Annotated in this window: 70 protein-coding genes, 2 rRNA genes and 2 other annotated features (2 of these 74 cut by a window edge); all 72 genes read left to right on the forward strand. The window is 39.4% G+C overall.

Translation table 11 applies throughout. The annotated features are described in order from the left end of the window. Nucleotides 1–1,052 (forward strand): 23S ribosomal RNA (locus ACUL40_RS20175); it begins 1,870 nt to the left of the window's first position. Nucleotides 1,053–1,101: 49 nt separating this feature from the next. Then, nucleotides 1,102–1,217 (forward strand): 5S ribosomal RNA (gene rrf, locus ACUL40_RS20180). Nucleotides 1,218–1,425: 208 nt separating this feature from the next. Next, entirely contained in the window at nt 1,426–1,887 is a 462-nt protein-coding gene (gene ctsR / locus ACUL40_RS20185) for a transcriptional regulator CtsR (RefSeq protein WP_001244565.1), read from the forward strand. Nucleotides 1,888–2,057: 170 nt separating this feature from the next. Continuing rightward, nucleotides 2,058–2,606: a UvrB/UvrC motif-containing protein gene (locus ACUL40_RS20190; RefSeq protein ID WP_000128399.1), complete on the forward strand. Its 549-nt coding sequence runs from the start codon at nt 2,058–2,060 to the stop codon at nt 2,604–2,606. A 4-nt stretch (nt 2,607–2,610) separates the two neighbouring features. Next, a complete protein-coding gene (locus ACUL40_RS20195) occupies nt 2,611–3,675 on the forward strand; it encodes a protein arginine kinase (protein ID WP_000050842.1) in 1,065 nt (354 codons plus the stop codon). Nucleotides 3,676–3,697: 22 nt separating this feature from the next. Continuing rightward, nucleotides 3,698–6,133 (forward strand): ATP-dependent protease ATP-binding subunit ClpC, encoded by a 2,436-nt coding sequence (gene clpC / locus ACUL40_RS20200; RefSeq protein ID WP_000971183.1) that lies wholly within the window; start codon nt 3,698–3,700, stop codon nt 6,131–6,133. Between the two features lie 95 nt (nt 6,134–6,228). Next, nucleotides 6,229–7,605 carry a DNA repair protein RadA gene (radA, locus tag ACUL40_RS20205; RefSeq protein WP_001085202.1) on the forward strand — a complete coding sequence of 459 codons (1,377 nt, stop codon included), beginning with the start codon at nt 6,229–6,231 and terminating at the stop codon, nt 7,603–7,605. A gap of 3 nt (nt 7,606–7,608) precedes the next feature. Continuing rightward, nucleotides 7,609–8,682, forward strand: a complete 1,074-nt coding sequence (disA, locus tag ACUL40_RS20210; protein WP_000392163.1) for a DNA integrity scanning diadenylate cyclase DisA — start codon at nt 7,609–7,611, stop codon at nt 8,680–8,682. 160 nt (nt 8,683–8,842) lie between these two features. After that, on the forward strand, nt 8,843–9,952 hold the full coding sequence (locus tag ACUL40_RS20215; protein ID WP_000919677.1) for a PIN/TRAM domain-containing protein: 1,110 nt from the start codon (nt 8,843–8,845) through the stop codon (nt 9,950–9,952). Nucleotides 9,953–9,968: 16 nt separating this feature from the next. After that, nucleotides 9,969–10,649: a 2-C-methyl-D-erythritol 4-phosphate cytidylyltransferase gene (ispD, locus tag ACUL40_RS20220; RefSeq protein WP_445423112.1), complete on the forward strand. Its 681-nt coding sequence runs from the start codon at nt 9,969–9,971 to the stop codon at nt 10,647–10,649. Between the two features lie 116 nt (nt 10,650–10,765). Beyond that, nucleotides 10,766–11,242, forward strand: coding sequence for a 2-C-methyl-D-erythritol 2,4-cyclodiphosphate synthase (ispF, locus tag ACUL40_RS20225; protein ID WP_000488386.1), 477 nt, complete (start codon nt 10,766–10,768; stop codon nt 11,240–11,242). A gap of 89 nt (nt 11,243–11,331) precedes the next feature. Beyond that, on the forward strand, nt 11,332–12,789 hold the full coding sequence (gene gltX, locus ACUL40_RS20230; protein ID WP_000415143.1) for a glutamate--tRNA ligase: 1,458 nt from the start codon (nt 11,332–11,334) through the stop codon (nt 12,787–12,789). Nucleotides 12,790–12,836: 47 nt separating this feature from the next. Further along, nucleotides 12,837–13,083, forward strand: a binding site (T-box leader). Between the two features lie 150 nt (nt 13,084–13,233). Further along, the gene (gene cysE, locus ACUL40_RS20235) at nt 13,234–13,899 is read left to right on the forward strand and encodes a serine O-acetyltransferase (RefSeq protein ID WP_000476497.1); all 666 of its coding nucleotides are present in this window, start codon (nt 13,234–13,236) and stop codon (nt 13,897–13,899) included. Beyond that, a complete protein-coding gene (cysS, locus tag ACUL40_RS20240; protein ID WP_000152276.1) occupies nt 13,880–15,277 on the forward strand; it encodes a cysteine--tRNA ligase in 1,398 nt (465 codons plus the stop codon). Before cysE ends, cysS begins: the two co-directional genes overlap by 20 nt. Nucleotides 15,278–15,279: 2 nt before the next feature. Then, nucleotides 15,280–15,687 (forward strand): Mini-ribonuclease 3, encoded by a 408-nt coding sequence (locus ACUL40_RS20245; RefSeq protein ID WP_000564261.1) that lies wholly within the window; start codon nt 15,280–15,282, stop codon nt 15,685–15,687. Next, nucleotides 15,684–16,427, forward strand: coding sequence for a 23S rRNA (guanosine(2251)-2'-O)-methyltransferase RlmB (rlmB, locus tag ACUL40_RS20250; protein ID WP_000200237.1), 744 nt, complete (start codon nt 15,684–15,686; stop codon nt 16,425–16,427). Before ACUL40_RS20245 ends, rlmB begins: the two co-directional genes overlap by 4 nt. Before the next feature lie 3 nt (nt 16,428–16,430). Further along, nucleotides 16,431–16,943, forward strand: a complete 513-nt coding sequence (locus ACUL40_RS20255) for an NYN domain-containing protein (RefSeq protein ID WP_000997886.1) — start codon at nt 16,431–16,433, stop codon at nt 16,941–16,943. 67 nt (nt 16,944–17,010) lie between these two features. Then, entirely contained in the window at nt 17,011–17,670 is a 660-nt protein-coding gene (locus ACUL40_RS20260; protein ID WP_000387193.1) for an RNA polymerase sporulation sigma factor SigH, read from the forward strand. Between the two features lie 136 nt (nt 17,671–17,806). Continuing rightward, a complete protein-coding gene (gene rpmG, locus ACUL40_RS20265) occupies nt 17,807–17,953 on the forward strand; it encodes a 50S ribosomal protein L33 (protein WP_014481927.1) in 147 nt (48 codons plus the stop codon). Between the two features lie 32 nt (nt 17,954–17,985). After that, entirely contained in the window at nt 17,986–18,165 is a 180-nt protein-coding gene (gene secE / locus ACUL40_RS20270; protein WP_001241323.1) for a preprotein translocase subunit SecE, read from the forward strand. A 131-nt stretch (nt 18,166–18,296) separates the two neighbouring features. Further along, nucleotides 18,297–18,830 (forward strand): transcription termination/antitermination protein NusG, encoded by a 534-nt coding sequence (gene nusG, locus ACUL40_RS20275; RefSeq protein ID WP_000415794.1) that lies wholly within the window; start codon nt 18,297–18,299, stop codon nt 18,828–18,830. 167 nt (nt 18,831–18,997) lie between these two features. Beyond that, nucleotides 18,998–19,423, forward strand: a complete 426-nt coding sequence (gene rplK, locus ACUL40_RS20280; RefSeq protein WP_001085872.1) for a 50S ribosomal protein L11 — start codon at nt 18,998–19,000, stop codon at nt 19,421–19,423. A gap of 175 nt (nt 19,424–19,598) precedes the next feature. Beyond that, the gene (gene rplA / locus ACUL40_RS20285) at nt 19,599–20,291 is read left to right on the forward strand and encodes a 50S ribosomal protein L1 (RefSeq protein WP_001987630.1); all 693 of its coding nucleotides are present in this window, start codon (nt 19,599–19,601) and stop codon (nt 20,289–20,291) included. 49 nt (nt 20,292–20,340) lie between these two features. Then, nucleotides 20,341–20,485 (forward strand) — a sequence feature (ribosomal protein L10 leader region). A 39-nt stretch (nt 20,486–20,524) separates the two neighbouring features. Next, the gene (gene rplJ / locus ACUL40_RS20290; RefSeq protein ID WP_000048716.1) at nt 20,525–21,025 is read left to right on the forward strand and encodes a 50S ribosomal protein L10; all 501 of its coding nucleotides are present in this window, start codon (nt 20,525–20,527) and stop codon (nt 21,023–21,025) included. Nucleotides 21,026–21,092: 67 nt separating this feature from the next. After that, nucleotides 21,093–21,452: a 50S ribosomal protein L7/L12 gene (gene rplL / locus ACUL40_RS20295; RefSeq protein WP_000159736.1), complete on the forward strand. Its 360-nt coding sequence runs from the start codon at nt 21,093–21,095 to the stop codon at nt 21,450–21,452. A 76-nt stretch (nt 21,453–21,528) separates the two neighbouring features. Continuing rightward, a complete protein-coding gene (locus ACUL40_RS20300; protein ID WP_000763268.1) occupies nt 21,529–22,128 on the forward strand; it encodes a class I SAM-dependent methyltransferase in 600 nt (199 codons plus the stop codon). A 291-nt stretch (nt 22,129–22,419) separates the two neighbouring features. Next, nucleotides 22,420–25,953 carry a DNA-directed RNA polymerase subunit beta gene (rpoB, locus tag ACUL40_RS20305; RefSeq protein WP_000147552.1) on the forward strand — a complete coding sequence of 1,178 codons (3,534 nt, stop codon included), beginning with the start codon at nt 22,420–22,422 and terminating at the stop codon, nt 25,951–25,953. A gap of 37 nt (nt 25,954–25,990) precedes the next feature. Next, nucleotides 25,991–29,602 carry a DNA-directed RNA polymerase subunit beta' gene (gene rpoC, locus ACUL40_RS20310; RefSeq protein ID WP_000567939.1) on the forward strand — a complete coding sequence of 1,204 codons (3,612 nt, stop codon included), beginning with the start codon at nt 25,991–25,993 and terminating at the stop codon, nt 29,600–29,602. Between the two features lie 113 nt (nt 29,603–29,715). Further along, nucleotides 29,716–29,964 carry a 50S ribosomal protein L7ae-like protein gene (locus ACUL40_RS20315; protein WP_000121836.1) on the forward strand — a complete coding sequence of 83 codons (249 nt, stop codon included), beginning with the start codon at nt 29,716–29,718 and terminating at the stop codon, nt 29,962–29,964. Nucleotides 29,965–30,078: 114 nt separating this feature from the next. Continuing rightward, complete coding sequence (gene rpsL / locus ACUL40_RS20320; protein ID WP_001142341.1) at nt 30,079–30,501, forward strand: 30S ribosomal protein S12; 423 nt, start codon at nt 30,079–30,081, stop codon at nt 30,499–30,501. Nucleotides 30,502–30,530: 29 nt separating this feature from the next. Further along, on the forward strand, nt 30,531–31,001 hold the full coding sequence (gene rpsG, locus ACUL40_RS20325; RefSeq protein ID WP_001137491.1) for a 30S ribosomal protein S7: 471 nt from the start codon (nt 30,531–30,533) through the stop codon (nt 30,999–31,001). Nucleotides 31,002–31,209: 208 nt separating this feature from the next. After that, nucleotides 31,210–33,288, forward strand: a complete 2,079-nt coding sequence (gene fusA / locus ACUL40_RS20330) for an elongation factor G (RefSeq protein WP_000090370.1) — start codon at nt 31,210–31,212, stop codon at nt 33,286–33,288. 117 nt (nt 33,289–33,405) lie between these two features. Next, entirely contained in the window at nt 33,406–34,593 is a 1,188-nt protein-coding gene (tuf, locus tag ACUL40_RS20335; RefSeq protein ID WP_001029614.1) for an elongation factor Tu, read from the forward strand. A gap of 398 nt (nt 34,594–34,991) precedes the next feature. Then, on the forward strand, nt 34,992–35,300 hold the full coding sequence (rpsJ, locus tag ACUL40_RS20340; protein ID WP_001040596.1) for a 30S ribosomal protein S10: 309 nt from the start codon (nt 34,992–34,994) through the stop codon (nt 35,298–35,300). 34 nt (nt 35,301–35,334) lie between these two features. Beyond that, a complete protein-coding gene (gene rplC, locus ACUL40_RS20345) occupies nt 35,335–35,967 on the forward strand; it encodes a 50S ribosomal protein L3 (protein WP_000160207.1) in 633 nt (210 codons plus the stop codon). A 25-nt stretch (nt 35,968–35,992) separates the two neighbouring features. Next, entirely contained in the window at nt 35,993–36,616 is a 624-nt protein-coding gene (gene rplD, locus ACUL40_RS20350; protein ID WP_001127258.1) for a 50S ribosomal protein L4, read from the forward strand. Continuing rightward, nucleotides 36,616–36,906: a 50S ribosomal protein L23 gene (gene rplW / locus ACUL40_RS20355; protein ID WP_001205558.1), complete on the forward strand. Its 291-nt coding sequence runs from the start codon at nt 36,616–36,618 to the stop codon at nt 36,904–36,906. The genes rplD and rplW overlap by 1 nt, the downstream gene beginning before the upstream one ends. A 28-nt stretch (nt 36,907–36,934) precedes the next feature. Next, on the forward strand, nt 36,935–37,765 hold the full coding sequence (gene rplB / locus ACUL40_RS20360) for a 50S ribosomal protein L2 (RefSeq protein ID WP_000511583.1): 831 nt from the start codon (nt 36,935–36,937) through the stop codon (nt 37,763–37,765). 60 nt (nt 37,766–37,825) lie between these two features. Continuing rightward, the gene (rpsS, locus tag ACUL40_RS20365; protein WP_000124454.1) at nt 37,826–38,104 is read left to right on the forward strand and encodes a 30S ribosomal protein S19; all 279 of its coding nucleotides are present in this window, start codon (nt 37,826–37,828) and stop codon (nt 38,102–38,104) included. A 17-nt stretch (nt 38,105–38,121) separates the two neighbouring features. Next, nucleotides 38,122–38,463 (forward strand): 50S ribosomal protein L22, encoded by a 342-nt coding sequence (rplV, locus tag ACUL40_RS20370; protein ID WP_001148024.1) that lies wholly within the window; start codon nt 38,122–38,124, stop codon nt 38,461–38,463. A 3-nt stretch (nt 38,464–38,466) separates the two neighbouring features. Further along, nucleotides 38,467–39,126, forward strand: coding sequence for a 30S ribosomal protein S3 (rpsC, locus tag ACUL40_RS20375; RefSeq protein ID WP_000529956.1), 660 nt, complete (start codon nt 38,467–38,469; stop codon nt 39,124–39,126). A 1-nt stretch (nt 39,127) separates the two neighbouring features. Then, nucleotides 39,128–39,562 (forward strand): 50S ribosomal protein L16, encoded by a 435-nt coding sequence (rplP, locus tag ACUL40_RS20380; RefSeq protein WP_000928969.1) that lies wholly within the window; start codon nt 39,128–39,130, stop codon nt 39,560–39,562. After that, entirely contained in the window at nt 39,552–39,752 is a 201-nt protein-coding gene (gene rpmC, locus ACUL40_RS20385) for a 50S ribosomal protein L29 (protein ID WP_000855718.1), read from the forward strand. Before rplP ends, rpmC begins: the two co-directional genes overlap by 11 nt. A 20-nt stretch (nt 39,753–39,772) precedes the next feature. Continuing rightward, entirely contained in the window at nt 39,773–40,036 is a 264-nt protein-coding gene (rpsQ, locus tag ACUL40_RS20390) for a 30S ribosomal protein S17 (protein WP_000004106.1), read from the forward strand. Nucleotides 40,037–40,079: 43 nt separating this feature from the next. Beyond that, nucleotides 40,080–40,448, forward strand: coding sequence for a 50S ribosomal protein L14 (gene rplN, locus ACUL40_RS20395; protein ID WP_000615912.1), 369 nt, complete (start codon nt 40,080–40,082; stop codon nt 40,446–40,448). Nucleotides 40,449–40,486: 38 nt separating this feature from the next. Next, the gene (rplX, locus tag ACUL40_RS20400; protein ID WP_000558200.1) at nt 40,487–40,798 is read left to right on the forward strand and encodes a 50S ribosomal protein L24; all 312 of its coding nucleotides are present in this window, start codon (nt 40,487–40,489) and stop codon (nt 40,796–40,798) included. 26 nt (nt 40,799–40,824) lie between these two features. Then, the gene (gene rplE / locus ACUL40_RS20405; protein WP_001080831.1) at nt 40,825–41,364 is read left to right on the forward strand and encodes a 50S ribosomal protein L5; all 540 of its coding nucleotides are present in this window, start codon (nt 40,825–40,827) and stop codon (nt 41,362–41,364) included. A 33-nt stretch (nt 41,365–41,397) separates the two neighbouring features. Then, nucleotides 41,398–41,583, forward strand: a complete 186-nt coding sequence (gene rpsN / locus ACUL40_RS20410) for a 30S ribosomal protein S14 (protein WP_001085700.1) — start codon at nt 41,398–41,400, stop codon at nt 41,581–41,583. 29 nt (nt 41,584–41,612) lie between these two features. Continuing rightward, nucleotides 41,613–42,011, forward strand: coding sequence for a 30S ribosomal protein S8 (gene rpsH / locus ACUL40_RS20415; RefSeq protein ID WP_000245511.1), 399 nt, complete (start codon nt 41,613–41,615; stop codon nt 42,009–42,011). A gap of 32 nt (nt 42,012–42,043) precedes the next feature. Next, nucleotides 42,044–42,583: a 50S ribosomal protein L6 gene (gene rplF, locus ACUL40_RS20420; protein ID WP_000086558.1), complete on the forward strand. Its 540-nt coding sequence runs from the start codon at nt 42,044–42,046 to the stop codon at nt 42,581–42,583. Between the two features lie 31 nt (nt 42,584–42,614). Next, the gene (gene rplR, locus ACUL40_RS20425; RefSeq protein ID WP_000628816.1) at nt 42,615–42,977 is read left to right on the forward strand and encodes a 50S ribosomal protein L18; all 363 of its coding nucleotides are present in this window, start codon (nt 42,615–42,617) and stop codon (nt 42,975–42,977) included. Nucleotides 42,978–42,998: 21 nt separating this feature from the next. Beyond that, nucleotides 42,999–43,499: a 30S ribosomal protein S5 gene (gene rpsE / locus ACUL40_RS20430; RefSeq protein ID WP_000554646.1), complete on the forward strand. Its 501-nt coding sequence runs from the start codon at nt 42,999–43,001 to the stop codon at nt 43,497–43,499. A 13-nt stretch (nt 43,500–43,512) separates the two neighbouring features. Continuing rightward, nucleotides 43,513–43,695, forward strand: coding sequence for a 50S ribosomal protein L30 (gene rpmD, locus ACUL40_RS20435; RefSeq protein WP_001085234.1), 183 nt, complete (start codon nt 43,513–43,515; stop codon nt 43,693–43,695). Nucleotides 43,696–43,728: 33 nt separating this feature from the next. Next, on the forward strand, nt 43,729–44,169 hold the full coding sequence (gene rplO / locus ACUL40_RS20440) for a 50S ribosomal protein L15 (RefSeq protein WP_000766081.1): 441 nt from the start codon (nt 43,729–43,731) through the stop codon (nt 44,167–44,169). Then, nucleotides 44,169–45,470: a preprotein translocase subunit SecY gene (gene secY / locus ACUL40_RS20445; RefSeq protein WP_000490117.1), complete on the forward strand. Its 1,302-nt coding sequence runs from the start codon at nt 44,169–44,171 to the stop codon at nt 45,468–45,470. Before rplO ends, secY begins: the two co-directional genes overlap by 1 nt. Before the next feature lie 56 nt (nt 45,471–45,526). Further along, the gene (locus tag ACUL40_RS20450) at nt 45,527–46,177 is read left to right on the forward strand and encodes an adenylate kinase (protein ID WP_001048989.1); all 651 of its coding nucleotides are present in this window, start codon (nt 45,527–45,529) and stop codon (nt 46,175–46,177) included. After that, nucleotides 46,177–46,923 (forward strand): type I methionyl aminopeptidase, encoded by a 747-nt coding sequence (map, locus tag ACUL40_RS20455; RefSeq protein WP_000582539.1) that lies wholly within the window; start codon nt 46,177–46,179, stop codon nt 46,921–46,923. Before ACUL40_RS20450 ends, map begins: the two co-directional genes overlap by 1 nt. Nucleotides 46,924–46,991: 68 nt before the next feature. Further along, nucleotides 46,992–47,210 (forward strand): translation initiation factor IF-1, encoded by a 219-nt coding sequence (infA, locus tag ACUL40_RS20460; RefSeq protein ID WP_001029884.1) that lies wholly within the window; start codon nt 46,992–46,994, stop codon nt 47,208–47,210. Between the two features lie 35 nt (nt 47,211–47,245). Then, the gene (rpmJ, locus tag ACUL40_RS20465; RefSeq protein WP_000868344.1) at nt 47,246–47,359 is read left to right on the forward strand and encodes a 50S ribosomal protein L36; all 114 of its coding nucleotides are present in this window, start codon (nt 47,246–47,248) and stop codon (nt 47,357–47,359) included. Nucleotides 47,360–47,380: 21 nt separating this feature from the next. Next, entirely contained in the window at nt 47,381–47,746 is a 366-nt protein-coding gene (gene rpsM / locus ACUL40_RS20470) for a 30S ribosomal protein S13 (RefSeq protein ID WP_000090788.1), read from the forward strand. 24 nt (nt 47,747–47,770) lie between these two features. Further along, on the forward strand, nt 47,771–48,160 hold the full coding sequence (gene rpsK, locus ACUL40_RS20475; protein WP_000101798.1) for a 30S ribosomal protein S11: 390 nt from the start codon (nt 47,771–47,773) through the stop codon (nt 48,158–48,160). A gap of 180 nt (nt 48,161–48,340) precedes the next feature. Next, nucleotides 48,341–49,285: a DNA-directed RNA polymerase subunit alpha gene (locus tag ACUL40_RS20480; RefSeq protein WP_000569643.1), complete on the forward strand. Its 945-nt coding sequence runs from the start codon at nt 48,341–48,343 to the stop codon at nt 49,283–49,285. Between the two features lie 35 nt (nt 49,286–49,320). Further along, nucleotides 49,321–49,683, forward strand: a complete 363-nt coding sequence (rplQ, locus tag ACUL40_RS20485; RefSeq protein WP_000331490.1) for a 50S ribosomal protein L17 — start codon at nt 49,321–49,323, stop codon at nt 49,681–49,683. Nucleotides 49,684–49,786: 103 nt separating this feature from the next. Beyond that, nucleotides 49,787–50,629, forward strand: coding sequence for an energy-coupling factor ABC transporter ATP-binding protein (locus tag ACUL40_RS20490; RefSeq protein ID WP_000711757.1), 843 nt, complete (start codon nt 49,787–49,789; stop codon nt 50,627–50,629). After that, nucleotides 50,605–51,486, forward strand: a complete 882-nt coding sequence (locus tag ACUL40_RS20495; protein WP_000406535.1) for an energy-coupling factor ABC transporter ATP-binding protein — start codon at nt 50,605–50,607, stop codon at nt 51,484–51,486. The genes ACUL40_RS20490 and ACUL40_RS20495 overlap by 25 nt, the downstream gene beginning before the upstream one ends. Then, nucleotides 51,474–52,268 carry an energy-coupling factor transporter transmembrane component T family protein gene (locus ACUL40_RS20500; RefSeq protein WP_001186526.1) on the forward strand — a complete coding sequence of 265 codons (795 nt, stop codon included), beginning with the start codon at nt 51,474–51,476 and terminating at the stop codon, nt 52,266–52,268. Before ACUL40_RS20495 ends, ACUL40_RS20500 begins: the two co-directional genes overlap by 13 nt. Before the next feature lie 14 nt (nt 52,269–52,282). After that, nucleotides 52,283–53,026: a tRNA pseudouridine(38-40) synthase TruA gene (gene truA / locus ACUL40_RS20505; RefSeq protein ID WP_002164804.1), complete on the forward strand. Its 744-nt coding sequence runs from the start codon at nt 52,283–52,285 to the stop codon at nt 53,024–53,026. A 152-nt stretch (nt 53,027–53,178) separates the two neighbouring features. Beyond that, entirely contained in the window at nt 53,179–53,616 is a 438-nt protein-coding gene (gene rplM / locus ACUL40_RS20510; protein ID WP_001260793.1) for a 50S ribosomal protein L13, read from the forward strand. A 21-nt stretch (nt 53,617–53,637) separates the two neighbouring features. Further along, a complete protein-coding gene (gene rpsI, locus ACUL40_RS20515) occupies nt 53,638–54,030 on the forward strand; it encodes a 30S ribosomal protein S9 (protein ID WP_000079986.1) in 393 nt (130 codons plus the stop codon). Between the two features lie 161 nt (nt 54,031–54,191). After that, nucleotides 54,192–54,620, forward strand: coding sequence for a DUF2521 family protein (locus ACUL40_RS20520; protein WP_001101005.1), 429 nt, complete (start codon nt 54,192–54,194; stop codon nt 54,618–54,620). 66 nt (nt 54,621–54,686) lie between these two features. Then, the gene (gene cwlD / locus ACUL40_RS20525) at nt 54,687–55,400 is read left to right on the forward strand and encodes an N-acetylmuramoyl-L-alanine amidase CwlD (protein WP_000822439.1); all 714 of its coding nucleotides are present in this window, start codon (nt 54,687–54,689) and stop codon (nt 55,398–55,400) included. A 144-nt stretch (nt 55,401–55,544) separates the two neighbouring features. Next, a protein-coding gene (locus ACUL40_RS20530; RefSeq protein WP_000256628.1) for an Mrp/NBP35 family ATP-binding protein crosses the window boundary here: on the forward strand, nt 55,545–56,513 show its 5' portion. It continues 99 nt past the right edge of the window; the window shows 969 of its 1,068 coding nt (coding positions 1–969); its start codon is at nt 55,545–55,547; the stop codon falls past the right edge of the window.

A 56,513-nucleotide genomic window follows, 5' to 3' on the forward strand; every position in this document is an offset into this window, starting at 1 on the left:
AGGTTAAGGAGAGGGGTTAGCGTAAGCGAAGCTCTGAACTGAAGCCCCAGTAAACGGCGGCCGTAACTATAACGGTCCTAAGGTAGCGAAATTCCTTGTCGGGTAAGTTCCGACCCGCACGAAAGGTGTAACGATTTGGGCACTGTCTCAACCAGAGACTCGGTGAAATTATAGTACCTGTGAAGATGCAGGTTACCCGCGACAGGACGGAAAGACCCCGTGGAGCTTTACTGTAGCCTGATATTGAATTTTGGTACAGTTTGTACAGGATAGGCGGGAGCCATTGAAACCGGAGCGCTAGCTTCGGTGGAGGCGCTGGTGGGATACCGCCCTGACTGTATTGAAATTCTAACCTACGGGTCTTATCGACCCGGGAGACAGTGTCAGGTGGGCAGTTTGACTGGGGCGGTCGCCTCCTAAAGTGTAACGGAGGCGCCCAAAGGTTCCCTCAGAATGGTTGGAAATCATTCGTAGAGTGCAAAGGCATAAGGGAGCTTGACTGCGAGACCTACAAGTCGAGCAGGGACGAAAGTCGGGCTTAGTGATCCGGTGGTTCCGCATGGAAGGGCCATCGCTCAACGGATAAAAGCTACCCCGGGGATAACAGGCTTATCTCCCCCAAGAGTCCACATCGACGGGGAGGTTTGGCACCTCGATGTCGGCTCATCGCATCCTGGGGCTGTAGTCGGTCCCAAGGGTTGGGCTGTTCGCCCATTAAAGCGGTACGCGAGCTGGGTTCAGAACGTCGTGAGACAGTTCGGTCCCTATCCGTCGTGGGCGTAGGAAATTTGAGAGGAGCTGTCCTTAGTACGAGAGGACCGGGATGGACGCACCGCTGGTGTACCAGTTGTTCTGCCAAGGGCATAGCTGGGTAGCTATGTGCGGAAGGGATAAGTGCTGAAAGCATCTAAGCATGAAGCCCCCCTCAAGATGAGATTTCCCATAGCGTAAGCTAGTAAGATCCCTGAAAGATGATCAGGTTGATAGGTTCGAGGTGGAAGCATGGTGACATGTGGAGCTGACGAATACTAATAGATCGAGGACTTAACCATATAATATGTAGCAAATGTTATCTAGTTTTGAAGGAATATGCCTTCATAGTTTGGTGATGATGGCAGAGAGGTCACACCCGTTCCCATACCGAACACGGAAGTTAAGCTCTCTAGCGCCGATGGTAGTTGGGACCTTGTCCCTGTGAGAGTAGGACGTCGCCAAGCAACTAAACACGAGTCAAATGACTCGTGTTTTTTCGTGTTTTCTTTTATAATCCATAGTAATTAAAAAAATATGCTTAAATAATTACTATTTTGATTAAATGCAGGGGAATGTGGCTAGGATAGTGAATAAGCAAAAGAGTTGCAAATTTTATTAATACGTATATAATTAAAGTCAAAGATAGTCAAAGTCAATAAAGGTGGCGGATAAATGAGAAATATATCTGATATCATTGAGCAATATCTAAAGCAAGTTATTGACTTAAGTAATAATAATGTGATTGAAATCAAAAGAAATGAGATTGCGGATCGATTCGAGTGCGTACCATCTCAAATCAATTATGTAATCAATACCCGTTTTACATTAGAAAGAGGATTTGTAGTAGAAAGTAAACGTGGTGGAGGAGGTTACATTCGCATTATAAAAGTCAAACTGCATGATGATATAGACATTATTGATCAAATGCTTCATATGATTGATCATAGCGTTGCACAAGGGAATGCAGAGAGTATGATTATACGTTTATTAGAAGAGGGAATCATAACAGGCCGTGAAGCAAAATTAATGTTAAGTGTACTAGATCGTTCTGTATTATCAATGGATATTCCTTCTCGAGATGAACTTAGGGCTCGAATATTATGCGCAATGTTAAGAACACTGAAATATAAATAAATACAGCTTTTGTAAAAGAATGATAATTAAGATAGGGCAGTTAAATATTGTAGAAGTTTTGAAAAAGAGCATGTACTTTTATCTGAGTGGATTAAGGAAAGAGGACAATCTAGTAATGTATGAAAAGTATCATGAGGTAGATCGTTCCTGTTGTAAAGGTGGGGATATTGATGACTTGTCAAAACTGTAATATAAGACCAGCAACTTTACATTATACAAAAGTAATCAACGAGAAGAAGGCGGAAGTTCATCTTTGTGAGCAATGTGCGGAGCAAAGTGGCTATACGTCTTTCTTTCAATCATCACAGTCTAACTTTTCATTTCATGATGTATTTGCTGGTTTATTACACGGTGAATCAACAATGTTTGGAGAAGGAAAAAACGGGTTTTCAAATACAAATACAGTAAGATGTCCAGATTGTAAGATGACATATGAACATTTTACAAAAGTGGGACGCTTTGGTTGTGCTTCTTGTTACGATACATTTAAAGGACACTTAAACCCATTGTTAAAGCGACTTCATGGTGGACATACAGAACATTGTGGAAAAATTCCGGAACGAATGGAAGGAAATATCCACTTAAAGAAAGAATTAGATGAACTAAAACTTATTCTGAAACAATATGTACAGAATGAGGAGTTTGAGAAAGCTGCTGAGGTAAGAGATGAAATTCGAGGGCTTGAAACTCAGCTTAGTGAGCATAGAGAGGGGGAGTAGTTCTATGTCACTGGACAAAATTATGAATGAAGCGATTAGTCCATGGATGAAGGGGGATGGCCCTGATTCTGATATTGTTTTAAGTAGTCGAATTCGTTTGGCTCGTAATTTTAAGCAATATCAATTTTCTACTATGCAAAACGAAGAGGAAGCTCAAAAGGTTCAAGAATTATTTAAAAAGAAATTTATAAATAAAGCGGTAGAGCCCTTTGGGAAGTTTGGACTATTAAAAATGAATGAACTAACTCCTCTTCAAAGGAGAGTTTTAGTCGAAAAGCATTTAATTAGTCCAAATCTAGCAGGGACCGAATATGGAGCATGTCTGTTATCAGAAAGCGAACACATTAGTGTGATGCTTAATGAGGAAGACCACATTAGGATTCAGTGCCTATTTCCAGGACTACAGTTATCAAAGGCTCTTCAAAGCGCCAATCAAATAGATAATTGGATTGAGAAAGAGGTTGAATATGCTTTTGATGAATCACTTGGATATATTACGAGTTGTCCTACTAACGTTGGTACAGGATTAAGAGCTTCTGTAATGATTCATTTACCAGGGCTGGTTTTAACAAAAAGAATTAGCCGTATTATACAAGTAATTCAAAAATTAGGTTTAGTAGTAAGAGGAATATACGGTGAAGGTAGCGAAGCGTTAGGTAATATATTTCAAGTATCAAATCAAATGACGTTAGGGAAATCCGAAGAAGATATTATTGCAGATTTAAAGAGTGTCATGCAGCAAATTATACAACAAGAAAAATTGGCCAGAGAATTAATTGTACAAAATTCGAGCATTGAGCTTGAAGATAAGGTTTATCGTTCTTACGGTATACTAGCAAACAGTCGTTTAATTCAATCTGCAGAAGCGGCAACTTGCTTATCGGATGTACGACTCGGTATTGATCTAGGATATATAAAAGGTATATCGAGAAATATTTTGACTGAGCTAATGGTTCTTACGCAACCTGGTATTTTACAACAATATGCAGGAGGACCTTTAGGACCAGAAGAAAGAGATTATCGAAGAGCAACCTTAATCCGTGAGCGATTACGTATTGAAAAAAACTAAGCGCAAGTAGGAGGCGATTTCTATGATGTTTGGAAGATTTACAGAAAGAGCACAGAAAGTATTAGCTTTATCTCAAGAGGAAGCAATTCGCATTGGGCATAATAACATTGGAACAGAACATATTTTACTTGGGCTTGTACGCGAAGGTGAAGGAATTGCAGCAAAAGCGTTAATTGCTCTTGGATTGAGCCCGGAGAAAGTGCAAAAAGAGGTAGAAGCGTTAATTGGACGTGGAACAGAAGCTTCTCAAACTGTACATTATACACCTCGTGCTAAAAAAGTTATTGAATTGTCTATGGATGAAGCGCGTAAGCTAGGACATTCTTACGTTGGAACAGAACATATTTTACTTGGCTTAATCCGTGAAGGTGAAGGTGTAGCGGCACGTGTATTAAATAATTTAGGTGTAAGCCTCAACAAAGCAAGACAACAAGTGTTACAACTTCTTGGAAGTAACGAAGCAAGTTCAGGTCACCAAGGTGGTTCATCGACAAATGCAAATACACCGACACTAGACAGTTTAGCGCGCGACTTAACAGTTGTTGCACGTGAGAATCGTTTGGATCCTGTTATTGGACGTAGTAAAGAAATTCAACGTGTAATTGAAGTGTTAAGCCGTAGAACAAAAAACAATCCAGTGTTAATTGGAGAGCCTGGTGTAGGTAAAACAGCAATTGCTGAAGGGTTAGCACAGCAAATCGTAAATAATGAAGTTCCTGAAACGTTAAGAGATAAGCGTGTTATGACACTAGATATGGGGACAGTGGTAGCTGGGACGAAATATCGTGGTGAGTTTGAAGATCGTTTAAAGAAAGTAATGGATGAAATACGTCAAGCAGGGAATATTATTCTATTTATTGATGAACTTCATACATTAATCGGTGCAGGTGGAGCAGAAGGTGCAATCGATGCATCGAATATTTTAAAACCATCTTTAGCACGCGGAGAATTACAATGTATTGGTGCGACAACTTTAGATGAGTATCGTAAATATATTGAAAAGGATGCAGCTTTAGAGAGACGTTTCCAGCCAATTCATGTTGATGAGCCGAGTCTAGAAGAATCAACTCAAATCTTGAAAGGGTTACGCGATCGTTATGAGGCGCATCACCGTGTGTCTATTACAGATGATGCAATTGATGCAGCTGTAAAACTTTCTGATCGTTATATTACGGATCGTTTCTTACCGGATAAAGCAATTGATTTAATTGATGAAGCTGCTTCAAAAGTTCGCTTGCGTTCTTATACAACACCACCAAACTTAAAAGAGCTTGAAGTGAAGCTTGAGGAAATTCGAAAAGAAAAAGATGCGGCTGTACAAAGTCAAGAGTTTGAAAAGGCTGCTTCCTTACGTGATATGGAACAACGCTTACGTGAGAAATTGGAAGATACAAAACGTCAGTGGAAAGAGCAACAAGGAAAAGAAAATTCAGAGGTTACGGTAGAAGATATTGCAAATGTCGTTTCTACATGGACACGTATCCCTGTTTCTAAACTTGCACAAACAGAGACTGATAAATTATTAAACTTAGAATCCATTCTTCATGATCGTGTCATCGGTCAGGATGAAGCTGTAGTGGCTGTAGCGAAAGCTGTTCGTCGTGCAAGAGCAGGATTGAAAGATCCGAAACGTCCAATTGGTTCATTTATTTTCTTAGGGCCAACAGGTGTAGGTAAAACAGAATTAGCAAGAGCATTGGCAGAATCTATGTTCGGTGATGAGGATGCAATGATTCGCATTGATATGTCTGAGTATATGGAGAAACATTCAACTTCTCGCTTAGTTGGTTCTCCTCCAGGATATGTTGGGTATGAAGAAGGCGGACAATTAACAGAGAAGGTTCGTCGTAAGCCTTATTCAGTTGTCCTATTAGATGAAGTAGAGAAGGCACATCCTGATGTATTTAATATTCTACTACAGGTATTGGAAGATGGTCGTTTAACTGATTCTAAAGGACGTACAGTTGATTTCCGTAATACGATTGTTATTATGACGTCTAACGTTGGTGCTGAGGCGTTAAAACGTAACAAACATCTTGGATTTAACGTACAAGATGAAAGCCGTGATTATTCGGATATGAAAGGTAAAGTAATGGATGAGCTGAAAAAGGCATTTCGTCCAGAATTCTTAAACCGTATTGATGAAATTATCGTATTCCATATGCTTGAGAAAAAACATATTCAAGAAATTGTGACTCTTATGGTAAATCAGTTAGTGAATCGCTTAAAAGAACAAGAAATTGAATTGCACTTAACAGAAGGAGCGATTGCAGCTATTGCTGATAAAGGATTTGATCGTGAATATGGTGCTCGTCCACTACGTAGAGCAATTCAGAAGCATGTAGAAGATAGACTATCGGAAGAACTTTTAAAAGGTGCTATTGAGAAAGGTCAAAAAGTTATCTTTGATGTAGAAGGGGAAACATTTGTCATTCATAGTGCTGAAAAGGTAAAATAAGTATAGACAAACTAAGAGGGCTACGAGATAGCCCTCTTTCTTGTACGAGAAGGTCAAATGTTTATAGATGAAAGCGAAGTGAAATATAAAAAGATATGGCTAAAAAGAAAACAAAATTCACATGTCAAGAGTGTGGTTATCAATCACCAAAATATATGGGTAAATGTCCAGGGTGTGGTCAATGGAATTCGCTTGTTGAAGAGATGGAACCCGTTGTATCATCCAGACGCCTAAATTATGCAAATGCAATTCAAACAGAAGTAACAAAACCAAGACGTCTTACAGAAGTAGAAACAAAGTCTGAGGCACGTATTGAAACAAAATTTCAAGAGTTTAACCGTGTACTAGGTGGCGGAATTGTAGATGGATCTTTAGTACTTATTGGTGGGGACCCTGGGATTGGAAAATCAACGTTATTATTACAGATTTCCTCGCAATTAGCAGATGCTTCATATGATGTATTGTATATATCAGGTGAGGAGTCAGCAAAGCAGATTAAACTTCGTGCAGATCGTTTACATGTAAATGGTAGTAATCTATTTGTTGTATCAGAGACAGATTTACAGCGTATTGCAGCACATATTGAAGAGATGAATCCTGCTTTTGTTGTTATTGATTCTATTCAAACGATACATTTACCTGAGGTGACATCAGCTCCTGGTAGTGTGGCGCAAGTACGTGAATGTACAGCAGAATTAATGAAACTTGCAAAAACAAAGGGAATCCCAATTTTCATCGTAGGACATGTGACAAAAGAAGGTGCAATTGCGGGACCGCGTATGCTAGAACATATGGTCGATGCAGTTCTTTACTTTGAAGGAGATCGACACCATACATATCGTATTTTACGAGCTGTAAAGAATCGTTTTGGTTCTACGAATGAAATGGGTATCTTTGAAATGAAAGAACTTGGCCTTGCAGAAGTCTTAAATCCTTCTGAAATTTTCCTTGAGGAAAGACCAGTTGGAGTTGCAGGTTCAACAGTAGTTGCCTCAATGGAAGGAACAAGACCAGTTTTAGTAGAAATACAGGCATTAATTTCCCCTACTAGTTTTGGAAATCCTCGAAGAATGGCGACAGGAATTGATCATAATCGTGTCTCGCTTATTATGGCGGTACTAGAGAAAAGAACAGGTTTACTATTACAAAATCAAGATGCGTATTTAAAAGTAGCTGGTGGTTTGAAATTAGACGAACCGGCAATTGATTTAGCTGTCGCCTTAAGTATAGCTTCAAGTTTTAGAGATAAATCTACGGCACCAACTGATGCGGTAATAGGAGAAGTTGGATTAACTGGAGAAATAAGAAGAGTATCAAGAATTGAACAACGTGTACAAGAAGCAGCTAAATTAGGATTTCAACGTGCTATCATTCCTAGAAAAAATTTAGGGGGATGGACAATTCCAGAGGGGATTGAGGTTGTAGGTGTTTCTAATTTGGGAGAAGCGCTTCGTTTGACATTAGGAGGCTAGGCTATGGAAGAAAATAAGCAACGTGTCAAAAGTATGATTAACATTTTACAGCTCGTGGCCCCAGGAACACCACTGCGCGAAGGGATAGATAATGTACTTCGCGCACAAACGGGGGGACTAATTGTTCTTGGGTATAATGAGCAGATTAAAAGCATTGTTGATGGTGGTTTTCATATTAATTGCGCATTCTCTCCTGCTAGTTTATATGAATTAGCAAAAATGGATGGAGCACTTATTTTAAATGAAACTGGAAGTAAAATTTTAATTGCAAACGCACAGTTAGTTCCAGATTCATCTATTGATTCTATTGAAACAGGTATGCGTCACCGAACAGCAGAGCGTGTAGCAAAGCAGACGGGCAGCCTTGTTGTGGCCATTTCACAAAGACGTAATGTAATTACGCTATATCAAGGGAACTTACGTTATACATTAAAAGATATAGGTGTCATTTTAACGAAGGCAAATCAAGCAATTCAAACGCTAGAAAAATATAAGGCTGTATGGAATGACGGCATTACGAATTTGGGTATTCTAGAATTTGAAGAGGTCGTTACAATGTCCGAGGTGGTTCACGTTTTACATAGTGTTGAAATGGTGCTGCGTATTAAAAATGAAATATTGAGCTATATTCATGAGTTAGGAACAGAAGGTAGGTTAATTCGTTTACAGCTTACAGAATTACTAGCTGATTTAGAGGCAGAGGCAGCATTGTTAATTAAAGATTATCACCAGGAGAAAACACAAGACCATCATCAAATCTTGAAAAAGTTACAAGATCTTGCAAATACACAACTTTTAGAGGATAGTGATTTAGTTAAATTGCTTGGCTATCCAGGACAAACAAGTTTAGAAGAAAGTGTGACACCTAGAGGGTACCGAATCACAAGCAAGATTTCTCGTGTTCCGCCACTTATTATCGAGAATTTAATTAATCGATTTAAAACATTGCAAGGTGTTTGCCGAGCAACTATTAATGAATTGGATGATGTGGAAGGAATTGGAGAAGTGAGAGCGAAGAAAATACGAGAAGGTCTAAAAAGAATTCAAGAGCATCTCTATATGAGTAGACACAATTAAGAATATTACATTGATTCTATAATATAACGACACTAGAACATTTTTGGTATATGATATGATATATTGGTAAATAAAACTATTTACAAAAAAACACGTCCGCTTTTGCATTCGGCGTTTTGATTAGCGAAACAATGGTTAATAATGAGTAGGAGGTGGTTGGATGTTAAAACGGATTGTACAGCTCTTCTTTTTAGTGATCGGGGGAGCGTTAGGGATTTACTTAATCCCAAAAATTATTAATGTATTAGATATCGGTGCGGTTCCTTTGTTGGAAGGATCGTATGTTCGTGCAATTATTGGTGCAATTATTTTATTTTTAACAACATTTTGGCTTGTAGATTATATTGTTCAACTTATTAAGCATATTGAAGAGGCTCTGGTAAAGGCGCCTGTAGCAGATGTTTTATTTGGTACATTAGGATTAATCTCTGGTCTTATTGTTGCATATTTAATTTTGATACCAATTCGTGAATTTACAATTCCAGTTATTAGTACGGTGTTGCAAGTGTTCTTCACCCTTTTACTTGGATATTTAGGATTCCAAGTAGGATTTAAAAAGAGGAATGAATTGCTAGGATTATTTACATTACCCCAACGCGGAGGTAAGAAGAAAAACAATAGTGAGAATGAAGAGGTAGAGGTCGAAGCAGAAAAATCTACGACTCATTGGAAAATTCTCGATACGAGTGTAATTATTGACGGACGTATTGCAGATATTTGCCAAACAAAGTTTTTAGAAGGAACAATTGTCATTCCGCAATTCGTATTAGAAGAGCTTCAGCATATTGCCGATTCTTCAGATGCTTTAAAGCGTAATCGTGGCCGCAGAGGGCTAGACATTTTAAATCGTATTCAAAAGGAGATGCCAATTCCGGTAGAAATTTATGAAGGCGATTTCGATGATATCCAAGAAGTAGATAGCAAGCTTGTAAAGTTGGCAAAAATCACTGGTGGAACTGTAGTAACAAACGATTTCAATTTAAACAAAGTTTCTGAATTACAAGGGGTTACGGTGTTAAACATTAATGATTTAGCTAATGCGATTAAACCAGTCGTACTCCCTGGTGAAGAATTAAGTGTTTATGTTGTGAAAGATGGTAAAGAACAAAATCAAGGTGTTGCATACTTAGATGATGGTACGATGATTGTAGTAGAAGATGGTAGAGAGTATGTGGGTTCACAACTTGACGTACTTGTTACTAGCGTATTACAAACATCGGCTGGTCGTATGATTTTCGCAAAACGTAAATTGCTAGAAAAAGCATTATAAGTAGAGGATTATTAATATGTATACATTAATTATTCCGGCAGCGGGCCAAGGAAAACGAATGGGTGCTGGTAAAAATAAGTTATTTTTACTTATAGATGAAGTACCAATTATTGTGCACACATTGCGTGCTTTTGAAAAAGATAAAGCGTGCAAAAGTATTATTATGGCAATTAACGAAGAAGAACGCCCGTATTTTGAAGAGTTAATGCAGAAGTACCAGATTGAAAAGCACGTACAATTCATTCAGGGTGGAGCCGAAAGACAAGATAGCGTCTATAACGCACTTCAGTATGCGAGTGGTGTCGAATATGTTCTTGTGCATGACGGGGCGCGCCCGTTCGTAACGAATAAAGTGATTCGCGATGTATTAACTGCAGCAGAAAAATATGGAGCTTCCATTTGTGCAGTGCCAGTAAAAGATACTGTTAAGAAAGTAGAGCAGGGTGTTGTTGTAGAAACGGTAGAGCGATCTCAACTTAACGCTGTACAAACACCACAAGGATTCTCTGTTTCTCTTTTGCTAGAAGCTCATAGAAGCGCAAAGCAAAGTTGTTTTCTTGGCACAGATGATGCAAGTCTTGTAGAACGTGTTGGGAAGCGAGTAGGTGTAGTAGAGGGGAGTTACTATAATATTAAAGTGACGACTCCGGAAGATCTATTAATTGCTGAAAGTTTCCTACGTGTTCAAAAGAAATAACATTGATGACGTGTTAATAAAGAAAAGCTCGGCAACAGCCGGGCTTTTCTTTATAAGGATAGCGATATAATATAGAGTCATAAAGCTCAGTAGTTTAGCTTAAGGAGGAAGTAAGGATGTTTCGAATTGGACAAGGTTTTGATGTACATGAATTTGCGGAAGGGCGCCCGTTGATTATCGGTGGAATTACAATTCCACACGAGAAAGGATTAATCGGCCATTCAGATGCAGATGTATTGTTACATACGATTGCTGATGCATGTTTAGGTGCGATTGCAGCAGGAGATATCGGAAAGCATTTTCCTGATACAGACCCAGCTTTTAAAGATGCAGATTCAGCTGTATTGTTACAAAAAGTTTGGGAATTTGTGCGTGAACAAGGTTACGAGTTAGGAAATTTAGATTGTACAATTATTGCTCAAAAACCAAAAATGGCACCACATATTGAGAGTATGCGTAAGCGCATTAGTGAACTGTTAGAAACGTCTATCGATAACATTAATGTAAAGGCAACAACAACAGAAAAATTAGGATTTACAGGTAGAGAAGAAGGGATTGCTTCTCAAGCGGTTGTTTTATTACAGAAAAAATAATGGTTTTTAATTCGTAAGATGGATAATCACATTTTTTTGGTGTACAATTATAGAATGTGTTGACATTAAGAATGGAAGGTGTACCAATTATGGAAAAGCAAGTGAGAGTGCGCTACGCGCCAAGTCCAACAGGACACTTACATATCGGAAATGCGCGTACGGCATTATTTAATTATTTATTTGCTCGTCATTTAGATGGCAAATTTATTATTCGTATTGAAGATACTGATGTAAAACGTAACGTGGCTGGTGGAGAAGAAAGCCAATTAAAATACTTGAAATGGCTCGGTATGGACTGGGATGAAGGTGTTGATGTTGGTGGTGAATTTGGACCATATCGCCAAACAGAGCGTTTAGATATTTATAAAAAATTATATGAAGATTTATTAGAGCGTGGTCTAGCTTATAAATGTTATATGACAGAAGAAGAGCTAGAAGCAGAGCGTGAAGGACAAATCGCTCGCGGTGAAACACCTCGTTACGCAGGTAACCACCGTGAATTAACTGAAGAACAAGTGAAAGAATTTGAAGCTGAGGGACGTATTCCAAGTATTCGTTTCCGTGTACCAGCTGATCGTGACTACACATTCAAAGATATTGTAAAAGATGAAGTTGCGTTTCATTCAAATGATTTCGGTGATTTTGTTATTGTGAAAAAGGATGGAATTCCAACTTATAACTTTGCAGTAGCAGTAGATGATCATCTAATGGAAATTACACATGTACTTCGTGGTGATGATCATATTTCAAATACACCGAAACAAATGATGATTTATGAAGCTTTCGGCTGGGATATTCCACAATTCGGTCATATGACTCTAATTGTTAATGAAAGTCGTAAAAAGTTAAGTAAGCGTGATGAATCTATTATTCAATTTATTGAGCAATATAAAGAGCTTGGGTATCTTCCAGAAGCAATCTTTAACTTTATTGCACTACTAGGTTGGTCTCCGGTAGGAGAAGAAGAAATCTTCTCTAAAGATGAGTTTATCAAAATGTTCGATGCAGCTCGTTTATCAAAATCACCTGCATTATTTGATTCTCAAAAACTAAAATGGATGAACAACCAGTATATGAAAAAGCAAGATTTAGATACGGTTGTAGAGTTAAGCTTACCGCATTTAGTGAAAGCTGGACGTGTGGGAGAAACTTTAAGCGAACAAGACCAAGCTTGGATTCGTGATGTAATTGCTTTATACCATGAACAAATGAGTTTTGGAGCTGAAATTGTAGAGCTTTCTGAAATGTTCTTTAAAGATCATGTTGATTATGAAGAAGAAGGACAAGAAGTATTAAATGGTGAACAAGTACCTGAAGTACTTCGGGCATTTGCTGGTCAAATAGAAGCTCTAGAAGCAATGGAGCCAGCAGCAATTAAGGCAGCGATTAAAGCAGTTCAAAAGGAAACAGGACATAAAGGTAAAAATTTATTTATGCCAATCCGTGTTGCAACTACAGGACAAACGCATGGTCCAGAGCTTCCGAATGCTATTGCACTTCTTGGAAAAGAAAAAGTTTTAAATCGTCTTCAAAAAGTAATTGGTTAACATTTTCTAGGTTTAGAAATATAATAAGTATACCTAAAACCTAATAAGGAAAAGCGACGAGAAGGAGAAGTAGAAAATCAGGCTTTTTACAGAGAGAACCACCTTTAGGCTGGGAGTGGTTTATAAGCGGATTTTTGAAATGCCCCTTCGAGTCTTCTGCTGAACAGCGAATTGCTTCGTGGGATGTCTTAGGCCGCAAAGTAAGCAGAAGCGGTTTACACCGTTATCATGGATGAGTTTGAGGCTTTTTTAAGCCTAAACAGAGTGGAACCGCGCTTAAAAGGCGTCTCTGTCAATATGACAGAGACGCCTTTTTTTTATACCGTGTAAATAGGTATGAATATAGAATTTATCTCCTTATATAAAGAATTAGGGGAGAAGTGATGAGTTAGGGGAGTTAGTTCGCTCGACAAAAAAGCAGCCCATAAAGGGGAGGGAACACCGATGTTTAAGAGGCTTCGGGAAGATATTGAAGTCGTTTTTGAACAGGATCCAGCGGCAAGAGGTTATTTCGAAGTCATTTTAACTTACTCTGGATTACATGCAGTTTGGGCCCATCGAATTGCACATGCTTTTTATAAAAGAAATTTTTTCTTTCTTGCACGTTTTGTTTCACAAGTGAGCCGCTTTTTTACTGGCATTGAGATCCATCCAGGAGCAACAATTGGTCGACGTTTTTTCATAGATCATGGAATGGGAGTTGTAATCGGAGAAACTTGTGAAATTGGTGATAATGTAACGATTTATCAAGGGGTTACATTAGGTGGTACAGGAAAAGAAAAAGGAAAGAGGCATCCAACAATTCAGGATAATGTATTAATTGCGACGGGTGCTAAAGTTCTTGGTTCTATTACTGTGGGAGAGAATTCTAAAATCGGAGCAGGGTCTGTCGTATTAAAAGAAGTTCCTGCACATTCTACAGTTGTAGGTATACCTGGCCGTGTCGTTATTCAAAATGGAGTAAAGATTGGTCAAGAATTAAATCACTCTGACCTTCCGGATCCGATTTTTGATAAATTAAAGGCTATGGAAGTAGAACTTGATAAATTGAAGAAACAATTGGAATTAAAGGTAGAAAGGAAGGATAAAAATGACTATTCACATTTATAATACGTTAACACGTCAAAAAGAAGAGTTTGTTCCATTAGAAGAAAATAAGGTAAAGATGTATGTATGCGGACCTACAGTTTATAACTACATTCATATTGGGAATGCAAGGCCTCCTATGGTATTCGATACAGTGCGTCGTTATTTAGAATACAAAGGATACGATGTGCAATATGTATCTAACTTTACGGATGTAGATGATAAATTAATTAAAGCGGCAAATGAATTAGGTGAAGATGTACCGACAATTGCTGATCGTTTTGTTGAAGCGTACTTTGAAGATGTAACAGCACTAGGTTGCAAACACGCAACAGTTCATCCTCGTGTAACAGAAAATATGGATATCATTATTGAATTTATTCAAGAACTTGTGAATAAAGGGTATGCATATGAATCAGAGGGTGATGTGTACTTTAAGACGAAGGAATTCGAAGGTTACGGTAAATTATCACATCAACCAATCGCAGATTTACGTCACGGTGCTCGTATTGAGGTAGGGGAAAAGAAACAAGACCCTCTTGATTTTGCTTTATGGAAAGCTGCGAAAGAAGGAGAAATCTTCTGGGAAAGCCCTTGGGGGCAAGGACGTCCAGGATGGCATATTGAATGCTCAGCAATGGCGCGTAAGTACTTAGGGGATACAATTGACATTCATGCTGGTGGTCAAGACTTGGCTTTCCCACATCATGAAAATGAAATTGCGCAGTCAGAGGCATTGACTGGAAAAACGTTTGCACGTTACTGGATGCATAATGGATATATTAATATTAATAATGAGAAGATGTCTAAATCGCTTGGTAACTTTATTTTAGTTCACGATATTATTAAGCAATACGACCCGCAGTTAATTAGATTCTTTATGTTATCAGTACACTATCGTCACCCGATTAACTTTAGTGAAGAGTTATTACAAAGTACGAATAATGGACTGGAAAGAATTAAAACAGCTTATGGAAACTTAAAGCATCGTATGGAGAGTAGTACGGATTTAACGGATCATAATGAGAAATGGTTAGCTGAAATAGAGAAATTCCAGACTGCATTTGAAGAGGCAATGAATGATGACTTTAACACTGCAAATGCAATTACCGAATTATACAACGTAGCAAATCATGCAAATCAATATTTACTTGAAGAGCATACATCTAAAGTTGTGATTGAAGCATACGTAAAACAACTGGAAACGTTATTTGATATTTTAGGATTAGAATTATCAAAAGAAGAATTACTGGATGAAGAAATTGAAGAGCTTATCCAAAAGCGCATTGAAGCTCGTAAAAATCGTGATTTTGCATTGTCTGATCAAATTCGTGACGATTTAAAAGAACGTAATATTATTTTAGAAGATACCGCTCAAGGTACAAGATGGAAAAGAGGATAAGGATGATCGATGCAAAGCAATTAAACAGCTTGGCGTTAGCGTATATGGGTGATGCGGTATATGAACAATATATCCGCTATCACCTCCTTCAAAAAGGAAAAGTTCGCCCTAATCAATTACACCGCTTAGGGACGAGCTTTGTTTCAGCAAAAGCACAGGCGAAAGTTGTTTATCATTTATTAGAGACGGCATTTTTGACAGAGGAAGAAGAGGCGGTATTAAGAAGAGGGCGTAATGCAAATTCAGGTACAGTTCCGAAAAATACGGATGTACAAACATATCGACATAGTACAGCCTTTGAAGCGCTAATTGGTTATCATCATTTATTAAATAATCGTGAAAGATTAGACGAAATTGTATATAAGGCAATTGCAGTTTTAGAAGAAAAGGAAGGGGGCACATCATCATGACTAGTGAATATATTATCGGACGTAACCCTGTAATTGAAGCGTTAAGATCAGGGAGAGATATTAATAAAATTTGGATCGCAGAAGGTGCTGCCAAAGGACAAGTACAAATTGTACTAGCGTTAGCGAAAGAAAATAAGATTATTTTACAACATGCACCAAAGAAAAAGTTAGATCAATTAGTTGAGGGTAATCATCAAGGTGTAATTGCTCAAGTAGCTGCATATCAGTATGCAGAGTTAGAAGATTTATTCAAAGTGGCAGAAAAACGTAATGAAGATCCATTCTTCTTGATTTTAGATGAGATTGAAGATCCGCATAACCTAGGTTCTATTATGCGTACTGCCGATGCAACAGGAGCTCATGGAATTATTATTCCGAAGAGAAGAGCTGTGGGACTTACAGCATCAGTTGCGAAAGCATCAACAGGAGCGATTGAATACATTCCTGTTGCGCGCGTAACAAACTTATCTCGTACAATTGATGAATTAAAAGAGCGTGGACTTTGGATTGCTGGTACAGATGCTAAAGGGAAAACGGATTACCGTAATTTAGATGGTACAATGCCGATTGGGTTAGTAATTGGTAGTGAAGGAAAAGGTATGAGTCGTATTATTGGTGAAAAGTGTGATTTCTTAATCACTTTACCGATGGTTGGTAAAGTTACATCCTTAAATGCTTCAGTAGCCGCAAGTTTGTTAATGTATGAGGTATATCGTAAACGTCACGAAATTGGTAAATAAAAAATGAACGATATTTTAATCGTTGACGGTTACAACATTATCGGAGCTTGGGGAGATTTGAAGAAACTGCGGGATGTAGATTTACAATCATCAAGAGATGCGCTTATTGATAAGATGGCGGATTATCAAGGTTATACAGGTACAAAAGTGATGATAGTCTTTGATGCCTATACAGTCCATGGTATTGAAAAAAAGATGAAACAATCTCGTGTAGAAGTAATATTCACACGAAAGAATCAAACTGCAGACGAAAAGATAGAGCAACTTGCGATAGAGCTTAGAAATATAAATACACAAATATATGTTGCGACTTCGGATTATACAGAACAATGGGTTATATTTGGGCAAGGTGCCCTTCGAAAATCTGCGCGTGAATTAGAGTTGGAAGTACAAGCGATGGAACAACAAGTAAGAAGGCGCACAAAAGACACGAAAGAACAGCAGCCCGCCATGCGAAAGATATTTAGTAAAGATATTACAGAAAAATTAGAAAAATTAAGAAGAGGAGAGCGTTGAAGCATTGACGCTCTTTATCTTTTTACTGTATAATATTGCTAAATAAATAGCGGTCGGAGGGATCAAGGTGGAAGCAGGCTTCGTAAGTATAGGCGACGTTACATTTCGTGATTTAGAGGATGAGGCAATCGTTGAGTTAGTTCGAAAAGGTAATACTGACGCTCTAGAATATTTAATTCACAAGTATAAGAACTTTGTTCGTGCGAAATCAAGATCTTACTTTTTAGTGGGTGCCGATCGAGAAGACATTGTTCAAGAAGGTATGATAGGGTTGTTTAAAGCAATTCGTGATTATAAAGAGGACAAGCTGTCTTCATTCAAAGCATTTGCTGAACTATGTATCACTCGACAAATTATTACCGCTATTAAAACGGCAACAAGACAAAAACATATTCCTTTAAATTCGTATGTGTCTTTAGATAAGCCGATTTACGATGAGGAATCTGATCGAACGTTATTGGATGTTATTTCTGAAGCGAAGGTGACTGATCCTGAAGAGATGATCATTAGCCAGGAAGAATATACAGACATAGAATCGAAAATATCTGAATTATTAAGCGATTTAGAAAGGAAAGTGCTTTCTTTATATTTAGATGGTCGTTCTTATCAAGAGATTTCAGAACAGTTAAACAGGCATGTGAAATCTATTGATAACGCTTTACAAAGAGTAAAGAGAAAATTGGAACGATATATGGAAATGAGAGAAAGTACAACTTTAAATTCATAAGAAGTAACAAGTGCTACAGGTGTAAAATAAATCACCTGTTTTCTTTTGTAGAGAGTACAAAATGCATGTCATTGACATTGTCTTTTATTGTATGATACATTTTTAGGGACATAATGTTACAAGGTTGGTGTAACTAATGAGGAAAAAAGTTGTACTCTCATGTGAAGAGTGTAAAAATCGAAACTACTCTACTATGAAAGATACGAGCTCAATAGAGCGACTTGAAATAAAAAAGTTTTGTAAAACATGCAATCAGCATACAGTTCACAAGGAAACAAAATAAATAATTGAAATAATACACTGGAGGTCCCGCAGATGCGTTTAACGAACTTTTTCGGCGATGTAGGTCGCGAAATGAAAAAAGTAAGTTGGCCTAAAAAAGATGAATTACTCCGCTCAACAGCGACTGTTGTTGCTACAGTTGTGTTCTTTGCGATTTTCTTCGCAGTAGTTGATATGGGCATTTCTTCTTTAATTCGGTTAATTCTTGGTTAATTCTTGAATAAGAAGCACTTATCCATGATATAATGTTATTTATAAGAACTGTGTAAAAGCCCGGTGAACGGGTTTTTTCATTTGCGCAAAAAAATGTACGTCAGGGAGGGAAGGACGCTCGTCCTAAATGAATGGAAAAAAGTTGGTATGTTGTCCATACTTATTCTGGATATGAAAATAAAGTAAAAGCAAACCTAGAGAAACGTGTAGAATCAATGGGTATGCAAGATAAAATTTTCCGTGTTGTTGTCCCGGAAGAAGTAGAAGTAGAAATGAAAAACGGAAAAGAAAAATTAATGAAAAGAAAAGTGTTCCCAGGTTATGTATTAGTAGAATTAATCATGACTGATGACTCTTGGTATGTTGTACGTAACACGCCGGGTGTAACTGGGTTCGTTGGTTCTTCTGGTTCTGGATCTAAACCATCACCTCTATTAGAAGAGGAAGTTGTTACCATTATGAAACATATGGGAATGGACAACGAAGTGGTTGATTTCGACTTTGAACTTCATGAGACAGTACGTGTAAATGAGGGGCCATTCGCAGATTATACAGGTGCTATTGAAGAAATTGATGTGGAGAAGAAAAAGGTTAGCGTGCTTGTGGACATGTTTGGTCGCGAGACTCCAGTTGAACTTGACTTCCATCAAATTGAAAAATTATAAAATGAAACTTGAAATGAATTGTAAAAAGTGATAATATCTTTTAAGTCAGTACGTCTTCGTTATCGGAGACGTTTTTTGAAAGATTTTATCCTTACAGATAAAATATGACGTGGGAGGGCAAATCACTGTCCAATTGACCACATCACGGACTTAAGGAGGTGTGTCTCGTGGCTAAAAAGGTAATTAAAATGGTAAAGCTTCAAATTCCTGCAGGTAAAGCTAACCCAGCTCCACCAGTTGGTCCAGCATTAGGACAAGCAGGTGTTAACATCATGGGCTTCTGTAAAGAGTTTAACGCTCGTACAGCAGATCAAGCTGGTCTTATCATCCCTGTTGAAATTACGGTATTTGAGGACCGTTCATTCACTTTCATTACTAAAACTCCTCCTGCTGCTGTTCTTCTTAAGAAAGTAGCTGGTATTGAGTCTGGTTCTGGTGAACCAAACCGTAATAAAGTGGCAACTGTTAAGCGTGATAAAGTACGCGAAATCGCTGAAACTAAAATGCCTGACCTAAACGCTGCTAGCGTAGAAGCTGCAATGCGTATGGTTGAAGGTACTGCACGCAGTATGGGCATCGTTATCGAAGACTAATTCGATTTGTTTTAAAAAAGGTTGCGGGTCTGGAATTCCAATTCGCAACCTTTATTATCGTAAATGATTATCGTTTTTAAATAAATGGATGGCGCTCATCCTCAGGTTATACCTGAAAACAGGCGTAAACGTGGGAGGTTATTCCGCTAAAACCACATTCGAGGAGGAAATAAAAATGGCTAAAAGAGGTAAAAAGTACGTAGAAGCTGCAAAGCTTGTTGATCGTGCAGCTGCTTACTCTGCAACAGAAGCAGTAGAATTAGTAAAGAAAACAAACACAGCTAAATTTGATGCAACTGTAGAAGCTGCATTCCGTTTAGGTGTTGACCCTAAGAAAGCTGACCAACAAATCCGTGGCGCAGTTGTTCTTCCACACGGTACTGGTAAAGTACAACGTGTATTAGTATTTGCTAAAGGTGAAAAAGCTAAAGAAGCTGAAGCTGCTGGAGCTGACTTCGTAGGCGATACTGATTACATCGGTAAAATCCAACAAGGTTGGTTCGATTTCGATGTAGTAGTAGCAACTCCTGACATGATGGGTGAAGTTGGTAAACTTGGTCGCGTATTAGGACCTAAAGGTTTAATGCCAAACCCTAAAACTGGAACAGTTACTTTCGATGTAACTAAAGCTGTTAACGAAATCAAAGCTGGTAAAGTTGAATACCGCGTTGATAAAGCTGGTAACATCCACGTTCCAATCGGTAAAGTATCTTTCGAAGATGCTAAATTAGTAGAAAACTTCAAAACAATTGCTGACACTTTACAAAAAGTTAAGCCAGCTGCTGCAAAAGGTACTTACATGAAGAACGTAACAGTTGCTTCTACAATGGGACCTGGCGTACGTGTAGACGTTTCTACATTAGCGTAAATTTTGGAAGTTGACTTCATAAAGAAGTTTTAATATAATCATTTATGTTGTGAATTTAATTAGTGTACCGTAGACAGTAGGTGTCAATAGACTTAATTTCCTACCTAGGTGTTAATATACGAAGCGGAATCTTTTTTCTGTGACTATATGCCTCCATGTCTACAAGTTGGGCATGGAGGTTTTTAGTGCACTTTCGGTACATCTTCTATATAATCTACAGGAGGTGTAATAACATGAGCAAAGTAATCGAAACTAAACAACAAGTTGTAACTGAAATCGCGGACAAACTTCGCGCTAGTAAATCTACAATCGTTGTTGACTACCGTGGTTTAACAGTTTCTGAAGCAACAGAATTACGTAAGCAATTACGTGAAGCTGGCGTTGAGTTCAAAGTTTACAAAAACTCTCTAACTCGTCGTGCTGCAGAATCTGCTGAAATGGCTGAGTTAAATGAATTCTTAACAGGACCAAACGCAATCGCGTTCAGTAACGAGGATGTAGTTGCTCCTGCGAAAGTATTAAACGACTTCGCTAAAGATCATGAAGCTTTAGAAATTAAAGCGGGCGTAATCGAAGGTAAACTTGTAACACTTGATGAGGTTAAAGCAATCGCTACTCTTCCATCACGTGAAGGCTTACTTTCTATGCTTCTTAGCGTTCTTCAAGCTCCAATCCGTAACCTTGCACTTGCTACTAAAGCAGTTGCAGACCAAAAGGAAGAGCAAGGCGCTTAATTTTTTAAAAGATAATTACGTATTATCGATAAAACAATACAAACCTATTTAAGGGAGGATATTTACAATGACTAAAGAACAAATCATTGAAGCAGTTAAATCTATGACTGTATTAGAACTTAACGACTTAGTAAAAGCTATCGAGGAAGAATTCGGCGTAACTGCTGCTGCTCCTGTAGCTGTTGCTGGTGGCGCTGGAGAAGCTGCTGCTGAGAAAACTGAATTTGATGTGGAACTAACTAGCGCTGGTGCACAAAAAATCAAAGTTATCAAAGTTGTTCGTGAAATCACTGGTCTTGGCTTAAAAGAAGCTAAAGAATTAGTTGACAACACTCCAAAAGTAATCAAAGAAGCTGCTGCTAAAGAAGAAGCTGAAGAAATCAAAGCTAAACTTGAAGAAGTTGGCGCTGCTGTAGAAGTTAAGTAATTAACTTTTGATGCTTTAAAAAAAGCTCGCTCTCATGCGAGCTTTTTTTTTAACTGTAAAGAAAAGAGGTGGCCATATGGCAGACCATTATTTTTCTAACGACCCTTCTAGTAAAAGTGATCGTAAGCGATGGGAGTTTGACCTTCGTGGATCTCGATTTACTTTCTTATCTGACCATGGGGTGTTCTCGAAAAACGAAGTGGACTTTGGTTCCCGTCTTTTAATTGAAGCGTTTCAAATGCCAGATATTAAAGGTAATATATTAGACGTAGGTTGCGGATACGGTCCTATTGGTTTGTCGTTAGCGAAAGAGTTTCAAGGTCGTGAAGTTCACATGGTGGATGTGAATGAGAGGGCACTTGGGCTTGCGAAAGAAAACGCCGCTAATAACAAAATCGAGAATATACGTATTTTTCAAAGTAGCGTCTATGAAAATGTAGATGGTAAGTATGCTGCTATTCTATCTAACCCTCCAATTCGTGCGGGTAAAGATATCGTACATGAGATTTTAGAAAAAGCTGTGGAGTATTTAGTTCCAGGTGGAGAACTTTGGATTGTTATTCAAAAGAAACAAGGTGCACCGTCTGCGCTAAAAAAACTAGAAGAAGTATTTTCTGAGGTTGAGGTTGTAGAAAAGAAAAAAGGATATTATATCATAAAATCAAAAAAACGTTGACGGTTATTTTTGGCTATGTTAACATTATACAATGCCAATATATGATTTTCTGCGTTGAGAAAGATGTATATTTTTGTTTCTCTTGGAAAAGATAGTAAAATCAGCAGATTATGAAACAGAATGATGGTTTTCTTATAGAAGCCATTTTTCTTTTTTGAGCAGGTAGAAAGACTCAACGTATTTATCTTTAAGAGAAAGAGACTACGCTAATAGCAGTAGTTGTATTTATTTGTGATTTTGCACAAATTTTTTTGTGCATTTATAATACTCATGATTTGAGGGGTGAAGCAGTTGACAGGTCAACTAGTTCAATACGGACGCCACCGCCAACGAAGAAGTTATGCCCGTATTAGTGAAGTATTAGAGTTACCAAATCTTATCGAAATTCAAACCTCTTCTTATCAGTGGTTTCTTGATGAGGGTTTGCGAGAAATGTTCCAAGACATTTCTCCGATTGAAGACTTTACGGGAAATCTATCGCTTGAATTTATCGACTACAGCTTAGGTGAACCTAAATACTCTGTAGACGAATGCAAAGAGCGTGATGTGACGTATGCAGCACCACTTCGTGTAAAAGTGCGTCTAATCAACAAGGAAACTGGTGAAGTAAAAGAACAAGATGTGTTCATGGGAGATTTCCCACTCATGACAGAGACTGGAACATTCGTAATTAACGGTGCAGAACGTGTTATCGTTTCCCAGTTAGTTCGCTCTCCAAGCGTATACTATAGTGGCAAAGTGGATAAAAACGGAAAACGTGGTTTTACTGCTACTGTAATTCCAAACCGCGGAGCTTGGTTAGAGTATGAGACAGATGCTAAGGATGTTGTATATGTGCGTATTGACCGTACGCGTAAACTTCCTGTAACTGTTTTGTTACGCGCATTAGGGTTTGGCTCTGATCAAGAAATCACCGAGCTTTTAGGTGATAACGAATACTTAAGCAACACATTAGAAAAAGACAACACAGATAGCACAGAAAAAGCATTGCTTGAAATTTATGAGCGTCTACGTCCTGGTGAACCACCAACAGTAGAAAATGCTAAGAGCTTACTTGTGTCTCGTTTCTTTGATCCAAAGCGCTACGATTTAGCAAATGTAGGTCGCTATAAGATCAACAAGAAGTTACACATTAAAAACAGATTGTTTAATCAACGTTTAGCTGAAACATTAGTGGATCCAGAAACTGGTGAAATTTTAGCGGCAGAAGGAACAATCTTAGATCGTCGTACACTTGATCGCATTTTACCTTACTTAGAGAAAAACATTGGATTCAAAACAGCGAAACCAATGGGTGGAGTGGTAGAAGGCGATGTTGAGCTGCAATCTATTAAGATTTATGCTCCTGAGTCGGAAGGCGAACGCGTAATTAATGTAATTGGTAATGCAAACATTACTCGTGATGTGAAACACATCACACCAGGTGATATCCTTGCTTCTATCAGTTACTTCTTCAACCTACTATACAAAGTAGGGGATACAGATGATATTGACCATTTAGGAAACCGTCGTCTGCGTTCTGTTGGAGAACTGTTACAAAATCAATTCCGTATCGGTCTTTCTCGTATGGAACGTGTTGTTCGTGAGAGAATGTCGATCCAAGATACAAATGCAATTACACCACAGGCACTAATTAATATTCGTCCTGTTATTGCATCTATTAAAGAGTTCTTCGGAAGTTCTCAGTTATCTCAGTTTATGGACCAAACAAACCCATTAGCAGAGTTAACTCACAAACGAAGACTATCTGCATTAGGACCTGGTGGTTTAACGCGTGAGCGCGCAGGCTTTGAAGTGCGTGACGTTCATTACTCTCACTACGGTCGTATGTGTCCGATTGAAACACCAGAGGGACCAAACATCGGTTTGATTAACTCATTATCTTCGTTCGCGAAAGTAAATGAGTTTGGTTTCATTGAAACACCATACCGTCGTGTTGACCCAGAAACTGGTCTTGTAACAGGGCATGTTGATTACTTAACAGCAGATGAAGAAGATAACTATGTTGTAGCCCAAGCGAATATGAAATTATCTGACGAAGGTGAATTCCTAAGTGAAGATATCGTAGCTCGTTTCCGTGGTGAAAACATTGTCACAAATAGAGAACGCATCGACTACATGGATGTATCTCCAAAACAAGTAGTGTCGGCAGCGACAGCTTGTATTCCGTTCTTAGAAAACGATGACTCTAACCGCGCACTTATGGGAGCGAACATGCAACGTCAGGCGGTTCCGTTAATGAATCCGGAATCTCCGATTGTAGGTACAGGTATGGAGTACGTATCAGCAAAAGACTCAGGTGCTGCAGTAATCTGTAAACATCCTGGTGTTGTTGAGCGCGTAGAAGCACGTGAAGTTTGGGTACGTCGCTATGTAGAAGTTGACGGTCAAATAGTAAAAGGCGACTTAGATCGCTACAAAATGCAAAAATTCATTCGTTCTAACCAAGGAACTTGTTACAACCAACGTCCAATCGTAAGTGTTGGAAATGAAGTTGTAAAAGGTGAAATCCTTGCGGATGGTCCTTCTATGGAATTAGGTGAACTAGCACTTGGACGTAACGTGCTTGTTGGCTTCATGACTTGGGACGGTTATAACTACGAGGATGCGATCATCATGAGTGAGCGCCTTGTAAAAGATGATGTGTACACTTCTATTCATATTGAAGAATATGAATCAGAAGCTCGTGATACGAAGCTTGGACCAGAAGAAATTACACGTGACATTCCAAACGTTGGGGAAGACGCATTACGTAACCTTGACGAGCGCGGTATCATTCGCGTTGGTGCTGAAGTAAAAGATGGAGATTTACTTGTTGGTAAAGTAACACCTAAAGGTGTAACAGAATTAACAGCTGAAGAACGTCTATTACATGCTATCTTTGGAGAAAAAGCGCGTGAAGTACGTGATACATCACTACGTGTACCACACGGTGGTGGCGGTATTATCTTAGACGTAAAAGTATTCAACCGTGAAGATGGCGATGAATTGCCACCAGGCGTGAATCAACTTGTACGTGCATATATCGTTCAAAAACGTAAAATTTCTGAAGGTGACAAGATGGCCGGACGTCACGGTAACAAAGGTGTTATTTCTCGTATTTTACCAGAAGAAGATATGCCTTACCTACCAGACGGTACGCCAATCGATATCATGTTAAACCCATTAGGGGTACCATCTCGTATGAATATCGGTCAGGTATTAGAGCTTCATCTTGGTATGGCAGCAAGATACCTTGGCATTCACATTGCAACACCAGTATTCGATGGTGCTCGTGAGGAAGATGTTTGGGGCACAATTGAAGAAGCTGGTATGGCAAATGACGCGAAAACAATCCTGTATGACGGACGTACTGGTGAACCATTCGATAACCGCGTATCTGTTGGTGTCATGTATATGATCAAACTTGCGCACATGGTTGACGATAAACTTCATGCTCGTTCTACTGGACCATACTCACTTGTAACGCAGCAACCTCTTGGAGGTAAAGCTCAGTTCGGTGGACAGCGTTTCGGTGAGATGGAGGTTTGGGCACTTGAAGCTTACGGTGCTGCTTATACTCTTCAAGAAATCTTAACAGTGAAGTCTGATGATGTTGTTGGACGTGTTAAGACTTATGAAGCAATTGTTAAAGGCGAAAATGTTCCAGAACCAGGCGTTCCTGAATCATTCAAAGTATTGATTAAAGAGCTGCAAAGTTTAGGTATGGACGTTAAAATGATGTCTAGCGACGATACAGAAATTGAAATGCGTGATACAGAAGATGACGATGATCATCAATCAGCAGATAAATTGAATGTCGAAGTTGAGACAACTAAGGAATAATTGGGATAACCTGTAGACTAAAAGGGAGGTAGGCCCCTTGATAGATGTAAATAACTTTGAATATATGAAGATTGGACTTGCTTCACCTGACAAGATTCGTTCTTGGTCATACGGTGAAGTTAAGAAACCAGAAACTATTAACTATCGTACGTTAAAGCCTGAAAAAGATGGCTTATTCTGTGAGCGTATTTTCGGACCACAAAAGGACTGGGAATGTCATTGCGGAAAATACAAACGTGTACGTTATAAAGGTGTAGTTTGTGATCGATGTGGCGTTGAAGTAACGCGTGCAAAAGTACGTCGTGAACGTATGGGTCATATCGAATTAGCTGCTCCTGTATCTCATATTTGGTATTTCAAAGGTATCCCGAGCCGCATGGGACTTGTCTTAGACATGTCCCCTCGCGCGCTTGAAGAAGTAATTTATTTCGCTTCTTATGTTGTAACAGAAAGTGGAGATACACCACTTGATAAGAAGCAATTACTTTCTGAAAAAGAATACCGTGCATATCGTGATCGATATGGTAGCACATTCCAAGCTGCTATGGGTGCAGAAGCAATTAAAAAGCTACTACAAGACATCGATTTAGATAAAGAAGTAGACTTCTTAAAAGAAGAATTAAAAACAGCACAAGGACAACGCCGTACTCGTGCTATTAAACGTCTAGAAGTATTAGAAGCATTCCGTAACTCTGGAAATGAACCGTCTTGGATGATCTTAGATGTTCTACCAGTAATCCCACCAGAACTACGCCCAATGGTACAGTTAGACGGTGGACGTTTTGCTACTTCTGACTTAAACGACTTATACCGTCGTGTAATTAACCGTAACAACCGTTTAAAACGTCTATTGGACTTAGGTGCACCAAGCATCATTGTTCAAAACGAAAAACGTATGTTACAAGAAGCTGTAGACGCATTAATCGATAATGGTCGTCGTGGCCGTCCAGTTACTGGGCCAGGTAACCGTCCATTAAAATCACTATCTCACATGCTTAAAGGTAAACAAGGACGTTTCCGTCAAAACTTATTAGGTAAACGTGTTGACTACTCTGGTCGTTCTGTAATCGTTGTAGGACCGAACTTAAAGATGTATCAATGTGGATTGCCAAAAGAAATGGCGCTTGAACTGTTCAAACCTTTCGTAATGAAAGAGTTAGTTGAAAAAGGATTAGCACATAACATTAAGAGTGCGAAACGTAAAATCGAGCGTGTACAACCTGAAGTTTGGGACGTTTTAGAGTCTGTGATTAAAGAACATCCAGTACTTCTAAACCGCGCACCAACACTTCACCGTCTTGGTATCCAGGCGTTTGAACCTACATTAGTAGAAGGTCGCGCAATCCGTCTTCACCCACTTGTATGTACTGCATACAACGCGGACTTTGACGGTGACCAAATGGCCGTTCACGTACCTTTATCATCAGAAGCTCAAGCTGAAGCTCGTCTTCTTATGTTAGCGGCACAAAACATCTTGAACCCGAAAGACGGTAAACCAGTTGTTACTCCATCTCAGGATATGGTATTAGGTAACTATTACTTAACACTTGAGCGTGAAGGTGCAATCGGTGAAGGTATGGTCTTCAAAGATGCAAACGAAGCATTGCTTGCATATCAAAATGGATATGTTCATCTTCATACACGTGTTGCAGTAGCTGCAAGTGCAGTAAACAACGCAACATTTACTGAAGAGCAAAAGAGTATGCTTCTATTAACAACAGTTGGTAAATTAATATTTAACGAAATCTTACCAGAGTCGTTCCCTTATATTAATGAACCAACAAATTCAAACCTTGAAAAAGAAACACCAGCGAAATATTTCGTTGAAAAAGGTGCGAACATTAAAGAAATTATTGCTAGTCGCGAAGAAGTGGCGCCATTTAGTAAGAAGATCCTTGGTAACATCATTGCGGAAGTGTTCAAACGTTTCCAAATTACAGAAACGTCTCGCATGCTTGACCGTATGAAAAACTTAGGATTCAAGTACTCTACAAAAGCTGGTATTACAGTTGGGGTATCTGACATTCTTGTATTAGGCGAAAAAGATGAAATTCTCCACGAAGCACAAGCAAAAGTAGATAATGTAATTAAACAATTCCGTCGCGGTTTAATCACGGAAGAAGAACGTTACGATCGCGTTATCTCTATTTGGAGTAATGCAAAAGATGTTATCCAAGGAAAACTGATGAAATCCTTGAATAAACGCAACCCAATCTTCATGATGAGTGACTCAGGTGCCCGTGGTAACGCATCTAACTTTACTCAGCTTGCTGGTATGCGTGGTCTTATGGCCAATCCATCTGGTCGTATCATCGAACTTCCAATCAAATCGAGTTTCCGTGAAGGTTTAACAGTACTTGAGTACTTCATCTCTACGCATGGTGCGCGTAAAGGTCTTGCCGATACAGCACTTAAAACTGCCGATTCTGGTTACTTAACACGTCGTCTTGTTGACGTTGCACAAGATGTAATCGTTCGTGAAGATGATTGTGGAACAGATCGCGGTTTATTAATTGGTGCGATTAAAGAGGGTAATGAAGTTATCGAGTCATTATATGATCGTCTTGTTGGACGTTTTGCAAGAAAAACTGTAAAACATCCTGAAACAGGTGAAGTATTAGTTGCTGAAAATCAATTAATTACTGAAGATATCGCTCATATCGTTGAAAATTCGGGTGTTGAAACTGTAAACATTCGTTCAGCGTTTACGTGTAACACTCGCCACGGTGTATGTAAGAAGTGTTACGGTCGTAACTTAGCAACTGGAACAGACGTAGAAGTAGGAGAAGCGGTAGGTATTATCGCAGCTCAATCTATCGGTGAGCCAGGTACACAGTTAACGATGCGTACATTCCATACAGGTGGGGTTGCCGGAGATGATATTACTCAAGGTTTACCTCGTATCCAAGAGATCTTCGAAGCTCGTAATCCGAAAGGTCAGGCAGTTATCAGTGAAATCGACGGTGTTATCGCAGCGATCAACGACGTTAAAGATCGCCAAGAAGTAGTTGTACAGGGTGAAGTTGAAGCTCGTACGTATGCTATTCCTTACGGTGCTCGTCTGAAAGTAACTCCAGGACAGCCAATTAGCCACGGTAAAGAGTTAACAGAAGGTTCTATTGATCCGAAAGAATTACTAAAAGTAACGGACATTACGGCGGTTCAAGAATACTTATTACGTGAAGTTCAAAAAGTATACCGTATGCAAGGGGTAGAAATTGGTGACAAACACGTAGAGGTAATGGTACGTCAAATGTTACGTAAAGTTCGTGTAAGTGATGCAGGTGAAACAGATGTATTACCAGGAACATTACTAGATATCCATCAGTTTACTGATGCGAATGCTAAGGTCTTACTGCAAGGTAAGCAACCAGCAACAGCTAGACCTGTTCTACTTGGTATTACAAAAGCTTCACTTGAAACAGATTCATTCTTATCTGCAGCATCGTTCCAAGAAACAACTCGTGTCTTAACTGATGCAGCAATTAAGGGTAAACGCGATGAACTTCTAGGATTAAAAGAAAATGTTATTATCGGTAAACTTGTTCCTGCTGGAACAGGTATGAATCGTTATCGCAAAGTGGATCTTGTAAAAACAACACAAGATGACATGAACGTAGAAAACGATGAGGTTTATGTGGAACAGTAAAATTTTCCGTCATAAATTTTGTATAAAAACAATTAATCTTAGTTGACATTGTATGAGTCAAAATGTTACTATAATCAAGGTTGCTCCTGAACGATGCTTTGGAGGATATTTATATGTCTTATCAAAAAGTATCAACTGCTGAAAATGTAGTCGTTGGTCATAAACGCACATTGGAAGCAATCAAAAATGGTACAGTTAAAGAAGTTGTCATCGCAGAGGATGCTGACATGCGGTTAACCCATGCTATCATTCGTATTGCAATGCAATATAACGTGCCCATAACAAAAGTTGAATCAGTTCGTAAGCTTGGTAAAGCTTCGGGGATTCAAGTGGGAGCTTCAGCAATAGGAATAATAAGTTAAAACTGTTTTTGTGAGGAGAGAGCATTTGCTCTTCCTTGCAAAAACTTTGTTTTCAACTAATAATGAACCACCTGGATATGTGGTCATACAAACATGCGAAGGGAGGATAATCAAATGCCTACTATTAACCAATTAGTGAGAAATGGTCGTACTGATAAAGTATGGAAATCTAAATCACCTGCGTTAAACAAAGGTTTTAACTCTTTAAAGAAAAAATCAACTGATATCTCTGCACCTCAAAAACGTGGTGTATGTACTCGTGTTGGTACAATGACTCCAAAGAAACCTAACTCAGCGTTACGTAAATACGCTCGTGTACGTTTAACAAACGGTATCGAGGTTACAGCTTACATCCCAGGTATCGGTCATAACCTACAAGAGCATAGCGTAGTATTAATTCGCGGTGGTCGTGTAAAGGATTTACCGGGGGTACGTTACCACATCGTTCGTGGTGCGCTTGACACAGCTGGTGTTGACAAACGTATGCAAGGACGTTCTAAATATGGTACTAAGAGACCAAAACCTGCTAAAAAATAATAACTTTAAAATGAAAGGAGGAACTCAATATGCCTCGTAAAGGACCTGTTGCGAAACGTGACGTGTTACCAGATCCAATGTACAATTCGAAGCTAGTAACACGCCTTATCAACAAAATGATGGTTGACGGTAAAAAAGGTAAATCTCAAACAATTCTTTATAATGCGTTCGATATCGTAAACGAACGTACTGGTAAAGAGCCAATGGAAGTATTCGAGCAAGCTCTTAAGAACATCATGCCTGTTCTTGAAGTACGCGCTCGTCGTGTTGGTGGTGCTAACTACCAAGTTCCAGTTGAGGTTCGTCCAGAACGCCGTACAACTTTAGGTCTTCGTTGGTTAGTAAACTACGCTCGTCTTCGTGGTGAAAAAACTATGGAAGAGCGTCTTGCTAACGAAATCTTAGATGCAGCTAACAACGCTGGTGCATCTGTTAAGAAACGTGAAGACACTCATAAAATGGCAGAAGCTAACAAAGCATTTGCTCATTACCGTTGGTAGGATTCAACGTAAAATAAATGTAAGCATAAACCGCTTTATTTGTCGCTTATGGAAGTGTGGAGAGGGAGAATGCCTCTCCCTTTCATCGGGCGCTCGTTTTACATAATGAGAGTACTGGACATACTGACATGTGTAACAATATAAAGTGGCTTTTTTGCTACTTAAAATAAAAAAATCCAATCCATATATGGAAGGAGCAAGACACCAAATGGCAAGAGAGTTCTCTTTAGAAAACACTCGTAATATTGGTATCATGGCTCACATCGATGCTGGTAAAACAACAGCAACTGAGCGTATTCTGTACTACACAGGACGTATTCATAAAATCGGTGAAACTCACGAAGGTGCATCTCAGATGGACTGGATGGAGCAAGAGCAAGAGCGTGGTATCACAATTACTTCTGCTGCAACTACAGCACAATGGAAAGGTCATCGTGTAAACATCATTGATACTCCAGGACACGTAGATTTCACAGTAGAAGTAGAACGTTCTTTACGCGTACTTGATGGCGCTGTAGCAGTACTTGATGCGCAATCTGGTGTAGAACCACAAACAGAAACTGTTTGGCGTCAGGCTACTACTTACGGCGTACCTCGTATCGTATTCGTTAACAAAATGGATAAGATCGGTGCAGATTTCTTATACTCTGTAGGAACAATCCACGATCGTTTACAAGCAAACGCACATCCAATTCAGTTACCAATCGGTGCTGAAGATGAGTTCAATGGTATCATTGACCTTGTTGAAGAGTGTGCTTACATGTACGGTAACGATTTAGGAACAGACATTCAACGTGTTGAAATTCCTGAAGAGCACAAAGAATTAGCTGAAGAATACCGTGGAAAACTTATTGAAGCGGTAGCTGAGCTTGATGAAGAAATGATGATGAAGTACCTAGAAGGTGAAGAAATCACTGTAGAAGAGCTTAAAGCTGGTATCCGTAAGGCTACAACTTCTGTAGAATTCTTCCCAGTAATCTGTGGTTCTGCATTCAAAAACAAAGGTGTTCAAATTCTGTTAGACGCAGTTATCGACTACCTTCCATCTCCACTAGATGTACCTGCTATCAAAGGTACTCTACCGGATACAGATGAAGAAGTAGAACGTAAGTCTAGCGATGAAGAACCATTCGCAGCTTTAGCATTCAAAATCATGACTGACCCTTATGTTGGTAAGTTAACGTTCTTCCGTGTGTACTCTGGTGTGTTAAACTCTGGATCATACGTGAAAAACTCAACTAAAGGTAAGCGTGAGCGTGTAGGTCGTATCCTACAAATGCACGCTAACAGCCGTGAAGAGATTTCAACAGTTTACGCTGGTGATATCGCTGCTGCTGTAGGTTTAAAAGATACTACTACTGGTGATACTCTTTGTGACGAGAAGAGCCTTGTTATCCTTGAGTCTATGGAATTCCCAGAGCCAGTTATCTCTGTAGCTATCGAACCAAAATCTAAAGCTGACCAAGATAAAATGGGTACAGCATTATCTAAGCTTTCTGAAGAAGATCCAACATTCCGTGCTCACACTGACCAAGAAACTGGCCAAACTATCATCGCTGGTATGGGTGAACTTCACCTTGATATCATCGTTGACCGTATGCGCCGTGAATTCAAAGTGGAAGCAAACGTTGGTGCTCCTCAGGTAGCATACCGTGAGACTTTCCGCGCTGCTGCGAAAGTTGAAGGTAAGTTCGCTCGTCAATCTGGTGGTCGTGGACAATTCGGTCACGTTTGGATTGAGTTTGAACCTAACGAAGAAGGTAAAGGATTCGAATTCGAAAACAAGATCGTCGGTGGTGTAGTTCCTCGTGAATACATCCCAGCTGTTGGAGCAGGTCTTGAAGATGCACTTAAAAATGGTGTACTAGCTGGTTATCCACTAGTTGACATTAAAGCTGCATTAGTTGACGGATCTTACCATGATGTCGATTCATCTGAGATGGCGTTCAAAATCGCTGCATCTATGGCACTTAAAGCTGCGGTTTCTAAATGTAGCCCAGTAATTCTTGAGCCAATGATGAAAGTTGAAGTTGTAATTCCTGAAGAGTACATGGGTGACATTATGGGTGACGTAACATCTCGTCGTGGACGTGTAGAAGGTATGGAAGCTCGCGGTAACGCACAAGTTGTTCGCGCTATGGTTCCACTTTCTGAAATGTTCGGTTATGCAACGTCATTACGTTCTAACACTCAAGGACGCGGAACATTCTCTATGGTGTTTGACCACTATGAAGAAGTACCAAAGTCTGTTTCTGAAGAAATTATCAAAAAAAATAAAGGTGAATAATTGATTTTTATCGATTGTTCAAGTATAACTACTTATGTAAGCTTAGAAAGTGGGACGTAAGTTTCACTTTCTAGTCTAAATATAAAATAACCTATATAAACTAAGGAGGAATTTAGAATGGCTAAAGCTAAATTCGAACGTTCTAAACCCCATGTTAACATCGGTACAATCGGCCACGTTGACCATGGTAAAACTACATTAACTGCTGCGATCACTACAGTTCTTGCAAAAGCTGGTGGTGCTGAAGCACGCGGATACGATCAAATCGATGCTGCTCCAGAAGAAAGAGAGCGCGGTATCACAATCTCAACTGCACACGTTGAGTACGAAACTGAAACTCGTCACTATGCACACGTTGACTGCCCAGGTCACGCTGACTATGTTAAAAACATGATCACTGGTGCTGCTCAAATGGACGGCGGTATCTTAGTAGTATCTGCTGCTGATGGCCCAATGCCTCAAACACGTGAGCACATCCTTCTTTCTCGTCAAGTAGGTGTTCCTTACATCGTTGTATTCTTAAACAAATGCGACATGGTAGATGACGAAGAATTATTAGAATTAGTAGAAATGGAAGTTCGCGACCTATTATCTGAATACGGATTCCCAGGCGACGACATTCCTGTAATCAAAGGTTCTGCTCTTAAAGCTCTTCAAGGAGAAGCTGATTGGGAAGCAAAAATCATTGAATTAATGGCTGAAGTTGATGCTTACATCCCAACTCCAGAACGTGAAACTGACAAACCATTCTTAATGCCTGTAGAGGACGTATTCTCTATCACAGGTCGTGGTACAGTTGCTACTGGTCGTGTTGAGCGCGGTATCGTTAAAGTTGGTGACGTAGTAGAAATCATCGGTCTTGCTGAAGAAAATGCTTCTACAACTGTAACTGGTGTAGAGATGTTCCGTAAACTTCTTGACCAAGCTCAAGCTGGAGACAACATCGGTGCTTTACTTCGTGGGGTTGCTCGTGAAGACATCCAACGTGGACAAGTACTTGCAAAAAGCGGTTCTGTAAAAGCTCACGCTAAATTCAAAGCTGAAGTTTTCGTATTATCTAAAGAAGAAGGTGGACGTCACACTCCATTCTTCGCTAACTACCGTCCTCAGTTCTACTTCCGTACAACTGACGTAACTGGTATCATCCAATTACCAGAAGGTACTGAAATGGTAATGCCTGGTGACAACATTGAAATGACTATCGAACTTATCGCTCCAATCGCTATCGAAGAGGGAACTAAATTCTCTATTCGTGAAGGTGGACGTACAGTAGGTTACGGTGTAGTTGCTACTATCGTTGAGTAATCTTAACTGATATAAAAAAACCTAAGGGATTTTCCCTTAGGTTTTTTGTTTGCGTTTATATAAGGAAGAAGAGGGTGTTTTTTGTTTTGACGAGTTTCTTCTATAGTATTATAAAAACGACAAAAGATAATCCAGAAACTGTAAAATGAATTCTGTTAGATGAAAACTTGAAATTCTTTAAAGTGCCATGTATAATAGCAAAAGTAGAGAAAAGCAGATGCAAACAAAAAGATGCTTGCATCTAGACGAATAACATTGTATAATAGACAATGTTGGTCTTTGACTGCGATGAAGTGGAAGGTTGCTGACACACCCGGCCGCTTTGCCATGGCATGGTGTGGGGAAATTTCCATGGAGAAGGTCTATTTTAGAAATAGGCGAACGAAGGAGGGAAAATAATGGCAAAAGAAAAAATTCGTATCCGTTTAAAAGCTTACGATCACCGTATTCTTGATCAGTCAGCTGAGAAAATTGTAGAAACAGCTAAGCGTTCTGGGGCAACAGTTTCTGGTCCGATCCCATTACCAACTGAAAAAACTGTTTACACAATTCTTCGTGCTGTTCATAAGTACAAAGATTCTCGTGAGCAATTCGAAATGCGCACGCACAAACGTCTAATCGACATCGTGAGTCCTACTCCACAAACAGTAGATTCATTAATGCGTTTAGACTTACCATCTGGTGTAGATATCGAAATCAAACTATAATTTATATAACTTAAAAATGTAGGAGGTGTAACTCATGACCAAAGGAATCTTAGGAAGAAAGATCGGTATGACTCAAGTATTTGCTGAGAACGGTGAGTTAATCCCAGTAACAGTTATCGCTGCTAATCCAAACGTTGTTCTTCAAAAGAAAACAACTGAAACTGATGGCTACAATGCAATCCAGTTAGGATTTGAAGATAAACGTGAAAAGTTAACTAACAAACCTGAACAAGGCCACACTGCTAAAGCATCTACAACTCCTAAGCGCTTCATTCGCGAAATCCGCGATGCAGACGTGGACGGATTAGAGGTTGGTCAAGAGGTAAAAGTTGACGTATTCGCTACAGGTGAAATCGTTGATGTAACAGGAATTTCTAAAGGTAAAGGTTTCCAAGGTGTTATCAAACGCCACGGACAATCTCGCGGACCTATGTCTCATGGTTCTCGCTATCACCGTCGTCCAGGTTCAATGGGCCCAGTTGCTCCGAACCGTGTATTCAAAGGCAAAAAACTTGCTGGACGTATGGGTGGAGACCAAGTTACTATCCAAAACTTAGAAATCGTTCAAGTTGACACTGAGCGCAACTTATTACTAGTAAAAGGTAACGTTCCAGGTGCTAAGAAATCTCTTGTAGTTGTTCAAGGCGCTGTGAAGGTTAGCAAATAATTCACAATAGGAAGGAGGAATTCCAATGCCAAAAGTTACTGTATATAACCAAACTGGTTCACAGGTTGGTGAAATCGAATTAGCTGAAGCTATTTTCGGTATCGAACCAAATGAAGCTGTACTTTTCGAAGCTGTAATGATGCAACGTGCATCTTTACGTCAAGGTACACACAAAGTAAAAACTCGCTCTGAAGTTCGCGGTGGTGGTCGTAAACCATGGCGTCAAAAAGGAACTGGACGTGCTCGTCAAGGGTCTATCCGCTCTCCTCAATGGCGTGGTGGTGGTACGGTATTCGGACCTACACCAAGAAGCTATGCGTACAAACTTCCTAAGAAAGTTCGTCGTTTAGCAATCAAATCTGCATTAGCTACTAAAGTAGTTGAGAACAACATTGTAGTTCTTGAAGACCTAGTGTTAAATGCACCAAAAACAAAAGACATGCTAGCAGTACTTAAAGGATTAACTGTTGAGAAGAAAGCTCTTATCGTAACTGCTGATGCAAACGAATCTGTAGAGTTATCTGCTCGCAATATCCCTGGAGTAACAGTAATCACTGCTGATGGCGTAAACGTTTTAGACGTGCTTCATCATGATAAGCTAATCATGACAAAAGCGGCAGTGGAAAAAGTAGAGGAGGTGCTTGCATAATGAGAGATCCTCGTGATATCATTAAGCGCCCAGTTATCACTGAACGTTCTATGGAAATGATGGCTGAAAAAAAATACACGTTCGATGTGGACGTTAAATCTAATAAAACAGAAGTTAAAGATGCTCTTGAAGCGATCTTTGGTGTTAAAGTAGAAAAAGTGAACATCATGAACTACAAGCCGAAAGCAAAACGCGTTGGTCGTCACGCTGGTTTTACTAGCCGTCGTCGTAAAGCAATCGTTAAGCTAACTGCTGACAGCAAAGAAATCGAAATCTTCCAAGGCGTTTAATTCTTACTAAAGAAGGAGGGAAATTGAGATGGGAATCAAAAAGTATAATCCAACTACTAACGGTCGTCGTAATATGACTACGAATGATTTCGCTGAAATCACGACTGATAGACCCGAAAAGTCATTACTTGCTCCTTTAAGCAAGAAGGCTGGTCGTAATAACCAAGGTAAAATCACTGTACGTCATCAAGGTGGCGGACATAAGCGTCAATACCGTATCATCGACTTTAAGCGTAACAAAGATGGAATTCCAGGACGCGTTGCTACGATCGAATACGATCCAAACCGCTCTGCGAATATCGCATTAATTAACTACGTTGACGGTGAAAAACGTTACATTCTTGCTCCTAAATCTTTAGAAGTAGGTATGGAAGTTATGTCTGGCCCAGAAGCTGACATTAAAATCGGTAACGCATTACCATTAATCAACATTCCAGTAGGTACTGTTGTTCATAACATCGAGCTTAAGCCTGGTCGTGGCGGACAATTAGTTCGTTCTGCTGGTACATCTGCTCAAGTACTTGGTAAAGAAGGTAAATACGTACTTGTACGTTTAACTTCTGGTGAAGTACGTCTTGTATTATCTGCTTGTCGCGCTTCAATCGGTCAAGTAGGTAACGAACAACACGAACTTATCAAAATCGGTAAAGCAGGTCGCTCTCGCTGGTTAGGTAAACGCCCAACAGTTCGTGGTTCTGTAATGAACCCTGTTGATCACCCACACGGTGGTGGTGAAGGACGTTCTCCAATCGGACGTAAGTCTCCAATGTCTCCATGGGGTAAACCAACTCTTGGATTCAAGACTCGTAAGAAAAACAAAGCGTCTGACAAATTTATCGTTCGTCGTCGTAAAAAATAATGGGATTGTAGTACGGTTCATTTCTAGAACCGTACGTCAATCACGAAGGGAGGCACCAAAATGGCTCGTAGCTTAAAAAAAGGACCATTTGTCGATGATCACTTAATGAGCAAAATGGAAAAATTAGTTGCATCTGAGCAAAAACAAGTTGTTAAAACTTGGTCTCGCCGTTCAACAATCTTCCCTCAGTTCATCGGACACACAATCGCTGTATATGATGGTCGTAAACACGTACCTGTGTACATCACTGAGGATATGGTTGGCCATAAGTTAGGTGAATTCGCACCAACTCGTACGTACAAAGGTCACCTTGCTGACGATAAGAAAACTAGAAGATAATGAGAGGAGGCACTTCAATGCAAGCTAAAGCAGTAGCGAGAACAGTTCGTATTGCTCCTCGTAAAGTTCGTTTAGTAGTAGACTTAATCCGAGGTAAGCAAGTGGGTGAAGCGATTGCTATCCTTAACCACACACCAAAAACTGCTTCTCCAGTTGTAGAAAAAGTTTTAAAATCTGCAATCGCAAATGCAGAGCACAATTATGAGATGGACATTAACAACCTAGTTGTAGAAAAAGTTTTCGTTGACGAAGGTCCAACGTTAAAACGTTTCCGTCCACGTGCAATGGGTCGTGCAAGCCAAATTAACAAACGCACAAGCCACATCACAGTTGTGGTATCAGAAAAGAAGGAGGGATAATCGATGGGTCAAAAGGTTAATCCAATTGGTCTTCGTGTCGGCGTTATCCGTGACTGGGAATCTCGTTGGTTCGCTGAGAAAGATTACGCTACATTATTACATGAAGACATCAAAATCCGTGAGTACATTAATGTACGCTTAAAAGATTCTGCTGTTGCTAAAGTAGAAATCGAACGTGCAGCAAATCGTGTAAATGTTACAATTCACACTGCAAAACCTGGTATGGTAATTGGTAAAGGTGGTACTGAAGTTGAAGCACTTCGTAAAGCTCTTAACCAATTAACAGGCAAGCGTGTACACATCAACATTTTAGAAGTTAAGAGAGCTGATCTTAACGCTAAATTAGTAGGCGAAAACATCGCTCGTCAATTAGAAAACCGTGTATCATTCCGTCGTGCACAAAAGCAAGTTATTCAACGTGCTATGCGTGCAGGTGCTAAAGGTATTAAAACACAGGTTTCTGGTCGTCTTGGCGGAGCTGATATCGCTCGTGCAGAATCTTACAGTGAAGGAACTGTTCCACTTCATACACTTCGCGCTGATATTGACTATGCAGCAGTTGAAGCTGATACAACATACGGTAAATTAGGCGTAAAAGTATGGATCTACCGTGGAGAAGTCCTTCCTACAAAAAAGAAAGCTTCTGAGGAAGGAGGAAAATAATATGTTAATGCCAAAACGCGTAAAATATCGTAGAGAGCATCGTGGTAAAATGCGTGGTCGTGCTAAAGGTGGAACTGAAATTGCTTTCGGTGAATTCGGTTTACAAGCACAAGCTGCTTCATGGATTACAAACCGTCAAATCGAAGCTGCTCGTCGTGCAATGACTCGTTACATGAAACGTGGCGGTAAAGTATGGATTAAAATTTTCCCTTCTAAACCTTACACTGCAAAACCTCTAGAAGTACGTATGGGTTCCGGTAAAGGGGCACCAGAAGGCTGGGTAGCAGTAGTAAAACCTGGGAAAATTATGTTCGAAATCGCGGGTGTATCTGAAGAGGTAGCACGCGAAGCATTACGTCTTGCAGCTCACAAGTTACCTGTGAAATGTAAATTCGTAAAACGTGAAGAAAATGGTGGTGAATCTAATGAAAACTAATGATATTCGTGAATTAACCACTGCCGAAATCGAAACAAAAGTTAAAGCTTTAAAGGAAGAGTTGTTTAATCTTCGCTTCCAACTTGCTACAGGACAATTAGAGAATCCAACTCGCATTCGTGAAGTGCGTAAAGCAATTGCTCGTATGAAAACTGTAGTTCGTGAAAGAGAGATCGGAATTAATCGATAAATTGAGGGGAGGTTTGCATAGTGAGCGAACGTAACCAACGCAAAGTTTATACTGGTCGTGTAGTGTCTGACAAAATGGACAAAACGATTACAGTTTTAGTTGAAACTTACAAAACTCATTCCTTGTACGGAAAACGTGTTAAGTATTCTAAGAAGTACAAAGCCCATGATGAGCAAAACCAAGCGAAACTTGGCGATATCGTTAAAATCATGGAAACTCGCCCGCTTTCTGCTACTAAGCGTTTCCGTTTAGTTGAAATCGTTGAAGAAGCGGTTATTATCTAAATAGACGAATCGGAATTTTTAGTCCGAAGGGAGGTTTCATAACATGATCCAACAAGAATCTCGTTTGAAAGTTGCTGACAACTCTGGTGCACGTGAACTTTTAACAATTAAAGTATTAGGCGGCTCTGGTCGTAAATATGCTAACATTGGTGACATTATCGTTGCTACGGTAAAACAAGCAACACCAGGTGGCGTTGTTAAAAAAGGTGACGTTGTTAAAGCAGTAGTAGTACGTACGAAGAGCGGAGCTCGTCGTCCGGACGGTTCTTACATCAAATTTGATGAAAACGCAGCGGTTATCATTAAAGACGATAAGAGCCCACGTGGTACTCGTATCTTCGGACCAGTAGCTCGTGAATTACGTGATAGCAACTTCATGAAGATCGTTTCTTTAGCTCCAGAAGTTCTATAATTTAAGGTATTGCCTTGCTAAGGAGGTGCAGAATTAAGATGCATGTAAAAAAAGGTGATAAAGTACAGGTAATCACTGGTAAAGACAAAGGAAAACAAGGCGTTATCCTTGTGGCTTTCCCAAAGCAAAACCGTGTTATCGTTGAGGGTGTCAATATCGTTAAGAAGCACTCTAAGCCATCTCAATTAAATCCACAAGGTGGAATTATTACTAAAGAAGCACCTATTCACGTTTCTAACGTTATGATTTTAGATCCGAAAACAGGTGAACCTACTCGCGTAGGCTTCAAAGTAGAAGATGGTAAAAAAGTTCGTATTGCAAAAAAATCTGGTGAATTATTAGATAAATAATTTTCTTAAGAAAGGAGGTCACTTCATTGAATCGCCTTAAAGAGAAGTTCCAAAAGGAAATTACTCCTGCTCTAGTGAGCAAGTTTAACTATAAATCTGTAATGCAGGTACCAAAAATCGAAAAGATCGTAATCAACACTGGTGTTGGTGACGCGGTATCTAACTCAAAAGCGTTAGACAACGCAGTAGAAGAATTAACACAAATCACAGGTCAAAAACCTGTTGTAACTCGTGCTAAAAAATCAATCGCTGGTTTCCGTCTTCGTGAAGGTATGCCAATCGGTGCGAAAGTAACTTTACGCGGCGAGCAAATGTATGAGTTCTTCGACAAATTAGTATCAGTTTCTTTACCACGTGTACGTGATTTCCGTGGTGTTTCTAAGAAATCATTCGATGGTCGTGGAAACTATACATTAGGTGTTAAAGAGCAACTTATTTTCCCTGAGATTGATTATGATAAAGTAAGCAAAGTCCGCGGTATGGACATCGTAATCGTTACTACAGCGAAAACTGATGAAGAAGCTCGTGAACTTTTAACACAATTCGGTATGCCATTCCAAAAATAATGGAAGCCAACGCTAAGTAGAGGAGGCGAAAACGTGGCTAAAAAATCTATGATAGCGAAACAAAAGCGTACTCCTAAGTTTAAAGTACAAGAGTATACACGTTGCGAACGCTGCGGTCGTCCGCATTCTGTATACCGCAAATTTAAACTTTGCCGTATTTGTTTCCGTGAACTTGCATATAAAGGTCAAATTCCTGGTGTTAAAAAAGCTAGTTGGTAAAACCCACAAATGGGAAGGAGGTAAAACACATGGTGATGACAGATCCAATTGCAGACATGCTTACTCGCATCCGTAATGCGAACATGGTACGTCATGAGAAATTAGAGGTTCCTGCTTCTAAAATCAAAAAAGAGATCGCTGAACTTTTAAAACGTGAAGGTTTCATTCGTGATGTAGAATACATCGAGGATAACAAACAAGGTATCCTTCGTATTTTCCTGAAATATGGTGCAAACAATGAACGTGTAATCACTGGATTAAAACGTATCAGTAAACCTGGCTTACGCGTTTACGCTAAAGCTGACGAAGTACCACGTGTACTTAACGGATTAGGTATCGCTCTTGTTTCTACATCTAAGGGAGTAATGACAGACAAAGACGCTCGTCAATTACAAACTGGTGGAGAAGTAGTAGCATACGTTTGGTAATATATATTTAAAACGAACGGAGGTGTGACCACATGTCTCGTATTGGTAAAAAGATTCTTGAAATCCCTGCAGGTGTTACTATTACAGTTGCAGAAGACAATACTGTAACAGTAAAAGGCCCTAAAGGTGAATTAACTCGTACTTTCAATGCTGATATGCTTATCAAAATTGAAGAGAATACATTAACAGTTGAGCGTCCATCTGAACAGAAGGAACACCGTGCATTACACGGTACAACTCGTGCTTTAATCGGAAACATGGTTGAAGGTGTAACTGAAGGTTTCGCACGCGGACTTGAATTAGTCGGTGTTGGTTACCGTGCTCAAAAACAAGGTGATAAACTTGTATTAAGCGTAGGTTATTCTCATCCAGTAGAAATGACTCCGGAAGCAGGTCTTGAAGTTGAAGTACCTGCACCAACTAAGATCGTAATTAAAGGTATCGACAAGCAACGTGTTGGCGAATTCGCTGCTAACATCCGTGCTGTACGTGCTCCTGAGCCTTACAAAGGTAAAGGTATTCGTTACGAAGGCGAAGTTGTTCGTCGTAAAGAAGGTAAAACTGCTAAGTAAACCCGTTAGGTGAGAGAAAGGAGTGACAAGAATGATCACTAAAGCTGATAAAAATGCGACTCGTAAGAAAAGACATGCACGTGTACGTGCTAAACTTACTGGTACTGCAGAGCGTCCACGTTTAAACGTGTTCCGTTCTAACCAACATATTTACGCTCAAGTTATTGATGATGTGAATGGTGTAACGTTAGTAAGTGCATCTACTCTTGATAAAGACCTTGCTCTTAACGGTACTAGCAATATTGAAGCTGCTACGAAAGTTGGAGAATCAGTTGCTAAGCGTGCTGTAGAGAAAGGCGTTAAAGAAGTAGTATTTGATCGCGGTGGTTACTTATACCATGGCCGTGTTAAAGCTCTAGCTGAAGCTGCTCGTGAGGCTGGATTACAATTTTAATGGTCAAAGGAGGGAAAATTGATGCATCGCATTGACCCAAGTAAATTAGAACTTGAAGAACGTGTAGTTACGATAAATCGTGTCGCGAAAGTTGTTAAGGGTGGTCGTCGTTTCCGCTTTGCTGCACTAGTTGTAGTTGGCGATAAAAACGGTCATGTTGGATTCGGTACTGGTAAAGCACAAGAGGTACCAGACGCAATCCGTAAAGCTATCGAAGACGCTAAGAAAAACTTAATCGCTGTACCATTAGTTGGTACAACAATTCCACACACAATCAACGGTCATTTTGGCGCTGGTGAAGTATTCTTAAAACCTGCTGCTGAGGGTACTGGTGTTATTGCTGGTGGACCTGTTCGTGCGGTCCTTGAATTAGCTGGTGTACAAGATATTCTTTCGAAATCTCTTGGTTCTAACACACCAATCAACATGATTCGCGCTACTGTGAACGGATTAAGCGAACTTAAGCGCGCTGAAGATGTTGCAAAATTACGCGGTAAATCTGTAGAAGAGCTACTAGGTTAAGGAGGGAAAACAAATGGCGAAAAAGTTAGAAATTACCCTCACTCGTAGTGTAATTGGTCGTCCACAAGATCAACGTGCGACGGTAGAAGCTTTAGGTCTTAAAAAGTTGAATTCAACTGTAGTTAAGGAAGAAACTCCTGCTATTCTTGGTATGATCAACAAAGTTTCTCACCTTGTAACTGTAAAAGAAGCTTAAGGATAACTCATTAATATAAGGAGGTGCCTGGGAATGAAACTTCATGAATTAAAACCTGCAGAAGGTTCTCGTAAAGTACGTAACCGTGTCGGTCGTGGTATCGGTTCTGGTAACGGTAAAACTGCTGGTAAAGGTCATAAAGGACAAAACGCACGTTCTGGCGGCGGTGTTCGTCTTGGCTTCGAAGGTGGTCAAACTCCATTATTCCGTCGTTTACCAAAACGCGGCTTCACAAACATTAACCGTAAAGAGTTTGCTATTGTAAACTTATCAACGTTAAATCGTTTTGAAGATGGTACAGAAGTAACACCTGAATTATTGCTGGAAACTGGCGTTATCAGCAAGTTAAACGACGGTGTTAAAGTTCTTGCAAGCGGAGCAGTAGAGAAAAAACTAACTGTTAAAGCGCACAAGTTCTCTTCAAGTGCTAAAGAAGCAATTGAAGCAGCTGGCGGATCAGTTGAGGTGATCTAATGTTTCGTACAATCTCCAACTTTATGCGCGTTGCTGAGATAAGACGTAAAATATTATTCACTTTAGCGATGTTAATCGTATTCAGGATTGGCACGTTTATCCCCGTGCCATTTACAAATGGAGACGTACTGAAGGCACAAGATCAATTAAATGCTTTAGGTATTCTAAATACATTTGGCGGTGGAGCCTTGAAAAACTTCTCCATCTTTGCGATGGGAATCATGCCGTATATTACAGCATCCATCATCGTGCAATTATTGCAGATGGATGTTGTTCCTAAATTTTCGGAATGGTCGAAGCAAGGTGAAATGGGCCGTCGTAAATTAACGCAATTCACGCGTTACTTTACAATTGTTCTTGCGTTTATTCAGGGGTTTGGTATGTCAATCGGTTTTAACGGTATGGTAGGTGGACAATTAATTTTGAATCCAGGTTGGAGCACTTATTTATACATTGCTACGGTACTGACTGCTGGTACTGCATTTTTAATGTGGTTAGGTGAACAGATTACAGCTAAAGGTGTAGGTAATGGTATTTCCATCCTTATCTTTGGCGGTATTGCCGCAGCGATCCCAAGTGTTATATCTCAAGTGTATCAGCAACAGTTTCAAAATATCGGAGATCAATTGTTCATGAGTATCGTTAAAGTTGCATTGATTTTACTAGCTGTGCTAGCAGTTATTGTGGGTGTTATTTTCATTCAACAGGCTGTTAGAAAGATCCCAATTCAATATGCGAAGCGTGTAACAGGAGGAAATGGTGGTTATGCTGGAGCACAAAACACACATTTACCGCTTAAGGTAAATAGTGCTGGTGTTATTCCAGTAATTTTTGCTGTTTCATTCTTAATTACGCCTCCGACTATTGCACAGTTCTTCCCGAAACATGATGTATCGCAGTGGATTATTGCAAACTTTAACTATTCTCACCCAGTGGGAATGATCATATATGTTGCGCTCATTGTAGCCTTCACATATTTCTATGCATTTGTTCAGGTTAATCCAGAGCAAATGTCAGAGAATCTAAACAAGCAAGGTGGATATGTTCCAGGTATTCGTCCGGGTAAGAATACGGAACAATATCTAACAAAAATCTTGTATCGTTTAACCTTTGTAGGATCAATTTTCCTAGCAGCGATTGCAATCTTACCAGTTATCTTTACGAAATTGGGAAATCTTCCTCCATCTGCACAGATCGGTGGAACGAGTATGTTAATCGTTGTCGGCGTTGCTTTAGAAACAATGAAGCAGCTAGAAAGCCAACTGGTAAAACGCCATTACAAAGGGTTTATCAAGCAGTGAGTAAGTGGGAAGAATTGTCTTCCCTACATGCTCATGTACTCTGAGGGGGAACAAGGATGAACTTAATTTTAATGGGGCTTCCTGGTGCTGGTAAAGGTACACAAGCCGAACAGATTGTTGCCAAGTATAACATCCCTCACATTTCAACAGGAGACATGTTCCGTGCAGCTATGAAGGCTGAAACTGAAATGGGTCTACAAGCAAAATCTTTTATTGATAAAGGTGCACTTGTTCCAGATGAAGTTACAATCGGAATCGTTCGTGAACGTTTAAGTCAAGACGACTGCGTAAGAGGTTTCTTACTAGACGGTTTCCCACGAACTGTTGCACAAGCATCAGCTCTTGAAGAAATTATGAAAGATCTTGGCAAAAAAATCGACTATGTTTTAAACATTAATGTGGATTCAGGGTTGTTATTAAAACGCCTTACAGGCCGTCGCATTTGTAAAGAGTGCGGTGCGACTTACCACTTAGAATTCAATCCACCAGCAAAAGCTGATGTGTGCGATAAATGTGGTGGCGAATTATATCAACGCTCTGATGACAATGAAGAAACTGTAGCAAATCGTTTAGATGTAAATATTAAGCAAACAAAACCTTTGCTTGATTTCTACGAAGAGCTTGGTTACTTACAAAGCATTAATGGTGAGCAAGATATCAATAAAGTATTTGCTGATATCGATGTTCTCATCGGAGGCTTAGCGTAATGATAATCTGCAAAACTCCTCGCGAGATAGAAATCATGCGAGAAGCTGGCAGGATCGTTGCTTTGACTCATCAAGAGTTGAAACAGCACATTACTCCAGGAATTACAACGAAAGAGCTCGATCAAATAGCGGAAAAGACGATTCAAAAATATGGTGCTACGCCATCTTTTAAAGGATACAACGGATTTCCGGGGAGCATATGTGCTTCTGTAAATGAAGAGCTTGTACACGGAATTCCAGGGAAGCGCAAGCTCAAAGAGGGCGATATCATCAGTATCGATATTGGTGCGAAATACAATGGGTACCATGGAGATTCTGCATGGACGTATCCAGTTGGAAACATTTCTGAATCTGTTCAAAAGCTACTTGATGTCACAGAAAAATCGTTGTATCTTGGTCTAGAACAAGTAAAACCAGGCGAGAGATTATCAAATATCTCACATGCGGTTCAAACCCATGCTGAAGAGAATGGATTCTCGATCGTTAGGGAGTATGTTGGTCACGGAATCGGGCAAGACTTACATGAGGACCCTCAAATCCCGCACTATGGTCCACCAAATAGAGGCCCTAGATTAAAGCCGGGAATGGTCATCTGTGTTGAGCCGATGGTGAATCAAGGAAGACGATATGTAAAAACACTATCTGATGACTGGACAGTGGTAACGGTAGATGGTAAATGGTGTGCCCATTTTGAGCACACGATTGCTCTTACAGAAGCAGGATACGAAATCCTTACCACTTTATAAGTAGCTGGCTCTCCGGGATTTCAGAGCAGTGTAAAATGTTACTGATTTGAAGAAGGGAGAACTATTGAATGGCTAAAGATGATGTAATTGAAGTCGAAGGTACCGTTCTTGAAACGTTGCCAAATGCTATGTTCAAAGTAGAATTAGAGAATGGGCATGTCGTATTGGCTCACGTTTCTGGTAAAATCCGTATGAACTTCATTCGTATTTTACCAGGAGACAAAGTTACGGTAGAATTATCTCCGTACGATTTAAATCGTGGTCGTATTACGTACCGTTTTAAATAATATAGCACTCCGTAATCTTTAAGGAGGTTCGAGACATGAAAGTAAGACCGTCAGTTAAACCAATCTGCGAAAAATGTAAAGTTATTCGTAGACGTGGAAAAGTAATGGTTATTTGTGAAAACCCTAAACATAAACAAAAACAAGGTTAATCAGAAGGAGGTGCATTCGTAATGGCACGTATCGCAGGTGTAGATATTCCTCGAGACAAACGCGTTGTTATTTCTTTAACTTACGTATTCGGCATTGGTCGCACAACTGCTGAAAAAATTCTTGCTGAAGCAGGTATTTCTGAAGAAACACGAGTTCGTGATTTAACGGAAGACGAATTAGGACGTATCCGTGATATCATCGATCGTATTAAAGTTGAGGGAGACCTTCGTCGTGAAGTATCTCTTAACATCAAACGTCTAATGGAGATCGGTTCTTACCGTGGTCTTCGTCACCGTCGTGGTTTACCAGTTCGTGGTCAAAACTCTAAAAACAATGCTCGTACACGTAAAGGTCCACGTCGTACAGTAGCAAATAAAAAGAAATAATAAGTAAAGGAGGTTGAACTAACAATGGCACGTAAAACAAACACTCGTAAAAAACGTGTGAAAAAGAATATTGAAGCTGGTATAGCTCATATTCGTTCTACTTTCAACAACACAATCGTAACACTTACAGATACTCACGGTAACGCACTTTCTTGGTCTAGTGCTGGTGCACTTGGTTTCCGTGGATCTCGTAAATCTACTCCATTCGCTGCGCAAATGGCTGCTGAAACTGCTGCTAAAGCTGCAATGGAACACGGTTTAAAAACTTTAGAGGTTACTGTTAAAGGTCCTGGTGCTGGTCGTGAAGCTGCAATTCGTGCTCTTCAAGCTGCAGGTCTAGAAGTAACAGCAATTAGAGATGTTACTCCAGTTCCTCATAATGGATGTCGTCCACCAAAACGTCGTCGTGTGTAATTTTTCTGTATAGAATTTTCCCTTTTGTCTATAATGGATATGATGCATTATCGAGAAATTTCGTACAGAAACATCGCTTGTTGTGCACAATCGGGAACTGCCTAAGGGGGACTTTCGGTTAGACAGGGGTTATACCTTTGTTTAACCGGGGTTTCGACGTTTTGAAGGAGGGTTTAGTTAATGATTGAAATCGAAAAGCCGAAAATCGAAACGGTTGAACTTAACGAAGATGCTAAATATGGTAAATTCGTAATTGAACCGCTTGAGCGTGGATATGGTACTACTTTGGGTAACTCCTTACGTCGTATTCTTTTATCCTCACTCCCTGGTGCCGCTGTTACTGCTATCCAAATCGATGGCGTATTACATGAATTTTCAACAGTTGAGGGCGTAGTAGAAGACGTTACGACGATCATCTTAAACTTGAAAAAGTTAGCTCTTAAAATCTACTCTGAAGAAGAGAAGACGTTGGAAATTGATGTACAGGGCGAAGGTATTGTCACAGCTGCTGATATTACTCACGATAGTGATGTAGAAATCTTAAATCCAGATTTACACATTGCAACGTTAGCAAAAGATGCGCATTTCCGCGTGCGTTTAACTGCAAAGCGTGGCCGTGGGTATACGCCAGCTGATGCAAATAAAAGCGAAGATCAACCAATAGGAGTAATTCCTATTGATTCTATTTATACTCCAGTATCACGTGTGACTTACCAAGTGGAAAAGACACGTGTCGGACAAGTGGCTAATTATGATAAGCTTACGCTTGATGTATGGACGGATGGAAGCATCGGGCCAAAAGAAGCTATCTCTTTAGGTGCCAAAATCTTAACTGAGCATTTAAATATCTTTGTTGGTTTAACTGATGAAGCACAAAATGCTGAGATTATGGTCGAGAAGGAAGAAGATCAAAAAGAGAAAGTTCTTGAGATGACTATCGAAGAACTAGACCTTTCTGTTCGTTCTTATAATTGCCTAAAACGTGCAGGAATTAATACTGTACAAGAGCTTGCGAACAAAACAGAAGAAGATATGATGAAAGTTCGTAACTTAGGACGTAAATCCTTAGAAGAAGTTAAACATAAACTTGAGGAATTAGGTTTAGGTTTACGTAAAGACGACTGAGGATTTAAACCCATCAACAAAGGAGGGAACTACGAATGGCATACAGAAAATTAGGCCGTACAAGTGCGCAACGTAAAGCTATGTTACGTGATTTAGCTACTGATTTAATTATCAACGAGCGCATCCAAACGACAGAAACTCGTGCAAAAGAACTTCGTTCTGTAGTGGAAAAAATGATCACTTTAGGTAAACGCGGAGATCTTCATGCTCGTCGTCAAGCAGCAGCTTTCATTCGCAATGAAGTAGCTAACGCTGAGACTGGTCAAGATGCACTTCAAAAACTATTCGCTGATGTAGCTCCACGCTATGCTGAGCGCCAAGGCGGATACACTCGTATTGCAAAAATTGGTCCACGTCGCGGAGACGCAGCACCAATGGTAATTATCGAGTTAGTATAATGATAATTAAAAGGGCAGGACAGTTCTTTTCAAGAAACTGGTCATGGCCCTTTTTTTTAAATATAAAAATAGGCTAACTTGGCGAAGGAAAGGGTGCCTTTTATTGAAAAAAGAGAAACTTCGGATAGAAAATATATCATTTCAATATCCTGGGGCAGCCACTTATGCATTAAAAGATGTTTCATTTTCCTTATATGAGGGAGAATGGGTATCTATTATTGGACAAAACGGTTCAGGAAAGTCTACACTTGCAAAATTATTGAATGGTTTGTTTTTGCCAGAAGCAGGGACTATTACAGTAAATGATACAATGGTTTTATCAGAGGAAACGGTATGGGATGTTCGAAAACAAATTGGAATGGTATTTCAAAATCCAGATAATCAATTTGTTGGAACGACAGTGCAAGATGATGTTGTATTTGGCTTGGAGAATATCGGAATGCCAAGAGAACAAATGATTGAAAGATTAGAACAGGCCTTGCAACTTGTCCGTATGGAAGATTTTCTTAATGATGAGCCTCATTCCTTATCTGGTGGGCAAAAGCAGCGAGTGGCAATAGCAGGCGTTTTAGCACTTCAACCATCTATTTTAATATTAGATGAAGCAACGTCAATGTTAGACCCTCAAGGGAGACGTGAAGTAGTAGAAACGGTTAGACAACTTGTTACTCAAAAAGGTATTACCGTGTTATCAATTACGCACGATTTAGAAGAAGCGGCACAGTCAGATCGTGTCATTATTTTAAATAAGGGAGAAATATTAGAGGAAGGGACTCCAGAAAAAATTTTCAAATCCTCTCATATGCTCCAAGAAATTGGCTTAGATGTACCGTTTTCGGTGAAAATAGCAGAATTATTAAAAAGAAATGAAATTCTCTTGCAAAATACGCATCTTACAATGGAAAGCTTGGTGAACGAACTTTGGAGATTACATTCCAAAAAGTAGAACATCGTTATCAATATAAAACTCCATTTGAAAGACGCGCACTTTATGATGTAGACGTGTCGTTTCCAAGTGGGGGCTATTATGCCATTATCGGTCATACTGGTTCAGGAAAGTCGACGATGATTCAACATTTAAATGGTTTATTGCAGCCGACAAATGGTACAGTTCAAATTGGTGAACATTTGATTTCGGCAGGAAAGAAAGAAAAAAAGCTAAAGCCACTACGTAAAAAAGTAGGGGTTGTCTTTCAATTTCCAGAACATCAGTTGTTTGAAGAGACTGTGGAGAAAGATATTTGTTTCGGCCCTACTAATTTTGGAGTATCTGTAGACGAAGCAAGGCAAAAGGCTAGAAAGGCAATTGAACTTGTAGGGCTAGAACCAGAACTGTTAACACGTTCTCCGTTCGAATTAAGTGGTGGACAAATGAGACGTGTTGCTATAGCGGGTGTACTGGCAATGGAACCTGAAGTGCTTGTATTAGATGAACCTACAGCAGGACTAGATCCAAAAGGGCAGAACGAACTTATGGAGATGTTTTATAAGCTGCACAAGGAGAAGGGTCTTACAGTCATCCTTGTAACGCATAATATGGAGGATGCTGCTCAGTATGCGGAGCAGATTGTAGTTATGCATAAAGGAACGGTCTTTTTGCAAGGAAGTGCAGAGGAAGTATTTTCACATGCTGATGAACTAGAGAAAATTGGTGTGGATCTTCCTATGTCATTAAAGTATAAACGTGCAATTGAAGAGAAGTTTGGTATTTCAATTCCAAAGGCTACCTTATCTTTAGAGGATCTTACTCATGAAGTTGTGCAGGTGTTACGAAAAGGTGGTCATGAATCATGCAGCAGTTGATTATTGGGAGATATATCCCGGGGAATTCACTTATTCATCAACTTGATCCACGTACGAAGCTGCTGATTGTCTTTTTATATGTATTTGTTGTTTTCTTAGCAAATAATGCGATTTCATATGGATTTTTATTTTTATATGCACTCATTGCTTTATTTTTTGCAAAAGTGCCGATTCGTTATGTACTTTCGGGCTTAAAACCAATTTTATGGATTTTTCTTTTTACATTTTTCCTGCATATTTTTACAAATAAAGAGGGGGATGTACTATTCCAGCTTGGTTGGTTTTCGATATATGAAAAAGGATTAGAGCAAGGGATATACATTTCTGTACGATTCTTCGTTATTATTTTAATGACGACATTATTAACGTTAACGACGACACCTATTGAAATTACAGATGGTTTGGAGACGTTATTAAAGCCGTTGAAGCGTATAAAGGTTCCTGTTCATGAAATCGCATTAATGATGTCAATTTCTCTTCGTTTTATCCCGACATTAATGGATGAAACGAGTAAAATAATGAAAGCACAAGCGTCACGTGGTATTGATTTTGCCGGGGGACCGATAAAAGATAGAATGAAAGCTATTATTTCACTGCTCGTTCCTCTGTTTATCAGCGCTTTTAAGCGTGCAGAGGACTTAGCCATTGCGATGGAAGCTCGTGGATATCAAAGTGGTGAAGGACGTACTAAATTTAGGCAACTACGCTGGAAAACAAGCGATACAGTAACGATTGTCAGCTTATTTTGTTTAGCTTGTATTTTGGCATGGGTGCGATCGTAATGGAGAATAGAGAAATGGATAGAATAAAATGTACGGTTGCATATGATGGCATGCATTTTTGTGGTTATCAAATTCAGCCGAACCATCGTACTGTTCAACAGGAGATAGAAAAAGCATTGCAGAAATTGCATAAGGGAGAACTTGTTCGTGTTCAGGCATCTGGTAGAACAGATTCTACAGTTCATGCAAAAGGACAAGTAATACACTTTGATACTCCTTTGTCTCTTGAAGAGTGGCAATGGAGTAATGCTTTAAACACAATGTTGCCAGATGATATTGTTATTAGGCAAGTAGAGAAAAAAACAGAAGAATTTCATGCACGTTACGGTGTTGAGAAAAAAGAATATCGTTATCGTGTATTATTATCAAAGACTGCGGATGTATTCCGTAGAAATTACGTATATCAATATCCATACCCGCTCGAAATCAACTCTATAAGAAAAGCAATTCCTTATTTTATTGGAACGCATGATTTTACTTCTTTTTGTTCGGCAAAAACTGACAAAAAAGATAAAGTGCGAACAATTTATGAAATCGAGTTAATTGAACAAGATGATGAAATAATTTTTCGTTTTGTAGGTAATGGATTTTTATATAATATGGTCAGAATTATTGTTGGTACGTTACTTAGCGTAGGGCAAGGAAAGCTTGATCCTGATAGCATTCCAGAGATTTTAGCGAAACAAAATCGTCAGTTTGCTGGAAAGATGGCTCCAGGTCATGGGCTTTACTTGTGGGAGGTAAACTATAACAACTAATCCTGGTGTAACATTTGCTTGACATTAGAAACTCAAAAGTATATCATAACATATGGTATTGTTTCTAAAACCACGATTAGCCCCGGAAGGAAATCGTGTTTAAGATAAACAATAGATTTTTTCTATGGAAAAGATAACGAGGAGGGAAACACATGCGTACGACTTTTATGGCAAAAGCTAACGAAGTTGAGCGTAAATGGTATGTGGTTGATGCTGAAGGTCAAACTTTAGGTCGCCTTGCTAGTGAAGTAGCATCCATTTTACGTGGTAAAAACAAACCTACATTTACACCACACGTTGACACGGGTGATCATGTAATTATTATTAACGCTGAGAAAATTCATTTAACAGGTAATAAATTAAACGATAAAATTTACTACCGTCACACTAACCACCCAGGTGGACTTAAGCAAAGAACAGCTCTTGAAATGCGTACAAACTACCCTGTACAAATGTTAGAGCTTGCAATTAAAGGCATGCTTCCAAAAGGACGCTTAGGCCGTCAAGTTTCTAAGAAACTTAACGTGTATGCTGGAGCAGAGCATCCACACCAAGCACAAAAACCAGAAGTTTACGAACTTCGCGGATAATTAATTAAAGGAGGGCTTACTTTGGCACAGGTTCAATACTATGGCACTGGACGTCGTAAGAGTTCAGTAGCGCGCGTACGCCTAGTTCCAGGCGAAGGACGCGTTATCATTAACGGTCGTGATTTTGAAAACTATATCCCATTTGCTGCATTACGTGAAGTAGTGAAACAACCTCTAGTTGCAACAGAAACTTTAGGTAACTACGATGTACTTGTAAACGTAAATGGTGGTGGATACACTGGTCAAGCTGGTGCTATTCGTCACGGTATTTCTCGCGCTTTATTAAAAGCTGATCCAGAATACCGTCTAACACTAAAACGTGCAGGTCTATTAACTCGTGACGCACGTATGAAAGAGCGTAAAAAATACGGTCTTAAAGGCGCACGTCGTGCACCTCAGTTCTCAAAACGTTAATTTTTGCGAACTACAAACCCCAACCATTTTGGTTGGGGTTTTTTATGTTTCATTCCTCTTTTGCAATTTTTATAGCTTGGAATATTTTAGTGCTACCGCCGCGCGTATGCTTCTTCTTTAGAAGTTTAGACTAATACGTATTAGGGAGGTTTATAAGTACTATGAATGTCATTGTCAGCTTACAAGAAAAACAAAAAGAAAAGCAGTTAAAATACGAGCGGAAGATGTTGCGGGAATTATCATTAAAAACATTGCGTTCAAATATTCGTGATGCCTTTCAAATGCAAGAGCTTCATCGTCAGTATGAAGATTACTGTATTGAATTAGGGATAGAATCTTATTTATTAGGAGCGAGATACAGTAAATTTGGTTATTATGGTGAATCGTTTTTTGATGTGAAATATAGAGCTTTAGAAGAAGAACAACAATTAACTGAAACGCTATTTCAATTTTTAACGAGTATGACTATGCGAGAAATAAAGTTGAAAGATGAGGAATTACTTTTTGAATCTTGTCAGCAGTTTATAGGATTGTGGTGGCAAGAAGGGTATGAAAAAGGTGAAAGAAGATATCGATTAAAGCTTCATTAAGACAAGCATAAACTTTCCTCTTGTCCCATATAAGTAATTAGAGGGACTAGCTGGAGGAGGAAAGGTATGAAGAGAATTCGAATTATCTCTTTTGCACTCGCTGCGGTTGTATTGTTTTTTTTAGTCAAGCAAGAATTTCAAATTACAAAATCGTGGCGAGCTTGGAATTTACCCTTATCAGGGAAAGTAATTGTATTAGATGCTGGGCATGGTGGACCAGATGGAGGGGCTGTTGGTGGAAAGGATATTATAGAAAAGGATATTACGCTTGAAATTACAAAAAAGGTACAAGACTATTTACAAGAACAAGGTGCACTAGTTATTTTAACGCGTGAGGGAGATTATGATTTAGCTAACAAAGATACAAAGTCATATAGTAGACGTAAAGCAGAGGATTTAAAAAAACGTGTAGAAATCATCAATAAACCTGATGTAGACTTTTTTGCAAGTATTCATTTAAATGCTTTAACTAGTAGTGGATCGAAAGGCGCACAAACGTTCTATTACCGCTCTTCGATTGAAAATGAACGTGCTGCAAAATTTATACAGGCTGAATTGAGAACAAGTTTAGAGAACACGAATCGTTCTGCTAAGACAATTTCGCATGTGTATTTATTAAAGTATTCTAAAACACCAGGTGCTTTAATTGAAGCCGGCTTTTTATCGAATGTGAACGAAAGGTATATGTTAAATTCGGAGAAATATCAGCAAAAGGTAGCAGCTGCAATATACCGTGGTATATTACGTTATTTCACGGAAAAAGGAAATCCTCCAGAATAAGGAGGATTTTTTTGAGCTTCTCTCGTTAACGAAGTTTTCGGAAAATATGTTATACTGGAAATGTAAACGCATTTATTTCAAGAATACGCAGAGATAAATTCAATTAACATTACGTTATTTTTCATACAGGGGGCTGGGCTAATTATGGTAACGAAAGAGCAAGTGGTTGAAGCGTTAGAAGGGATTGTAGATCCGTTTTTACATAAAACATTAAAAGAAACAAGTGCAATTAAAGAGGTAACAGTCAAGCCAGAGAAGGAACATGTGAGTGTTAAAATTGCAATCGTAAAAACCGGTACAGCGGAACAAATGCAGTTGCAGTCTGGAATTGTAAAGTTAGTAAAAGAACTTGGGGCAGCAACAGTTGGACTTCGTTTTGCAGAATTTACAGAAGAGGAATTAGCTCAGTTTGCACCGGAACAAGAAGAAGAGCAAAGTGAATCTTTATTGTCACCTAATTCAAAAACAACATTCTTAGCAGTAGCGAGTGGAAAAGGTGGCGTGGGAAAATCAACTGTTTCCGTTAACCTTGCAGTTGCTTTAGCTCGTTTAGGAAAAAAAGTTGGTATTATTGATGCGGACATTTACGGTTTTAGTGTGCCAGACATGATGGGGATAGAAAAACGTCCTATCGTAAGAGGTGACAAGATAATTCCGGTGGAACGTTTAGGTGTAAAGGTAATCTCAATGGGCTTCTTTGTAGAGGATAATGCACCAGTTATTTGGAGAGGACCTATGCTTGGGAAAATGTTAAACCACTTCTTCACAGAAGTAGAATGGGGCGATTTAGATTATTTAGTACTAGATTTGCCACCAGGCACAGGTGATGTTGCGTTAGATGTGCACTCAATGTTGCCATCTTGCAAAGAGATTATTGTAACGACGCCTCATCCAACAGCTGCGTTTGTAGCAGCGCGTGCTGGAGCGATGGCATTGCGCACTGAACATAGTATTCTTGGTGTTGTTGAGAATATGGCATATTTTGAAAGTAAGGTAACTGGTGAGAAAGAATATGTATTTGGAAAAGGCGGGGGAGATAAGTTAGCTACCGAATTACAAACGAATGTTCTTGGTCGTATTCCACTGCAACAACCCGATTGGAATAAAGAAGAC

This window comes from Bacillus sp. KNSH39 (genome assembly GCF_052656585.1).

Coding starts and splice junctions, on each gene's coding strand:
- ctsR (WP_001244565.1), top strand. CDS start 1,426: ATGAGAAATATATCTGATATCATTGAGCAATATCTAAAGCAAGTTATT.
- ACUL40_RS20190 (WP_000128399.1), top strand. CDS start 2,058: ATGACTTGTCAAAACTGTAATATAAGACCAGCAACTTTACATTATACA.
- ACUL40_RS20195 (WP_000050842.1), top strand. CDS start 2,611: ATGTCACTGGACAAAATTATGAATGAAGCGATTAGTCCATGGATGAAG.
- clpC (WP_000971183.1), top strand. CDS start 3,698: ATGATGTTTGGAAGATTTACAGAAAGAGCACAGAAAGTATTAGCTTTA.
- radA (WP_001085202.1), top strand. CDS start 6,229: ATGGCTAAAAAGAAAACAAAATTCACATGTCAAGAGTGTGGTTATCAA.
- disA (WP_000392163.1), top strand. CDS start 7,609: ATGGAAGAAAATAAGCAACGTGTCAAAAGTATGATTAACATTTTACAG.
- ACUL40_RS20215 (WP_000919677.1), top strand. CDS start 8,843: ATGTTAAAACGGATTGTACAGCTCTTCTTTTTAGTGATCGGGGGAGCG.
- ispD (WP_445423112.1), top strand. CDS start 9,969: ATGTATACATTAATTATTCCGGCAGCGGGCCAAGGAAAACGAATGGGT.
- ispF (WP_000488386.1), top strand. CDS start 10,766: ATGTTTCGAATTGGACAAGGTTTTGATGTACATGAATTTGCGGAAGGG.
- gltX (WP_000415143.1), top strand. CDS start 11,332: ATGGAAAAGCAAGTGAGAGTGCGCTACGCGCCAAGTCCAACAGGACAC.
- cysE (WP_000476497.1), top strand. CDS start 13,234: ATGTTTAAGAGGCTTCGGGAAGATATTGAAGTCGTTTTTGAACAGGAT.
- cysS (WP_000152276.1), top strand. CDS start 13,880: ATGACTATTCACATTTATAATACGTTAACACGTCAAAAAGAAGAGTTT.
- ACUL40_RS20245 (WP_000564261.1), top strand. CDS start 15,280: ATGATCGATGCAAAGCAATTAAACAGCTTGGCGTTAGCGTATATGGGT.
- rlmB (WP_000200237.1), top strand. CDS start 15,684: ATGACTAGTGAATATATTATCGGACGTAACCCTGTAATTGAAGCGTTA.
- ACUL40_RS20255 (WP_000997886.1), top strand. CDS start 16,431: ATGAACGATATTTTAATCGTTGACGGTTACAACATTATCGGAGCTTGG.
- rpmG (WP_014481927.1), top strand. CDS start 17,807: ATGAGGAAAAAAGTTGTACTCTCATGTGAAGAGTGTAAAAATCGAAAC.
- secE (WP_001241323.1), top strand. CDS start 17,986: ATGCGTTTAACGAACTTTTTCGGCGATGTAGGTCGCGAAATGAAAAAA.
- nusG (WP_000415794.1), top strand. CDS start 18,297: ATGGAAAAAAGTTGGTATGTTGTCCATACTTATTCTGGATATGAAAAT.
- rplA (WP_001987630.1), top strand. CDS start 19,599: ATGGCTAAAAGAGGTAAAAAGTACGTAGAAGCTGCAAAGCTTGTTGAT.
- rplJ (WP_000048716.1), top strand. CDS start 20,525: ATGAGCAAAGTAATCGAAACTAAACAACAAGTTGTAACTGAAATCGCG.
- rplL (WP_000159736.1), top strand. CDS start 21,093: ATGACTAAAGAACAAATCATTGAAGCAGTTAAATCTATGACTGTATTA.
- ACUL40_RS20300 (WP_000763268.1), top strand. CDS start 21,529: ATGGCAGACCATTATTTTTCTAACGACCCTTCTAGTAAAAGTGATCGT.
- ACUL40_RS20315 (WP_000121836.1), top strand. CDS start 29,716: ATGTCTTATCAAAAAGTATCAACTGCTGAAAATGTAGTCGTTGGTCAT.
- rpsL (WP_001142341.1), top strand. CDS start 30,079: ATGCCTACTATTAACCAATTAGTGAGAAATGGTCGTACTGATAAAGTA.
- rpsG (WP_001137491.1), top strand. CDS start 30,531: ATGCCTCGTAAAGGACCTGTTGCGAAACGTGACGTGTTACCAGATCCA.
- fusA (WP_000090370.1), top strand. CDS start 31,210: ATGGCAAGAGAGTTCTCTTTAGAAAACACTCGTAATATTGGTATCATG.
- tuf (WP_001029614.1), top strand. CDS start 33,406: ATGGCTAAAGCTAAATTCGAACGTTCTAAACCCCATGTTAACATCGGT.
- rpsJ (WP_001040596.1), top strand. CDS start 34,992: ATGGCAAAAGAAAAAATTCGTATCCGTTTAAAAGCTTACGATCACCGT.
- rplC (WP_000160207.1), top strand. CDS start 35,335: ATGACCAAAGGAATCTTAGGAAGAAAGATCGGTATGACTCAAGTATTT.
- rplD (WP_001127258.1), top strand. CDS start 35,993: ATGCCAAAAGTTACTGTATATAACCAAACTGGTTCACAGGTTGGTGAA.
- rplW (WP_001205558.1), top strand. CDS start 36,616: ATGAGAGATCCTCGTGATATCATTAAGCGCCCAGTTATCACTGAACGT.
- rplB (WP_000511583.1), top strand. CDS start 36,935: ATGGGAATCAAAAAGTATAATCCAACTACTAACGGTCGTCGTAATATG.
- rpsS (WP_000124454.1), top strand. CDS start 37,826: ATGGCTCGTAGCTTAAAAAAAGGACCATTTGTCGATGATCACTTAATG.
- rplV (WP_001148024.1), top strand. CDS start 38,122: ATGCAAGCTAAAGCAGTAGCGAGAACAGTTCGTATTGCTCCTCGTAAA.
- rpsC (WP_000529956.1), top strand. CDS start 38,467: ATGGGTCAAAAGGTTAATCCAATTGGTCTTCGTGTCGGCGTTATCCGT.
- rplP (WP_000928969.1), top strand. CDS start 39,128: ATGTTAATGCCAAAACGCGTAAAATATCGTAGAGAGCATCGTGGTAAA.
- rpmC (WP_000855718.1), top strand. CDS start 39,552: ATGAAAACTAATGATATTCGTGAATTAACCACTGCCGAAATCGAAACA.
- rplN (WP_000615912.1), top strand. CDS start 40,080: ATGATCCAACAAGAATCTCGTTTGAAAGTTGCTGACAACTCTGGTGCA.
- rplX (WP_000558200.1), top strand. CDS start 40,487: ATGCATGTAAAAAAAGGTGATAAAGTACAGGTAATCACTGGTAAAGAC.
- rpsH (WP_000245511.1), top strand. CDS start 41,613: ATGGTGATGACAGATCCAATTGCAGACATGCTTACTCGCATCCGTAAT.
- rplF (WP_000086558.1), top strand. CDS start 42,044: ATGTCTCGTATTGGTAAAAAGATTCTTGAAATCCCTGCAGGTGTTACT.
- rplR (WP_000628816.1), top strand. CDS start 42,615: ATGATCACTAAAGCTGATAAAAATGCGACTCGTAAGAAAAGACATGCA.
- rpsE (WP_000554646.1), top strand. CDS start 42,999: ATGCATCGCATTGACCCAAGTAAATTAGAACTTGAAGAACGTGTAGTT.
- rpmD (WP_001085234.1), top strand. CDS start 43,513: ATGGCGAAAAAGTTAGAAATTACCCTCACTCGTAGTGTAATTGGTCGT.
- rplO (WP_000766081.1), top strand. CDS start 43,729: ATGAAACTTCATGAATTAAAACCTGCAGAAGGTTCTCGTAAAGTACGT.
- secY (WP_000490117.1), top strand. CDS start 44,169: ATGTTTCGTACAATCTCCAACTTTATGCGCGTTGCTGAGATAAGACGT.
- ACUL40_RS20450 (WP_001048989.1), top strand. CDS start 45,527: ATGAACTTAATTTTAATGGGGCTTCCTGGTGCTGGTAAAGGTACACAA.
- map (WP_000582539.1), top strand. CDS start 46,177: ATGATAATCTGCAAAACTCCTCGCGAGATAGAAATCATGCGAGAAGCT.
- infA (WP_001029884.1), top strand. CDS start 46,992: ATGGCTAAAGATGATGTAATTGAAGTCGAAGGTACCGTTCTTGAAACG.
- rpmJ (WP_000868344.1), top strand. CDS start 47,246: ATGAAAGTAAGACCGTCAGTTAAACCAATCTGCGAAAAATGTAAAGTT.
- rpsM (WP_000090788.1), top strand. CDS start 47,381: ATGGCACGTATCGCAGGTGTAGATATTCCTCGAGACAAACGCGTTGTT.
- rpsK (WP_000101798.1), top strand. CDS start 47,771: ATGGCACGTAAAACAAACACTCGTAAAAAACGTGTGAAAAAGAATATT.
- ACUL40_RS20480 (WP_000569643.1), top strand. CDS start 48,341: ATGATTGAAATCGAAAAGCCGAAAATCGAAACGGTTGAACTTAACGAA.
- rplQ (WP_000331490.1), top strand. CDS start 49,321: ATGGCATACAGAAAATTAGGCCGTACAAGTGCGCAACGTAAAGCTATG.
- ACUL40_RS20500 (WP_001186526.1), top strand. CDS start 51,474: ATGCAGCAGTTGATTATTGGGAGATATATCCCGGGGAATTCACTTATT.
- truA (WP_002164804.1), top strand. CDS start 52,283: ATGGATAGAATAAAATGTACGGTTGCATATGATGGCATGCATTTTTGT.
- rplM (WP_001260793.1), top strand. CDS start 53,179: ATGCGTACGACTTTTATGGCAAAAGCTAACGAAGTTGAGCGTAAATGG.
- ACUL40_RS20520 (WP_001101005.1), top strand. CDS start 54,192: ATGAATGTCATTGTCAGCTTACAAGAAAAACAAAAAGAAAAGCAGTTA.
- cwlD (WP_000822439.1), top strand. CDS start 54,687: ATGAAGAGAATTCGAATTATCTCTTTTGCACTCGCTGCGGTTGTATTG.